General features: G+C 69.3%; 56 protein-coding genes, 2 tRNA genes and 2 pseudogenes (1 of these 60 only partly in view). 28 read left to right on the top strand and 32 right to left on the bottom strand.

Annotated elements, in window-relative coordinates; all coding sequences use genetic code 11:
* The 3 genes from IPM43_09475 to IPM43_09465 all read left to right on the top strand — a co-directional run.
* Positions 1-520: the 3' portion of a hypothetical protein gene (locus tag IPM43_09475; protein QQS23677.1), read on the top strand. 176 nt of this gene lie to the left of the window's left edge; 520 of the gene's 696 nt are visible here — the last part of the coding sequence; the start codon falls outside the window, past its left edge; its stop codon occupies positions 518-520.
* A gap of 79 nt (positions 521-599) precedes the next feature.
* On the top strand, positions 600-905 hold the full coding sequence (locus tag IPM43_09470) for a hypothetical protein (GenBank protein ID QQS23676.1): 306 nt from the start codon (positions 600-602) through the stop codon (positions 903-905).
* Between the two features lie 51 nt (positions 906-956).
* The gene (locus IPM43_09465) at positions 957-2,003 is read left to right on the top strand and encodes a hypothetical protein (GenBank protein QQS23675.1); all 1,047 of its coding nucleotides are present in this window, start codon (positions 957-959) and stop codon (positions 2,001-2,003) included.
* Positions 2,004-2,076: 73 nt separating this feature from the next.
* Here IPM43_09465 and IPM43_09460 read toward each other — a convergent pair whose 3' ends face one another.
* Entirely contained in the window at positions 2,077-2,292 is a 216-nt protein-coding gene (locus IPM43_09460; GenBank protein QQS23674.1) for a hypothetical protein, read from the bottom strand.
* 11 nt (positions 2,293-2,303) lie between these two features.
* Positions 2,304-3,035 (bottom strand): RsmD family RNA methyltransferase, encoded by a 732-nt coding sequence (locus IPM43_09455; protein QQS23673.1) that lies wholly within the window; start codon positions 3,033-3,035, stop codon positions 2,304-2,306.
* A 134-nt stretch (positions 3,036-3,169) separates the two neighbouring features.
* Here IPM43_09455 and IPM43_09450 point away from each other — a divergent pair.
* Together IPM43_09450 and IPM43_09445 are read left to right on the top strand one after the other, a co-directional pair.
* A pseudogene (locus IPM43_09450) lies at positions 3,170-3,809 on the top strand (enoyl-CoA hydratase/isomerase family protein).
* A 33-nt stretch (positions 3,810-3,842) separates the two neighbouring features.
* On the top strand, positions 3,843-4,628 hold the full coding sequence (locus IPM43_09445) for a methyltransferase domain-containing protein (protein ID QQS23672.1): 786 nt from the start codon (positions 3,843-3,845) through the stop codon (positions 4,626-4,628).
* Positions 4,629-4,933: 305 nt separating this feature from the next.
* Here IPM43_09445 and IPM43_09440 read toward each other — a convergent pair whose 3' ends face one another.
* The 3 genes and pseudogenes from IPM43_09440 to IPM43_09430 all read right to left on the bottom strand — a co-directional run bounded on the left by IPM43_09440 (position 4,934) and on the right by IPM43_09430 (position 5,963).
* The gene (locus tag IPM43_09440; protein QQS23671.1) at positions 4,934-5,311 is read right to left on the bottom strand and encodes a response regulator transcription factor; all 378 of its coding nucleotides are present in this window, start codon (positions 5,309-5,311) and stop codon (positions 4,934-4,936) included.
* Positions 5,312-5,471: 160 nt separating this feature from the next.
* Entirely contained in the window at positions 5,472-5,744 is a 273-nt protein-coding gene (locus IPM43_09435) for a type II toxin-antitoxin system RelE/ParE family toxin (protein QQS26410.1), read from the bottom strand.
* An 18-nt stretch (positions 5,745-5,762) separates the two neighbouring features.
* A pseudogene (locus IPM43_09430) lies at positions 5,763-5,963 on the bottom strand (type II toxin-antitoxin system Phd/YefM family antitoxin).
* A gap of 886 nt (positions 5,964-6,849) precedes the next feature.
* On the opposite strand from IPM43_09430, the gene IPM43_09425 reads away from it, so the two are divergent.
* The 3 genes from IPM43_09425 to IPM43_09415 all read left to right on the top strand — a co-directional run bounded on the left by IPM43_09425 (position 6,850) and on the right by IPM43_09415 (position 9,577).
* Entirely contained in the window at positions 6,850-7,656 is an 807-nt protein-coding gene (locus IPM43_09425) for a hypothetical protein (protein QQS23670.1), read from the top strand.
* 257 nt (positions 7,657-7,913) lie between these two features.
* Positions 7,914-8,282: a hypothetical protein gene (locus tag IPM43_09420; protein QQS23669.1), complete on the top strand. Its 369-nt coding sequence runs from the start codon at positions 7,914-7,916 to the stop codon at positions 8,280-8,282.
* Positions 8,283-8,623: 341 nt separating this feature from the next.
* Entirely contained in the window at positions 8,624-9,577 is a 954-nt protein-coding gene (locus IPM43_09415) for a DUF1254 domain-containing protein (GenBank protein QQS23668.1), read from the top strand.
* 27 nt (positions 9,578-9,604) lie between these two features.
* On the opposite strand, the gene IPM43_09410 is transcribed toward IPM43_09415, so the two are convergent.
* From IPM43_09410 to IPM43_09385, 6 genes are all read right to left on the bottom strand, one after another.
* The gene (locus tag IPM43_09410) at positions 9,605-10,255 is read right to left on the bottom strand and encodes a response regulator transcription factor (GenBank protein ID QQS23667.1); all 651 of its coding nucleotides are present in this window, start codon (positions 10,253-10,255) and stop codon (positions 9,605-9,607) included.
* A complete protein-coding gene (locus IPM43_09405) occupies positions 10,252-11,628 on the bottom strand; it encodes an ATP-binding protein (protein ID QQS23666.1) in 1,377 nt (458 codons plus the stop codon). The genes IPM43_09410 and IPM43_09405 overlap by 4 nt, the downstream gene beginning before the upstream one ends.
* 96 nt (positions 11,629-11,724) lie before the next feature.
* A complete protein-coding gene (locus IPM43_09400; protein ID QQS23665.1) occupies positions 11,725-12,165 on the bottom strand; it encodes a WhiB family transcriptional regulator in 441 nt (146 codons plus the stop codon).
* Positions 12,162-12,605: a hypothetical protein gene (locus tag IPM43_09395; GenBank protein QQS23664.1), complete on the bottom strand. Its 444-nt coding sequence runs from the start codon at positions 12,603-12,605 to the stop codon at positions 12,162-12,164. The genes IPM43_09400 and IPM43_09395 overlap by 4 nt, the downstream gene beginning before the upstream one ends.
* A 388-nt stretch (positions 12,606-12,993) precedes the next feature.
* A complete protein-coding gene (locus tag IPM43_09390) occupies positions 12,994-14,358 on the bottom strand; it encodes a ParB/RepB/Spo0J family partition protein (protein QQS23663.1) in 1,365 nt (454 codons plus the stop codon).
* Positions 14,355-14,663, bottom strand: a complete 309-nt coding sequence (locus IPM43_09385) for a hypothetical protein (protein QQS23662.1) — start codon at positions 14,661-14,663, stop codon at positions 14,355-14,357. The genes IPM43_09390 and IPM43_09385 overlap by 4 nt, the downstream gene beginning before the upstream one ends.
* A 294-nt stretch (positions 14,664-14,957) precedes the next feature.
* Here IPM43_09385 and IPM43_09380 point away from each other — a divergent pair, with 294 nt between their 5' ends.
* From IPM43_09380 to IPM43_09370, 3 genes are read left to right on the top strand one after another with little or no spacing between them, the layout of a single operon-like run.
* The gene (locus IPM43_09380) at positions 14,958-15,299 is read left to right on the top strand and encodes a helix-turn-helix domain-containing protein (protein QQS23661.1); all 342 of its coding nucleotides are present in this window, start codon (positions 14,958-14,960) and stop codon (positions 15,297-15,299) included.
* Positions 15,296-16,546, top strand: a complete 1,251-nt coding sequence (locus tag IPM43_09375) for a tyrosine-type recombinase/integrase (protein ID QQS23660.1) — start codon at positions 15,296-15,298, stop codon at positions 16,544-16,546. The genes IPM43_09380 and IPM43_09375 overlap by 4 nt, the downstream gene beginning before the upstream one ends.
* Positions 16,536-17,405 (top strand): hypothetical protein, encoded by an 870-nt coding sequence (locus tag IPM43_09370; GenBank protein QQS23659.1) that lies wholly within the window; start codon positions 16,536-16,538, stop codon positions 17,403-17,405. Before IPM43_09375 ends, IPM43_09370 begins: the two co-directional genes overlap by 11 nt.
* Here IPM43_09370 and IPM43_09365 read toward each other — a convergent pair.
* From IPM43_09365 to IPM43_09355, 3 genes are all read right to left on the bottom strand, one after another.
* Positions 17,287-17,889, bottom strand: a complete 603-nt coding sequence (locus IPM43_09365) for a DUF488 domain-containing protein (GenBank protein ID QQS23658.1) — start codon at positions 17,887-17,889, stop codon at positions 17,287-17,289. The genes IPM43_09370 and IPM43_09365 overlap by 119 nt on opposite strands.
* Before the next feature lie 64 nt (positions 17,890-17,953).
* Positions 17,954-18,673 (bottom strand): hypothetical protein, encoded by a 720-nt coding sequence (locus IPM43_09360; GenBank protein ID QQS23657.1) that lies wholly within the window; start codon positions 18,671-18,673, stop codon positions 17,954-17,956.
* 236 nt (positions 18,674-18,909) lie between these two features.
* Positions 18,910-18,986: transfer RNA gene (locus tag IPM43_09355), tRNA-Met, on the bottom strand.
* 137 nt (positions 18,987-19,123) lie between these two features.
* Here IPM43_09355 and IPM43_09350 point away from each other — a divergent pair.
* Positions 19,124-19,861 (top strand): hypothetical protein, encoded by a 738-nt coding sequence (locus IPM43_09350; GenBank protein ID QQS23656.1) that lies wholly within the window; start codon positions 19,124-19,126, stop codon positions 19,859-19,861.
* A gap of 20 nt (positions 19,862-19,881) precedes the next feature.
* Here IPM43_09350 and IPM43_09345 read toward each other — a convergent pair whose 3' ends face one another.
* From IPM43_09345 to IPM43_09335, 3 genes are read right to left on the bottom strand one after another with little or no spacing between them, the layout of a single operon-like run.
* A complete protein-coding gene (locus IPM43_09345; GenBank protein ID QQS23655.1) occupies positions 19,882-22,860 on the bottom strand; it encodes a UPF0182 family protein in 2,979 nt (992 codons plus the stop codon).
* Positions 22,861-22,870: 10 nt separating this feature from the next.
* Positions 22,871-24,808 (bottom strand): DivIVA domain-containing protein, encoded by a 1,938-nt coding sequence (locus IPM43_09340; protein QQS23654.1) that lies wholly within the window; start codon positions 24,806-24,808, stop codon positions 22,871-22,873.
* Between the two features lie 41 nt (positions 24,809-24,849).
* Complete coding sequence (locus IPM43_09335; GenBank protein ID QQS23653.1) at positions 24,850-25,983, bottom strand: hypothetical protein; 1,134 nt, start codon at positions 25,981-25,983, stop codon at positions 24,850-24,852.
* A gap of 55 nt (positions 25,984-26,038) precedes the next feature.
* On the opposite strand from IPM43_09335, the gene IPM43_09330 reads away from it, so the two are divergent.
* Both IPM43_09330 and IPM43_09325 read left to right on the top strand, forming a co-directional pair.
* Positions 26,039-26,350: a hypothetical protein gene (locus IPM43_09330; GenBank protein ID QQS23652.1), complete on the top strand. Its 312-nt coding sequence runs from the start codon at positions 26,039-26,041 to the stop codon at positions 26,348-26,350.
* Positions 26,347-26,985 (top strand): HEAT repeat domain-containing protein, encoded by a 639-nt coding sequence (locus tag IPM43_09325; protein QQS23651.1) that lies wholly within the window; start codon positions 26,347-26,349, stop codon positions 26,983-26,985. The genes IPM43_09330 and IPM43_09325 overlap by 4 nt, the downstream gene beginning before the upstream one ends.
* A 34-nt stretch (positions 26,986-27,019) precedes the next feature.
* Here the strand turns inward: IPM43_09325 and IPM43_09320 are convergent, their stop codons facing one another.
* Positions 27,020-28,798 carry a glycoside hydrolase gene (locus tag IPM43_09320; GenBank protein ID QQS23650.1) on the bottom strand — a complete coding sequence of 593 codons (1,779 nt, stop codon included), beginning with the start codon at positions 28,796-28,798 and terminating at the stop codon, positions 27,020-27,022.
* Complete coding sequence (locus IPM43_09315; GenBank protein ID QQS26409.1) at positions 28,795-29,220, bottom strand: GNAT family N-acetyltransferase; 426 nt, start codon at positions 29,218-29,220, stop codon at positions 28,795-28,797. The genes IPM43_09320 and IPM43_09315 overlap by 4 nt, the downstream gene beginning before the upstream one ends.
* 37 nt (positions 29,221-29,257) lie before the next feature.
* On the opposite strand from IPM43_09315, the gene IPM43_09310 reads away from it, so the two are divergent.
* From IPM43_09310 to IPM43_09300, 3 genes are read left to right on the top strand one after another with little or no spacing between them, the layout of a single operon-like run.
* Positions 29,258-29,710, top strand: coding sequence for a VOC family protein (locus tag IPM43_09310; GenBank protein ID QQS23649.1), 453 nt, complete (start codon positions 29,258-29,260; stop codon positions 29,708-29,710).
* Positions 29,707-30,618, top strand: a complete 912-nt coding sequence (locus tag IPM43_09305) for a hypothetical protein (GenBank protein QQS23648.1) — start codon at positions 29,707-29,709, stop codon at positions 30,616-30,618. Before IPM43_09310 ends, IPM43_09305 begins: the two co-directional genes overlap by 4 nt.
* Before the next feature lie 26 nt (positions 30,619-30,644).
* Positions 30,645-31,577, top strand: coding sequence for a PAC2 family protein (locus tag IPM43_09300; GenBank protein QQS23647.1), 933 nt, complete (start codon positions 30,645-30,647; stop codon positions 31,575-31,577).
* On the opposite strand, the gene IPM43_09295 is transcribed toward IPM43_09300, so the two are convergent.
* Together IPM43_09295 and IPM43_09290 are read right to left on the bottom strand one after the other, a co-directional pair.
* Positions 31,565-32,269: an NUDIX hydrolase N-terminal domain-containing protein gene (locus IPM43_09295; GenBank protein QQS23646.1), complete on the bottom strand. Its 705-nt coding sequence runs from the start codon at positions 32,267-32,269 to the stop codon at positions 31,565-31,567. The two genes, IPM43_09300 and IPM43_09295, sit on opposite strands and share 13 nt — an antisense overlap.
* Before the next feature lie 24 nt (positions 32,270-32,293).
* Entirely contained in the window at positions 32,294-34,615 is a 2,322-nt protein-coding gene (locus IPM43_09290; GenBank protein ID QQS23645.1) for a [protein-PII] uridylyltransferase, read from the bottom strand.
* Between the two features lie 74 nt (positions 34,616-34,689).
* Between IPM43_09290 and IPM43_09285 the strand changes: the two genes are divergently transcribed.
* Entirely contained in the window at positions 34,690-36,771 is a 2,082-nt protein-coding gene (locus IPM43_09285) for an EAL domain-containing protein (GenBank protein ID QQS23644.1), read from the top strand.
* Here IPM43_09285 and IPM43_09280 read toward each other — a convergent pair.
* Positions 36,749-37,486, bottom strand: a complete 738-nt coding sequence (locus tag IPM43_09280) for an alanyl-tRNA editing protein (protein QQS23643.1) — start codon at positions 37,484-37,486, stop codon at positions 36,749-36,751. The two genes, IPM43_09285 and IPM43_09280, sit on opposite strands and share 23 nt — an antisense overlap.
* Before the next feature lie 96 nt (positions 37,487-37,582).
* Here IPM43_09280 and IPM43_09275 point away from each other — a divergent pair, with 96 nt between their 5' ends.
* The gene (locus tag IPM43_09275; GenBank protein ID QQS23642.1) at positions 37,583-38,917 is read left to right on the top strand and encodes an ABC transporter substrate-binding protein; all 1,335 of its coding nucleotides are present in this window, start codon (positions 37,583-37,585) and stop codon (positions 38,915-38,917) included.
* A gap of 7 nt (positions 38,918-38,924) precedes the next feature.
* On the opposite strand, the gene IPM43_09270 is transcribed toward IPM43_09275, so the two are convergent.
* Genes IPM43_09270 through IPM43_09260 form a run of 3 tightly spaced genes read right to left on the bottom strand, consistent with a single transcriptional unit; the run spans position 38,925 to position 41,381 of the window.
* Complete coding sequence (locus IPM43_09270) at positions 38,925-39,635, bottom strand: chlorite dismutase family protein (protein ID QQS23641.1); 711 nt, start codon at positions 39,633-39,635, stop codon at positions 38,925-38,927.
* A gap of 9 nt (positions 39,636-39,644) precedes the next feature.
* A complete protein-coding gene (gene fdhD, locus IPM43_09265; protein QQS23640.1) occupies positions 39,645-40,499 on the bottom strand; it encodes a formate dehydrogenase accessory sulfurtransferase FdhD in 855 nt (284 codons plus the stop codon).
* 12 nt (positions 40,500-40,511) lie between these two features.
* Complete coding sequence (locus IPM43_09260; protein QQS23639.1) at positions 40,512-41,381, bottom strand: hypothetical protein; 870 nt, start codon at positions 41,379-41,381, stop codon at positions 40,512-40,514.
* Between the two features lie 35 nt (positions 41,382-41,416).
* On the opposite strand from IPM43_09260, the gene IPM43_09255 reads away from it, so the two are divergent.
* Positions 41,417-42,235 (top strand): aquaporin, encoded by an 819-nt coding sequence (locus IPM43_09255; GenBank protein ID QQS23638.1) that lies wholly within the window; start codon positions 41,417-41,419, stop codon positions 42,233-42,235.
* A 33-nt stretch (positions 42,236-42,268) separates the two neighbouring features.
* The gene (locus IPM43_09250; GenBank protein ID QQS23637.1) at positions 42,269-43,585 is read left to right on the top strand and encodes a hypothetical protein; all 1,317 of its coding nucleotides are present in this window, start codon (positions 42,269-42,271) and stop codon (positions 43,583-43,585) included.
* 69 nt (positions 43,586-43,654) lie between these two features.
* Here IPM43_09250 and groL read toward each other — a convergent pair whose 3' ends face one another.
* Entirely contained in the window at positions 43,655-45,274 is a 1,620-nt protein-coding gene (gene groL / locus IPM43_09245) for a chaperonin GroEL (GenBank protein QQS23636.1), read from the bottom strand.
* A gap of 141 nt (positions 45,275-45,415) precedes the next feature.
* Between groL and IPM43_09240 the strand changes: the two genes are divergently transcribed.
* Entirely contained in the window at positions 45,416-46,861 is a 1,446-nt protein-coding gene (locus tag IPM43_09240; protein QQS23635.1) for an FAD-dependent oxidoreductase, read from the top strand.
* Between the two features lie 90 nt (positions 46,862-46,951).
* On the opposite strand, the gene IPM43_09235 is transcribed toward IPM43_09240, so the two are convergent.
* On the bottom strand, positions 46,952-47,227 hold the full coding sequence (locus tag IPM43_09235) for a MoaD/ThiS family protein (GenBank protein ID QQS23634.1): 276 nt from the start codon (positions 47,225-47,227) through the stop codon (positions 46,952-46,954).
* 52 nt (positions 47,228-47,279) lie between these two features.
* On the bottom strand, positions 47,280-48,719 hold the full coding sequence (locus IPM43_09230) for an amidase (protein QQS23633.1): 1,440 nt from the start codon (positions 48,717-48,719) through the stop codon (positions 47,280-47,282).
* Between the two features lie 20 nt (positions 48,720-48,739).
* On the opposite strand from IPM43_09230, the gene IPM43_09225 reads away from it, so the two are divergent.
* Positions 48,740-49,732: a glycerate kinase gene (locus tag IPM43_09225; protein ID QQS23632.1), complete on the top strand. Its 993-nt coding sequence runs from the start codon at positions 48,740-48,742 to the stop codon at positions 49,730-49,732.
* 44 nt (positions 49,733-49,776) lie between these two features.
* On the opposite strand, the gene IPM43_09220 is transcribed toward IPM43_09225, so the two are convergent.
* Both IPM43_09220 and IPM43_09215 read right to left on the bottom strand, forming a co-directional pair.
* On the bottom strand, positions 49,777-50,397 hold the full coding sequence (locus IPM43_09220; GenBank protein ID QQS23631.1) for a LytR C-terminal domain-containing protein: 621 nt from the start codon (positions 50,395-50,397) through the stop codon (positions 49,777-49,779).
* Complete coding sequence (locus IPM43_09215; protein QQS23630.1) at positions 50,394-50,660, bottom strand: DUF3263 domain-containing protein; 267 nt, start codon at positions 50,658-50,660, stop codon at positions 50,394-50,396. The genes IPM43_09220 and IPM43_09215 overlap by 4 nt, the downstream gene beginning before the upstream one ends.
* Before the next feature lie 87 nt (positions 50,661-50,747).
* Between IPM43_09215 and udk the strand changes: the two genes are divergently transcribed.
* The 4 genes from udk (at position 50,748) to IPM43_09195 (ending at position 54,210) form a co-directional block, all read left to right on the top strand.
* On the top strand, positions 50,748-51,386 hold the full coding sequence (gene udk, locus IPM43_09210; GenBank protein ID QQS23629.1) for a uridine kinase: 639 nt from the start codon (positions 50,748-50,750) through the stop codon (positions 51,384-51,386).
* Between the two features lie 43 nt (positions 51,387-51,429).
* Positions 51,430-51,930, top strand: a complete 501-nt coding sequence (locus tag IPM43_09205) for a hypothetical protein (protein ID QQS23628.1) — start codon at positions 51,430-51,432, stop codon at positions 51,928-51,930.
* A gap of 117 nt (positions 51,931-52,047) precedes the next feature.
* On the top strand, positions 52,048-52,908 hold the full coding sequence (locus IPM43_09200) for a YceI family protein (protein ID QQS23627.1): 861 nt from the start codon (positions 52,048-52,050) through the stop codon (positions 52,906-52,908).
* A gap of 147 nt (positions 52,909-53,055) precedes the next feature.
* A complete protein-coding gene (locus IPM43_09195) occupies positions 53,056-54,210 on the top strand; it encodes an HIRAN domain-containing protein (protein ID QQS23626.1) in 1,155 nt (384 codons plus the stop codon).
* A 35-nt stretch (positions 54,211-54,245) separates the two neighbouring features.
* On the opposite strand, the gene IPM43_09190 is transcribed toward IPM43_09195, so the two are convergent.
* Positions 54,246-54,321: transfer RNA gene (locus tag IPM43_09190), tRNA-Thr, on the bottom strand.
* A 208-nt stretch (positions 54,322-54,529) separates the two neighbouring features.
* Between IPM43_09190 and IPM43_09185 the strand changes: the two genes are divergently transcribed.
* Positions 54,530-55,303 carry a potassium channel family protein gene (locus IPM43_09185; protein ID QQS23625.1) on the top strand — a complete coding sequence of 258 codons (774 nt, stop codon included), beginning with the start codon at positions 54,530-54,532 and terminating at the stop codon, positions 55,301-55,303.
* Between the two features lie 6 nt (positions 55,304-55,309).
* Here IPM43_09185 and IPM43_09180 read toward each other — a convergent pair whose 3' ends face one another.
* The gene (locus IPM43_09180; protein ID QQS26408.1) at positions 55,310-56,188 is read right to left on the bottom strand and encodes an alpha/beta fold hydrolase; all 879 of its coding nucleotides are present in this window, start codon (positions 56,186-56,188) and stop codon (positions 55,310-55,312) included.
* Positions 56,189-56,246: the final 58 nt, after the last annotated feature.

Here is a 56,246-nt window from a genome sequence, read left to right as displayed (position 1 = left end):
CGTTGACGCCGCTGTTCTGCAGCAGGCCCTCCAGGGCACGACAGTCGAGGAACGGACGTTCAACGATCTCAGCGGACGTCCACTTCGCACCAGCAGAGTCGGCGATGGGTGCGTAGGGCAGGCAGTGGTGGGGATCTTCGGTTCTGCCGACGAGTATTTCGACTTCGTCGAGCTTGAAACGCGCGCCGATCTGCTGTCACGAGATTCTCTCGTCCGACTCTGGTCGGATGAGCGGCTAGCGCCACTGCTAGCCGAGTGGTCGAGCTGTCTCGCCGCCGCTGGTTTCGACGCAACCTCCCCGACTCACATGATGAACCGAGATTGGCCATCACCTCGCCCCTCTCCAGAGGAGGAGCTGGTCGCGAAGGCTGATCTCCAGTGCCGCGCGGCAGTCGCCTTCGAAGACCGAGCGAGCGCCGTCGAGAGCGCGATCCAACTGGAGTTGCTCGAGGCGTACCCGGAACTCCTGACAGCGATCGCCGATCGCCAGAGATCAATCATTGCAATGGCGAGTGGTTAGGAGCTGTCGCCGCCGGCCTTATTGCTGCATACAGGCTCCGCTGGCCTGAGACACCTCGCGCCACCAAAGGCGGGGACCGGTGGGCACCGACGACGACCGCGACCAGCCGAGCCAAACGCTCCACGACCTGATCCGTGCTCACGGTGGAGCGGTGCGCTCGGTGATCGCGCGCCAGGAGTACAACCCGGACGATTGCGCCATCGCCTCACAGAGTCCAACGGAGGGTGACGAATCTGAGAAGCCGTGCTTCACGAGTGAGACGCATTGCGGCGAAGACATTCGATCCGATCAGGCACTGGACGCCGCCGTCCCGGTCGAGTGCGGCTGGACCGTGGCACCGACGACGCTCACGCCGGCGGTCACGGATGCAATTGAGTGCCGGTGACCGGCGGTGTTATCGGCGGGGTAGTTGCGGTGGCCTTGTACGGTCGCTGCGGTGTTGGACCACAGGTTCGTTGAGGCGTTGCTGGCGGCACCGGTGGGTGTGTCGGTATTGGCCGAGCTCGTCGATCGACGGATGAACGACGTGTGGATGCCGGGGATGCCCCCTCGTCGTGGCCGGGTGTTCGCCGACACGGCAACGGTGTTGGGCGATACGACGTGGGGCGAGCTGCTCAGCGCAGCGGTCGAGGCGGGCCTGTTCCGGGCTGGTCCGTGGATGTCGGAGTCACCGGCGAACCTGGCTGCCGCCTACCTCGAGGCCGCCGGCCGACGAGGGGTGGCCGAGGAGATCTCCGAGCGGTTCGGAGCCATCGCGCACGCGGCGCTGGACCCAGTCGTCCAGCAGTGGTGGCACAGCGGCTCACCCGACCGAGAGTTCTTCACGCGGCCTCGGTTCCGTCGCTTCGACGACGTCTACGAGTCCGGCCAGTTCACGTTCGGCGGGATATGGACGGTGTCGGACCCGCCACCGGAGGTCCATCGAGACTTACTATCGGCGTGGGAGCTCGAGCCCGACCCTGTCACTCGCTGGCACCTGCCGATCGAGCGACCTGTCAAGGTGTTCGAGATCCATCGCCCCGGTGACTGGGTGTGCCTCGTCACCACGTACCCGGCCACTGCACACGGCTACACCGGGTGGGAGCTCCCCGGGCTCAACCAACACCGCTCGGACCTCGACGTGCTGCTCACCATCGACGGCCAGCACGCGGCCAGAACCCGGATGCGGCATCGCCTGGTACCGGACTGGGCGGCAGTCGCCGCAGACTACGACGGTGTGCACCTGACGTGGGCCGGGTTCCTCACCTCTGAGGGCTACGTGTCTGATCTCGCCGGCGGCGACGTCACGATGCTCCGTTACTGGTTCAGCGAACGCACCCTGTGGCTGCGCGACGTGTTCGGGGAGCCGATCCCACTCGACGCGCCGCGCAGCGACGTCCCCGACATCGTGCTGGGCATCGACGTCCGCAACGACACACGGCGGCGCTCCGACGACACCGCCGTCCTACGAGCCCAACGAGGCCAGCAACCCCTCCCCACGTGACCCACGAGCCGGTGCGCTGCCCCTGTCCGCATGGGCTGCGAGAGGGGTCAAGCCCGGTAGACGTCCTTCCGGTTCAGCTGTGCCGCAAGCGCGATCGGACCAGGTGGTAGGCACCGATCGACAGGGGAATCAGCGCGAAGAAGGGGAGGAGCTCGGCGTCATGGGTGCCTTCTTCGTTCGTCTCCTCGACGAGCCACCACATGCCGAGCATGGCGACGAGGACGACTCCTCCGGCGATGAACCAGCCGATGGCCTTGCGGACCTCCTGATGAGCGGTACGAAGCGTCATGTCGACCTCCTTCACAAGATGCGGCCACCGACGTGCGAGCGGGTGTGAAGCCATCCCAACCCGAACGACGCGAACACTGTGGCGGCGAAAACGGCCAGGAACTTCAGCTCCGCCGGCACTCCGACGTCACTGAGCGCGGCCGAGAGCGCGATGGTGATGGGCGCGTGTAGCAGGTACGCGGCGAACGACGCGCTCGCCGCGGCGTGCGTGAGCGTCGAGGCCCGATCCCACCTGCGACGGACACAATCGGTGATCCACAGCGTCATGCTGACGGCGATCACAGCTTCGATGACCGGGATGACCGTCGCGTGGAGGCGCAGCCCGCCGAGGAACGGGTCCGGCTCCTCGGTGAGGGTGATCCCGACGGCAACGACCACCGCCGCGACGAGGCTGAACGCCGCCCGCCGCTGCCGCCCCGCGCCGGCGAGGAACTGCTCGGCGGTCGCCGCGACCACCTCGGCGGCGTGCGTCAGCCCGCACGACGTCAGGTTCGCCTCGATGGCGCGACGGGCCGCGAGGTCGTGGTCGACGAAGGTGGCGCGCGCGGCACCGCGCGAGAGGGCCTCGATCCCCATCGCCCCGCTCCCGGCGAAGAGGTCGAGCACCGCGGCCTCCTGCACGGCGCCGAGGCTGCCGATGGCGTTGAACGTGGCCTCCCGCACACGGTCGGACGTGGGGCGAGTGGTCGATCGCTCCGGCGCGACGAGCTTGCGACCGCGCGCCGACCCCGAGATCACCCTCATCACGCGGACGGTAGCCAAGCGGAGCGACTTCGCTACCGTCGCCCGATGAGCTCAGAGCTGCCCGACGGCGTGGTGGTTGTGCGCATCGACCAGGGCCACGTGCGCAACGCCGTGACAGCGAGACAGCGGAGCGACTGCACGACACGTTCGTGGCCTTCGACGCCGACGAGTCGCTGCGCGTGGCCGTGCTCACCGGCGACGAGCAGGCGTTCTCGGCGGGCGCGAACCTCCGCGACCTCCCGCCTGCGCGACAGCGGCCCTCTCGGACCCACCCGCCTCCAGCTCGGCAAGCCCGTGATCGCGGCGATCGAAGGCTGGTGCGTGGCCGGCGGCGTGGAGCTGGCCGCGTGGTGCGACCTGCGGGTGGCCGGCGCCTCCGCGCGCATCGGCTGCCTCGAACGCCGCTGGGGCGTGCCGCTCATCGACGGCGGCACGTACCGGCTCCCGCAGATCGTCGGGCTCGGTCGCGCCCTCGACCTCATCCTCACCGGTCGCGAGATCGGCGCCGAGGAGGCCGAGCGCATCGGCTTCGTGAACCGTGTGGTGCCCGACGGTGAGGCACTCGCGACCGCGGTCGCGCTGGCCGGCGAGATCGCGTCGTTCCCGTGGCTCGGCGTGGTCAACGACCGCAAGAGCGTCTACGCCGGCCTCGGCCTCCCGATCGAGGAGGCCCTCGCCATCGAGGAGGAGCTCGGCCGCCAGACGATCTTCGCGGACGGCTTCCGCGACGGCGTCGCCCGCTTCGACGACCACCAGGCGACGCGCGAGCGCTGAGCGTGGGGTTGGCGCGGCGATAGGTTCGGGCGGGTGGCCACCTCCGACACCCGATCGCCCGTGCCGTCGATCGCGGGCTACCTCGAGCAGCTGAACCGGTGGCGGTTCCCTCCGGAGGGCGACCTGCGCGGGGCGCCCGATCAGAGCTACCGCGGGTGGCGGCGAGTCGTCGTACGAGCGATGCCCGATGCGATGCTCCAGCGCGCTCGAGTGCTGGTGACGAGAACGGCGATGCTCGCGCAGCGAAGGACCCTACGACCGACCGACGGTGAGCTGCGCCTCCATCTCGGCTGCGGCGAGTGCCGCATCCCAGGATGGGTGAACATCGATCTGGCCGGCGGCCAGGCCGACCTCGTCTGGGACCTCCGCCGACCGCTGCCCGTGGAGGCGGGCTCCGCCACCGCGATCTTCCACGAGCACTTCCTCGAACACCTCCCGTTGAGCGACGCGCTCGACTTCCTTCGGGAGTGCCACGACATGCTGGCTCCGGGTGGGGTGCTCAGGATCGGCGTCCCCGACTTCCGTGAGCACTTCCGGAGCTACATCGAGCGGGACACCTTCCTCGACGACATCCGCCCCGGTCGCCCCGCACCGCTGTTCGCGCTCAACGAGCTCGTGTACTCCTACGGCCACGCATCGCTGTGGGACATGTCGACCTTCCGCCTCGTGCTGGAAGAGGTCGGCTTCGAGCACGTCGAGGAACGAGCGTTCGGCGAGTCGCGCGTACGACCGGCCCCTGACTCGCCCGAGCGGCGCAACGGCACCCTCTACGTCGAGGCGGTCAAGCCCGGCGCAGCACCGCCTCCAAGTTCCACGTGAGCACCTCGCGCGCGGCGGGCACTCGCACGATCGGCGCCGCCCACGAGGGGTAGTAGAGGCGCCAGGGAGAGGGCGTGCAGGCGGCCGTCGCGGGAGATCCAGTCGGTGACCTCGGCGATCGTCAGCTTGAACAGGCCCTCGCCGGGCCGGTTCTTGACCACGTTGCCCCTGGCCTCGTAGCGGCGCACGGCTCGCTCCGTTCCGAGGTAGTGCCATGGCGAGATCTCGTGCCCGCCCCACGGTGACCACCACGGGGTGAAGGACAGGTACACGAGGCCGCCAGCGCGGCAGGGCTGTGGCCTTCGTCATTTTCCGAGTCCGGCGTCTCGGGCGCGGAGTGCCGCTTGGATGCGGTCGGTGGCCTGCAGCTTGGTGAGGATGCTGGAGACGTGGTTGGCGACGGTGCGAGGGCTGAGCAGCAACGTTTGGGCGATCTCGCCGTTGGACTTGCCAGCGGCGAGTTGGTTGAGCACCTCGCGTTCGCGATCGGTCAACTCGGGAAATGGCACGGCTGTGGTGGGCGGTGGCGCGGTGAAGGTGCGCAGTACTCGGTCGGCGATGCCGGGGCCGAACACGGCTTCACCGGTGGCGGCGACGTCACGATGCTCCGCTACTGGTTCAGCGAACGCACCCTGTGGCTGCGCGACGTGTTCGGGGAGCCGATCCCACTCGACGCGCCGCACAGCGACCTCCCCGACATCGTGCTGGGCATCGACGTCCGCAACGACGCACGGCGGCGCTCCGACGACACCGCCGTCCTACGAGCCCAACGAGGCCAGCAACCCTTCCCACGTGACCCACTAGCCGGTGCGCTGCCCCCGTCCGCATGGGCTGCGAGACGAGTCAAGCCCGGTAGACGTCCTTCCGGTGATCGATCCGAACGACAGTCACTTCGTGGCGATCCTCATCGATTCGATAGAGGACCCGATAGGTGCCCCGGCGAACGGCCCGGACCCCTGCAAGCTCACGCCGCAGCTCGCGACCCACTCGCCGCGGATCGTCGAGCAAGGCCCCGGTGATGAACCCGATGATCGCGACAGCGACGGCCTCAAGGAGTTCGTCGGCGAGGGCTCGGGCGGCGGGACTGGCAACAACGAGCGGGAAGCGCTCAGTCACCGGCCACGGGGACGAAGCGCCCGCACGTAGACCATCGAGCGCTTCGGGGTCGCTGAGCACTGCGAGTGTCTCCTCGAGACTCGCGAGGTCCTCCGTGCTGATCGGCACGATGGTCGGACGTCCGTTTCGGGTCACCACGACGCGTTCGTGCTCTCGTTCGACGCGATCGACATACTCGGAGAAGCGGTCCTTCACCGTTCGCAGCGCCTCGGTTGTCATGGCTACAACTGCGCCACGGGAGACCTCGCTACGCACCATCCGGTGGCGAGGGTCATCGCCGCATTCGCTGCGACGGCGTACGAGCAGTGTGCGACGCACGAACGCTCAGTGTCCCGGGCGGGGGCTGCTCCACCGGGTTCGCCAGAGCAGACGGTGACTCCCAGGGGAACAGACCGGGGCTAGCCGACACTTATCAAGTGAGGGAGGGCGATGTTCGCGCTGCCTCGGGGGGCTAGCGGACACGCGGCCTCTCCAGCAAAAGGGGCCGGGTCGCCTCTGACAGGACGGACTGGGAGAGAAAGGCGAGGAGCGACATGAGACGATTGGCAGGAGCCCTTCTTGGACTGTGTGCCGCCGTAGCTGTCGGTGCCCCATCCATTGTTTTTGCGGCGTACTCCCCCTACCCATTCGGGAATGCACCAGGAAGTCCGCAGACTCTGTTCTCGCATAGCAGTTTCAGCGATTGTACGCCCGGCAATGTGTGTACAAGTCCATTCGACAACACTTGTCTAGATGGCGGCACGGCAGTATGCCACGTGTACAATTGGAATGGCGGTTCGAGTACCTGGAGTCGGCGCTATACATATAACTCTGGCGGCGGTGGATACGACATGTTCGGCGTTTCCCTGAACGTCTACAATCACGCGAATGGAATTCGGAACCACCAGTCGTCATCCGGTAGAACAGCGTGCGCGTACGACAATATTAGCGGCGCCGGCGGGGTGCACATCACGGTCACCTACGCCGGGCCGACTTGGGTGTCTCCCTCATTCACCGGTTTCACCAACCTCGCCACGATTCCAAATTCCGCCAACTGGGTGTGCTATTGGAACCCGTGATCCATAAGTTGCGTGCTCGAGCTGCGCGCGGGGCCTCGTGTGCGTTGGTGAGCGTGCTGCTCGCCAACGCCTGCGCGCCAGACTCGAACGGAGATCAAATCGGCACTAGGTCCCCATCGAACCCGGGACAGGAGCCGCCGAGTGCAAGAGCAGGCGAGGCTTCCGACGACCTGGCCCTCGAGGATGTGGCTGCTTTACCGGAGAGCGACGACCGGCTGGTGTGGAAGGCGCGCGAACTCCTTGTAGCTGACTGCGCGAGCAGACTCGGCCGCAACTATGAGCCAGCTACATACCCCGAAGGCGGAAACCTGACGCTTGGGCAATACATCTATCCGCCGGAGGCTGCGGTCGCGCAGCATGGCTATCTGTGGGCCGACGCGCTCGCCGAGACCACCCCGCCAACCGAAGATCTCGACCGTTTTCAGGACGCTGGCGATTGCTTTGAAGACGCCGCACAGGCCCTGTCCCAACAAGACTTTGCTGATGCCCAGCAGGTCTTCTACTCCGCCGCAGACGAGATTCGGAGCGAGATTCTCGCGTCTAACGAGTATCGGGAGCGGCTTGCATCCTGGATGATCTGCATGGCAAGTCAGGGCTATGACTTCGTCGACCCTGGCGCGGCCTTTGCATCTGCTGCACCTGACTATTCTTCAGCCGAGGCGGTTGCGATAGCTGTCGCGGACTTCGGTTGTCAACGAGAAGTCGACTTGGAAGGACTCCGTCGACGATTACGAACGGCTGCGGTCCGGCGTTGGCTTGAGGAGAACCCCGGTGCGATCGAGACTCTGAACTCGACACGCGCGGACTACGTCGAGGCCGCCAAGTCCGTCGTCGGCACGGATTCCGGCCCGTAGCACCGAGCGCCCGGCGCGCGCCTCGCCAACCTGGGCATCACGACCGTCGACTTCGCGACCACCTGGGGCCAAGGCCACACCCGCCGAGCTCAGCGGCGACGCCAACCACCAGCTTCATCACCTGGGTCAACACCAGCATCGCCTGAACAGCCCGTTCACGTCTCGGGGGCGGGTCGCGGCGCCGTGCGACACCCTCTGCGTATGGTGCGGGGTGCTTCCCCCTGCTGTCGTTGACGGACCCATCGGGAGGGGCCACCATGTCGATCGATGAACGGGCGCGGTTGTCGCTCTACCAGCGGCTGGAGTCGGTGCTGGGCGCCGAGGAGGCCGACACGATGATGTCGTATCTGCCGCCTCAGGGGTGGGGTGAGGTCGCGACCAAGGGCGACCTGGCGCTGCTGCGCGGCGACTTCGACTCGTTCCACCGCGCGATGCACTCCGAACTGCGGGCGCAGTCCGCACAGCTCCGAGTCGAGCTGGGTGCGGAGATCGCCGACGTGCGCTCAGAGATCGCGGCGGTTCGGATCGAGCTCCACCGTGGCCTGCGCAGCTTCGTGCTGAGCCTGGTTGCCGTGATGGTGGCACTGGCCGCCGGCCAGATGGCGTTGATCGCCGCCATCAGCTGACCCGCCACGCCACGTTGCTGCAGCGCCACCGCCCGCCTGACCTAGGAAGTTCAGACTTCACCACCGAGCGAGTACGCCCCGCGCGATCTGGTCGGCGTCGAGCGGGTCCAGCACCGCCGGAGCGTAGGTTCACCATGGCATGCGTCAAGATCGGTGAAACGAATTCGGCGTAGACGGTGTCGAGCCGAGCGCACTGACGTGGAGGTCGAACAGTGACACATGAGGCGAAGGATCACGACCGGGCGATCGGAGCACGCGACGGCCGAACCGCCGACGAGGTCATTGCTTCGATCGACTCGTCGGGATGGGCCGTCGACCCCGTCGCTCATGGGATGACAGCGATGGAGTACCAACGGGGCGAGGCCGAACTGCTGATGTCGGCGTTCCAGCAGCGGGCGGGTGGGGTCAACACGTTCTTCCACTTCCCGGGACTGACCCGGTTCGGCGACAACTGGGTCGTCTCCGTGAACAACGACACCGTGTACTCGGTTGCGGTCATCGACACACGAGCGGGCTTCAGCATCGAGGTGCCGGAGATGGGCGACCGGTTCGTCTCGCTCCACATCCAGGATTTCAACCACACCTTCGTGGACTACTCGTGGTCGTGCGGAACGCACCGCTACGCCGCGGGCGACGTCGACACCGACTACGTCCTGGCTGGGTTGCGGATCGCTACGACCGGCACCGCCGAGGACGAGGCGTTCATCCGTGAGTCCCTGCAGCCGAATACGACAATCGTGGCTGCATCCGCGATCCCCTTCGAGGCGCACGCCGACCCGGCCCTGACCCACCGCGTACGCGAGGCACTCTTGACGCAGCACAAGCGCATTGCCGACACGTACGGCACGGTCAAGTACGACATCAGAGCGGTGACCGACTGGGAGAGGTGGACGTACGCGGCGGCTGGTCAGTTCGGGCTCAGCCCCGACGACACTGCCATGTACCCGCCGTTCGCGCCGGCCGGGACGCAGGGCGACGTCACCTACCGCGCGTCGTTCGACGCGGTTCCCGCACACGCGTTCGTATCGCTCACCGTATACGGCGCCGACCGCTTCCTCATGTCCGACGACCACATGATTGTCTCGTCGAATCGACCCGGCTTCGTCAGCCGACCTGACGGCGGCTTCGACGTCATCTTCGGTGGTGTGCAGGCCCGCGAGCTAGCGGCGAGCGAGGGAGTGAACTACCTGTACACCCCGCAAGATGGATGGAACGGACTCTTGCGGGCGTATCGACCCGACGTCGACCAGATGCGCCGTTACCGCATGCCCGAGCTGGAACTCGTCGACAACTGAACGCAGCAAAGGGCCGGAGAACGCATGTCATTCTCCGAGCCCGGCGTCTCGGGCGCGGAGTGCGGCTTGGGTGCGGTCGCTGGCCTGCAGCTTGGTGAGGATGCTGGAGACGTGGTTGGCCACGGTGCGAGGGCTGAGCAGCAACGTTCGGGCGATCTCGCCGTTGGACCTGCCAGCGGCGAGTTGGCTGAGGACCTCGCGTTCGCGGTCGGTCAACTCGGGGAATGGCAAAGCCGGGGTGGGCGGTGGCGCGCTGAAGGTGCGCAGCACTCGGTCGGCGATGCCGGGGCCGAAGACGGCTTCACCGGTGGCGACGCCGCGGATCGCTCGCTCCAGTTCGGCTGGCGCGGCGCCCTTCAGGACGTAGCCGCGGGCACCGGCGCGTAGCGCGGCGAAGACGTTGTTGTCGTCGTCGAGCATGGAGACGACAAGCACGGCCGCTGTCGGCACGGCGTTGCGGATCGCCCGGGTCGCGGCGATGCCATCGACCTCGGGAATGTGGAGGTCCATCAGCACGACGTCGGGTCGGCACGCCAGCGCGACAGTCACCGCCTCGCGGCCGTCGGCGGCCTCACCGACGTGCTCCATGTCGATGACCGATCCGAGGAATGCCTTGGCCCCTTCACGGATGAGCGCGTGGTCGTCGACCACCATCACCCGGATCAGCGCGTCCGTCATCGTGGTGCGCCGTTCGGGAGCGTGAGGCTCACCGTGGTGCCGGTACCGGCGCCGCTGGACACCTGGAGCGTGGCGCCGACCTGTTCGGCCCGCTTCGCCATCGTGCGTCGGCCCACGCCGACGGGACGCCCGTCGACGCCGACACCGTCGTCGTGCACGATCACCTCGATCCGGCCGTCGGTGACGCGGGCACGCACCGCGCAGTTCTTCGCTTCGGCATGGCGCACGACGTTGGTCACCGCTTCTCCGATGATGCGCCGCACCTGCTCGGCGGTGCCGGCCGGCAGATCGGGTACGTCGGACAGGTCGAGGCTCATGTTCAGGTCGGCCGAGCCGGCGATGTGCGCGATGTCCTCGGCGAGAACGTCGGCGAGGCGGCGGGCCGGGGATGTGGGGTCGCCCAACGAGTAGACGAGCCGTCGGATGTCGAGCAACGCCCGTTCGATGTCGACGCGGGCGTCCTGCACGAGGGGGCCCGCCGCCACCGTGTCATCGCGGCCGAGGTGGTTCGTGGCGGCGGCCAGCTTCAGGGTGATCCCCGTCATGACCGATCCGAGACCGTCGTGGAGGTCGCGCTGGATACGGAGGCGCTCATCGTCGCGGGCCGCGACCAACGCGCGTTGCGCGGTTCGGAGACCCTCGACCTGCTCGACGGCGGCGAGCGCAGGGCCGAGCTGGACCGCGACGTCTTCGAGCAGGGTCACTTCTCGCGCCGTCATCGTCGCCGTGCCGCGCCGGTGACCGGCGACGAGTGTGCCCCGCTCAAGGCCGTGGTGGAGGATCGAGAACCCAGCCGGTTCGTCACCGTCGAGTGCGCGGCCCGAGTCCGACACGACGTCGCCATCGACGTCGACCACGGCGGCATAGGGGATGCGCAGTTGATCGGTGAGCGACTGGAGCGTCGCGGCAATCCCATCGAGAGGGTCGGCCGCCCCCGTGAGACGGCGCGACGTCTCGGTCACCACCGCGTACGGGTCGTCGCGGCGACCGTAGAAGACCCGGTTCACGCCCCGCCGGATCAACACCGACAGAGGCCCCAAGGTGATGATCGCCACCGCCGCGCCTGCGGTGGTCGGCCAGGACCCGGCTCCGTCGTCGGCGATCGCGAACGACACGAAGGCAACCACCGCTGCGTAAACCCCAAGACCGGCCGCCAAGGTGGCTCCGGCGAGGACCGTCCGTCGGATCACGACATCGACGTCGAACGCCTGCCATTGGGAGATCGCCACCACCAGCAGGGCCTGAACGATCAGGGTCTGCGCGATCGCCCCGGCCGTGTCAACCCGAAGGGCTTGGCCCCGAGGAACGAGGGGCTTGACACGGCTGCGGGCGGCGGGCAGCACGGCACCGCCGGCCCACGAGGCCGGCGCCACGGCACACCCGCTCGAGCCGGGCGACCGGTGACCCTTTGGCGACGGCACACACGGCGCTGGTCCCGCACCGGTGGTGGTGCGGGACCGGGTCGAGTGTCAGTGGCGGACGGGGTAGAGACTGCGGCCGCGGTGTTCCACGACGCCGAGGCGCACGGCGCGTTGCAGCGCGGTGTAGGCGGTGGCGTTGGGGAGCCAAACGTGTTGGAGGAGTTGGTCGAGCGCGGCCTGGTCCGGGTCGGCGTCGTAGAACAGGTCATAGAGTTCGTCGTCGCTGATCTTCGGTGCCGGGCCGGGTGCCGGCGTGGTGTCCGGTGGTGGTGCGGGTCGTTCGTCGGCGGCGAGGCCGCCCCACACGCCGAACGGCTCCGCGGTGTCGACGGCGTGGGCACGGCAGACGGTGCGCACCGGGCAGACGTCGCACACGGTCTTGGCGGCGGCGACCCATGCAGGGTGCGGGTCGAAGAACAGGGCGGGGTCAGTGCCGCGGCATGCGGCATGTGTCCGCCACCTCGGCACGGCGGGTGTGGTGGTGGTCATCGCTGGGCGAGGTGGTCGGGGTAGGCGGCGACGAGGTAGGGCGGGAGCTGAGCGATCTGGCGTTGGGTGAGCGGGGCGAGCCAGAGCCGGACGGCGATGCGGTCACCGGTTCGGCGGGTGATCCCGAACCGGTCGAGCCGGTCGAGGCTGCGCCAGACACGGGCGGCGGAGTTGCCGATGCCGAAGGTGAGCGCGAGGTCCTCGATCGTCCACAGGCTGGGTCCGTCGGTGGCGTGGCGGGCGAAGCGGTGCGCCATTGCCATGCCGATCGTTCCGATCGAGGGCGTGTACCAGACGAGCGCGTCGTCGGTGTCGGTGCGCACGGCACCGGGGGCTGCTTCGACGATCGGGTCGTGCCAGGCCTCGACGGTGAGCGTGACGTGATCGGCGGTGCTTGTGATCGTGGGGGTCGGGTCGATGGTGGGTGCGGTGGTGGACATGAGGGCCTCCGTGTTGGTGCGAGTGACACGGCGCCCCGGGGCCGGTTGGGCTTCCCCGACCGTCCCGACCCCGGTGGCGTCGTGCCGTGCCCGACCGGGTGGCCGGGCTTCGCCCTCCGGGCGCTGGGCCACCGGCGGACGGCGGCGTCAACCGTCAGGCTTGGCCCCGAGGAACGAGGGGCTTGACGCCGACGGCGTGGTGGCCCAACACGGCACCCGGCCCGCAGGGCCGGCAACGGCACCCACCCGAGCGCTGGCCACGGCACCCGCCGGTCGTTCGCTCAGCACATCGACGTCCCGGAGTTGCTCCCGAGAACACTCCCGAGCGACAAGAACCTCGTCCGGTCTGCCCGCCGATCGGGTGGCGGGCAGACCGGACCCCGTGGTGTCAGACCCGGTCGGGTCGGTCCGTGAGCGTGGCGGCGGTCCACTCGTCAGGTGTCCAGCCGGTGGCGATCAACGCGTCGAGGTAGTCACGGCACTGGCTGCTCGACGCTGACCAGTACATGCGGTTCTCGGCAAGGCCGAGTGCTACCGCCCCGGCGACCCGTGTCAATGCAGCGATGCTGTCGGCACCGTCCAACAGGTCGATTGCGGTGGCGTCGCGGGGCTGGTCGCTGCCGAGGATCGTCGCTGCGAACACGACCGCGTCGCGTCCGGCTTCGAGCACCACCGACCGCAACGCCAGCCGTGTCAGGTCCGCCTGAGCGAATCCGCCGCGCGTCTTGGCGATCGTCTCGGTCGCGTGCGACAACCGAGCCAGGCGCGCCTTGCGCTTGGCGTGGGAGTCGTCCTGAGTTGGCGGTCGGCTCGGCGTGCGGTCCGACGCCAGGTCGCTCTCGCTCTTCGCCGTGGCGATGCGCTGCGGGTCATGGCGGCGAGGATCGACGCACACGTCGAACACCTCGACCCCATCGCCCCACGACGTGGCCTTCACCACCATCGCGTGGCACGGCTCGGCGGTGTGGGCGCGGCAGCCTTCCGGATCGAACAGTTCGCCGATGCGGCGGGCCTTGTCCGGTGCCGGGTGCTCGTCGCTGTGCACGACCGGATGCGTGGCGACGGCACGGTCGAAGGCATCGCGGTAGTTGTCGCAACGGCGTTGCGTCTCACGGTAGGAGGCGACGACACGGGCGGGGTCTTGCCAGGTGCGTCCGGCGAGTTGCTCGCACGCGGCGTCGAGATGATCGGGGCCGAGATCAGCGAGGGACGCTGCGGCCTCCCCGGCCGCTATCGACAACTCACCCGTGTCCAACTTGTCACGCCACTGGGCGGGCAGGATCGTGACCGCCATCCGAGCACGCACCCACGACTGCGACCGGCCGATGCGGCGGCACAACTTCGACGGAGTCAGGCCACCCTCGAGCGACATCAGCCGTTCGATCGCGGCGACCTCCTCAGACAGCGTGAGGTCGCTGCGGTTCGAGTTCTCCGACAGCCCGGCCTCGATCACCCCCACCCGCGTCATCGGCCGGACCACTGCCGGCACCTCGGTCACCCCGGCCTGCAGACCAGCGGCATGGCGGCGGCGACCGGCAACGATCAGGTACACGCCGTGGTCGTCGGCGGGTAGCACGACGAGCGGTTCGATGATCCCGTGCGCCCGGATCGACCGGGTCAGCTCGGTCAGGTCCCCGAGCGTGTGCCGCGGGTTGTCCGGATGCGGGGCCATGTCGGCCAGGTTCAGCCAACACAACTGCGGTTCGACCTCGCCAGGGTCATCGATGCTGTTTGTGGGGTCGGTGATGGTCATGGTGTTCCTCCTTGTTGGGATGCCGCGATCGTCTGGATCCACGGACGCGACGGGGTGTCGGATGCGACCCGGTCCGGGTCGATGTGGGCGCAGGTGTCATCCGAGGCGCGGACCCACACCTCGCCCTGCTCGATCAGCACCCGACGAGCAGCCGTCATGGCGACGCCGAGCGATCCGGTGTGCACGTGCTCCACCCCGCAGCGGTCCACGACCACATACGTCGGGACTCCCGCGGTGGGGGTGTGGAACAGCACTGGCTGACCACCCGGAGCCACGCACGACGCGACCGCTTCGACATGTGTCACGACTGACCTCCTTTCGGTGTGCTGAGCAAACCCGGTCCGGATCGGTGGCCGGGCTTCGCCCTCCGGGTGCAGGTCGCCGGCGGGCGCCGTGTCAACCCGAAGGGCTCGGCCCCGAGGAACGAGGGGCTTGACACGGCGACGCCAGCGACCCCCACGGCACCCCGCCAACCGGCGGGCCACAGCACCCGCCCGAAGGGCGGCAACGGCACCGGCCGCCATCGAGGTGTCACGCCGAGCGGGGTTCGAGGGTGCGATCACTCACATGGAGCCGCACGACGACAACCGGAACACGCCGTGATCCCCGACCCCGCCACACGCGCTTGCATCACCGCCGACGAAGCCTTCGCCGAGCTCGGCATTGACCGCACCACCGGCTACCGCGCCATCAAGGACGGCACCTTCCCCGTGCCCGTCATTCGCGTCGGCCGGCTCATCCGCGTCCCCACCGCCGCACTCCGCCGACTCCTCGACGCCGACGACGAACCCGAGAACCCGACGGTCACCGACCAGTACGATGACGACCCCACCACCGAGCTGCCAGCGACACCGGCACTCCGACTGGTGCCTCGGCCCGAGCTGGCCCACCAACGCACACCGGCCGCAACGCGGCCCGAACGCAACGGGGGCCACCCATGAGCCAACGAGGATCGATCCACCGTCGGGGCGATGTCTGGATCGCGTACTGGCGCACCGAGACGCACGAGGGGCGCAAGCAGCACACCAAGTCGTTCCGCACGAAGAAGGGAGCCCAGGAATTCCTTACCGACACGATGTCGGCGATCCGAGGAGGTGTGTTCTCGGAGCCTTCCAAGGTGACACTCGGCGAGTTCCTCCTCGAGCGGTGGCTGCCCACCAAGAAGATGGCTGTCCGCGTGAGCACCTACGCCAGCTATCGAGGGCTCGTGGAGCGTCACATCGTTCCGGCGCTCGGGCACCTACAGATCCAGCAGCTGTCAGCTGATTGGCTCGACAAGTTCTACGCCGACCTCGTCTCGCGAGGTCTCGCCACAAAGACCATCCGTAACATCCACGTGCTCCTCCATCGAGCACTCGCAGATGCCGTTCGCAAGAACTTGGTGCCGCGCAACGTCGCCGACGCCGCTGACCCTCCCAAGCTCAATCGAGCCGACCGCGAGGAAATGAAGACATGGACGCCAGAGCAGCTCCGAAAGTTCTTCGCCGGCATCATCGACCACCGACTCGCAGCGGCCTACATCCTCGCCGCCACCACCGGCATGCGCCGCGGAGAAGTGCTCGGGGTCAGGTGGCGCGACATCGACTTCAAGTCGCGACGCCTCCACGTTCAACAAACCGTGCTCACCGTCGAGTATCAGATCGTCATCGGCCGACCCAAGACCCTCCGAGGCGAACGCAAAATCGCGCTCGATGAACAAACGATCCGAGTACTGCAGATTCACCGCGAGGCCCAGCGGCGCGAGAAGCAACTGCTTGGTGACGGCTACCAGGATCACGGGCTGGTGTTCGCCCGCGAGGACGGCGCACCGGTGCACCCGGACTACTTCTCGCAAACCTTCGACCGAACCGTGAAGCGGCTCGGGCTTCCCAAAATCCGTCTGCATGATCTCCGGCACACCCACGCCACGCTCGGTCTGGCCGCCGGCGTCCACGTCAAGGTCATCGCTGACCGACTCGGTCACGCCACGACGAGCTTCACTCAGGACGTGTACATGCACGCGATCCCGGCCGTCGAGGAGGACGCAGCCGACCAGATTGCGAACATCGTGTTCAAGGGCACGAGCAACCCTGAGCACTCGGATGAGGTCTCCACCGGTCGTGGGGACCATGTCTTGCGGGACGGCGGCGATGCCAAAGACGACAAACCGTCACCCGACGAATCGTACGATGAGCCCGATGGTCGCTGAGCGAGCGACGGTGCTCCTCACCGTCAAGGCATCTCCGGAGATCGGGCGCACGCATGGAGAGACGGTGTGCGTGGCCGGCATCCGCCTCGACGGTGACGAGTTTCGCTGGATCCGACTGTTCCCAGTGCAATGGCATTGGTTCTGGAAGGGCGAGCATCCCAAGTACCAGGTGATCGAGCTTGAGATCGACAAGCACGACAAGGACCAACGGCCAGAGTCGTACCGACCACGACTCGACACGACGGCCGTGCTCGACCAGCTGCCTGCAGGGAAGCGCCGCGCCGAGGTACTCAACCGGTTGCCCCAGTACACGATGTGCGACCTCGTCGCAGCGAAGGGTTGGACGCGCCCGTCCCTGGGGTTGGTGGTCCCGAGCGAGATCACCGGCTTCGTCCGCGAGGACCACACCGGCGACACTGCCCATACGGCGAAGATGAACCGGGCTGCGCAGGGCAGTCTCCTCGCTCAGGGCGCACCGAACCTCGAGTTCTCGCCGTTCACGTTCAAGCTTGCCTACCGCTGCCATTCGGCCTCTTGCCGCGGCCACGAACAGAGCATCGTCGACTGGGAGATCTCCGAGGCGTGGCGGAACTGGCGGCGCAGTTACCCGACCGACTACCTCGATCGGATCGAAGAGAAGTGGCTCAGCCTCGTCGACCCAGCGCGGCTGCCGGCCCTGTACGTGGGCAACCAGCACCAGGCACCGCAAGGTTTCCTCGTGCTCGGCATCGCCCGCGACGTCACGCCGGTCGAACCGACGCCAGTGGGTCCCGGTCCAGGAGATACCGCGCCACGATCGAGCGATGGCAGGAGCACGGATCCGCCTCGAAGCACAGAAGGCCGACTGTTCGATCTCTGAGCATCGCATCGACCCGATCGAGCGCCGCCGACCCGTTGCGGTCAAGGTGCGCTTCGAAGGCGGCGACGCTGTCCGGGCGCTGCTCACGGAAACCGTCCCGGTTGTCTCGAGGGTTACCAAGCGTCGGCTCATGCACGTAGGCGATACCAAATGCCGCCAGCTTCTCCGCTAACCCGCGCTTGGACAGGCCACGCTTGCGGCTGATCGCGTTCTCCCGAACGTCGACGAGCACTGACACCCCCGCCTCGACCAGAGCGTCGACAAGCTCATCAACGCTGCGGCCCTCGTAGCCGACGGACACGATGGTCGAAGGACGCGTCAGCTTGTGAGCAGTCCCAAGGGACACATCCGCCGCCACGGCGAGATCGGTGAGCGTCTCACGCTTCGAGCGCAGCGCTCGGATCAGCCGATTGCGCTCGATCTCCGCCTCGTTCAGTCGTTTCGCTGCGTCCCGAAGGGGATCAAGGGTCTGTCGTGCTGCCATACATCACCCACACTTTCAGAAATTGAAAGCCAACGCGAATCGGCGCGAGACGTTCGTGTGTGGGCTACGCATCGAGCACCCACGTCCGCCAGTCGACGCGCAACCGGCGGCGCTCTGCAATCGAATCGTCGTCAGCCGGTTCCACCACGCCCATCCGTCGGACTGCGCTGTCGATCCACGCCGCCCGCACGTCTGGGTCGATCGCGTCCAGCGCGTCGTCGGACATCACGTGCAGCAAGCCGTTGACCACCATGGTCTGGGATCGAAACCCCTTGCCCCGCAGGTGCTTGCGGATCGCCGTGCGCAGGTCGTCGAGGGACTCGCCCGGAACGCCAGTCACCCACGCGGAGCCGAGCGCCTCGACCTTCTCGCCGATCACCGAGACGAGCACCCCGATCCCGGGCAGCGGCCCGGACTTCGGGAACCAGGTATCGACCACCCGCAGACACGACCGGCACGTCGGCGTCAGCTCGATCTCTTGCCAACGACGGAACACGCCTGCCTCTCCGGCGGCCATCTCGTCCCACGCTCGACCGCACAAGGTGGTCGGCTTCCACGCCGTGTCCAGGAGACGGTCCAGCATGGCGTCGAGCCGGTCGTCGTCACCGCTCCGTTCCAAAGCGTCCGCCAATGAGTCCGGCAGCGCCTGGCGAGTATCGAGCGCAGCGCGAGCCGTCGAGTCACTCGTCGCTTCGCACAGGTGCGTCTCGAAACCACCGCCAACGTCGACGAGCAGCAACCGGTGACCGAGCACCACCAACGTGTTCAAGACCTCATCGGTCATCGCGGACTCCTCCACAACCACCGTCGCACCTCGGACGTCGCCCGAACGCGACAAAAGGAGAGGACTTCCCTGTCGAGCCGGGCAGCGTCGCGACCCGCTCTCCGGGACAACGCACGGCTGCGACGCTGGAGACGGCCAAGAGCTCGTGTTGTACGGGTGTTGTACCGACACCCCTCCGCCAACGTCAGCGGCCCTTCCCGACTTCTCGGAAAGGGCCTCTGAACTGGTTCTTTACTTGGTGGCGGGGGCAGGATTTGAACCTGCGACCTTCGGGTTATGAGCCCGACGAGCTACCTGGCTGCTCCACCCCGCGGCGTTGAGGTTCCTCACGCTACCGACACCCCCGCTGGCCCGCAACCCGCCCGAACCGGCCCGCCACCCGGGCGTCCCCCCGCTGAGCATCGGTCGGAGATACATTGCCGCAACGGGTTTCGTCCCGCCACCGTCACCATGGGCCTGTTCCGCCGATCCCCCACCGTCGATCCTGCCGAGGTCGCCGCATTGCGCAGCGAGCTCGCCGGAGTGCAGGAACACCTCGCGTACGCGGTCTCCTCGCGCAGTGCGATGGAACGACGGCTGGCCGACCTCGAACAGGCGCTCCACGCCGCCGACTCCGCCGCTGCCGAAGCGGCTGCCGACGCCGCCCGCATCGTCCCGCCTCCTCCGCCGTCGCCTCCGCCGCCTCCACCGACCGTCTCCCTCGACGAGGTGAGGTCGCTCGCCGAGCGCGCGGCCGAGCTCGCCGGCCAGGCAGACCACCGCGTCGGCGAGCTCTGCGAGCAGCTCGCCGCGGGCGTGCAACCGAACGGCGAAAGCGCTCCGGACCTCGGCGAAGCGCTGGCCTCGCTCGCCGTCCTGCAGCGCCAGGTGGGCGAGCTCGCCGAGCGGGTCGCCACGTCGGGGCACGACAGCCGCCAGGCCCACGACCTCGCGGCCGCCCTCGAAGAGCGCCTCGGCCGCCTCGGCAACGAGCTCACCTGCCAGATCGACGAGCTGGCGAGCGAGGTGGACGAGGTACGCCGCCAGTCCGACGCGGGCGCCGGCACCGGCATCCCTGCCATGCCCACCGAGGCCGTCGACGAGCTACGTGCCAGCCAGGAGCGCCTCGCCCACGAACAGGCCCGCTACGAGATCGCGTTCCGTCAGGATCTGGCCGAACTGGCCGACCTGATGCGCCGCAAGACCTAGCGCCCCGAAGACCTGAACCGTCACTCCTCGGCAGCGGTCGTGTCCGTCGTGTCCGTCGTGTCGGTCGGGGCCGTCGTGTCGGACGGCTGTGGGGCCAGCAGCCCGATCGCCCTCTCCACCAGCGCCTGGGCCTCGTTCATCTTCTGCTGGTAGGTCCCGAGGTCACCTTGGCGCAGCGCCAGGTCGGCTTCGTCGAACAGAGCGTCGGCCTGGAGCAGCAGCTCGGCGGGGTCCTCGCTCGGCTGGTCGGGCTCGTCGGGCTCGTCGGGGTCCTCGGGGTTCGCTCCGGTGTCGACGATGTCGCCGAGGTCTTCGTCGAATCCCGGGAACAGCAGCGAGACCGCGCCCGACAGCGATTCGTCGATCGCCGAGCGGTTGCCGTACAGCGCCATCACCCGGCGCACGAACACCTGCCGCGACCCCTCGTCGTCGGGCCGCACGAACAGCGGCCGCACGTAGACGAGACCGTCCGCCACGGGCACCACCTGCAGATCGCCGAAGATCACCCGCGAGCCGCGCAGGTCGAGCTGGGTGATCACCGGCGAAATCGTCGGGTTCGATTCCAGCTCCGCGGCCACGGTCGCCGGCCCCGGCGGAAGCGGCTCGCTCAGCTCGTAGACGACCAGCTCGCCGTAGGAGTCGGGCTCGCTCGACACCACCATGAACCCGCGCAGCTCCTTGCGGGTGTCGTCCGACGAGAACGGTACGAACGGTCGCAGCAACGAGAACGTCGGCTCGACACCGCTCTCCCCAGGTGCGTGGAAGAGGGTGTAGTAGGGCTCGAACCGCTCCACGTTGGCCTCGGCGACGTCACCGGTGTCGGCCTGCGTCGCCCGGTCGGTTGACGCTCCGCCATCGCTGGTGGTCGTGTCGTCGGTCGGGTTGTTGGCCCCCTCGGGCTCCACCGGCGGCGCCTGCGCGACGCTCCACGCCGCGTCGCGGTTGAAGAACTGGTCGGCGTCGTCGAACTGGTAGCGGCCGTAGAGGTTGGTCTGCACCCGGAAGAGGTCCTCCGGATACCGGAAGTGCTCACGCAACTCGTCGGGCACCTCCTCCGCGCCGGAGAAGAGGTCGGGGTACGCCTTGGACCACGCCACCGCGATCGGATCGTTGGGGTCGACGAGATAGAGCGTCACCGAGCCGTCGTACGCGTCGACGACAGCCTTCACGCTGTTGCGCACGTAGTTGAAGGTGTGGTCGAGCCCAGAGCCGGCCGGCAGCTGATCGGTGTTCGCGCGTTGGGAGTACGGGTATCGGCTGGTCGTCGTGAAGCCGTCGACGATCCACACGATCTCGCCGTCGATCGCGACCGGATACGGGTCGGCGTCGAGGTGGAGGAACGGTGCCACCTTGTGCACCCGATCGCGGATGTCCCGCACATGGATGAGTCGCGAGTTGTCACCGACGAGGCGCGAGCCGAACAGGTTGTACTCGCCGAAGTGCACCGCGAACGCGATGCGGCGCAGTGTGGAGTCGAGGCGCACGCCTGCATCACCGGTGTATGGACCGATCTCGACGCCGGGGCAGGATTGCTCGGCCTGCTCGGTGTTGACGATCGCATACGCGCCGAGCCCTTGGCCCATGTACAGCTCGGGGCGCGTGATGTCGAGGTCGTAGTACACCGGACGCCCGTCGGAGGTGACCTGGCTGGCGGGTGCGGTGACCAGCCCGCATCCGTGCGTGTAGATGAGGTGCTGAGACACCCACGTGCGGTTGGGGATCCCGGCGGCGTTGAGTTCGCGAGCTGCCAGCATCGCCTGCTGCTCGCGTCCGTTGATCTGGTAGCGGTCGACGTCGAGGTCGTTGATCGCGTAGAACGCGAACAGCCCCTGATCCAGTGAGAAGCGATCCCGCATCTGGGTCGGCTCGAGCAGGCGGACGTCGCGCAGCGGCGACGGATCTGCCTCGACGTCGGACGCCGCCACCGGACCGAGCTGCAACGGAACCACGTCCACGTCGTCGATGCCCATCGCGGCCTTGGTGGCGACGAGGTGGTCTTCGATGTACGGCCGCTCCCTCGTGGTCACGTTCGGCTGCACCACGAAGCGTTGGATGATCGCCGGATAGACGGCGCCGGCCACGATGGCGACCACCGCCCACAGCGCCACGGCGAGCGCCGGCAGACGCCATCCGCCGTAGCGGATCCCCACCAGGAACAGCACCACGACGAGCAGGCTGACGAGGATCAGCAGGTTCAGCGCGGGCAGCTCGGCCTTGACATCGGTGTAGGTGGCGCCGTGCACCACGCCGCGGGTCGACACGGTGAGCTCGAAGCGCTGCAGCCAGTAGTCGGCGGCCTTCAAGAGCGCGATCAGCGCGAACAAGATGGTGAGGTGCACGCGGGCCGGGCGGTTGATGCGCTCGCCCGTCGTCTGGAACCGGATCGCCCCGTTCACGTAGTGCGCGGCGGCCGTGACGATCGCGATGAGGATCATCGCGGCGAACAGCCAGTCGACGAGATACGAAAGGAATGGCAGGCGGAACACATAGAAGCCGACATCGGCGCCGAACAACGGGTCGTCGATCCCGAACTGCTGTGCGTTGCGGAATAGCAGCCAGGGCTGCCACTGGCTCATCGCGGGCAGGCCCATCAGCAGGCCGAGCAGCACCGCGACCGCGATCCTCACCAGCCCCGTACGCCGCCCGACGAGCTCGCGGTAGCGCATCACGAACTGCTCTTCGGGGCCTTCGATCAGCCGCATCGGGCGCAGCCGGTCGGCGATCAGCAGGCTGATGAACGCGGCGACCGCGAAGCCGACGCTGAACATGGCGACGAGGGTGGCCTTGGCGCCGAGCGTCGTCCAGAACACGTCGGCACGACCGAGCGAGTCGAACCAGAGATAGTCGACGTAGAACCCCGACAGGCTTCGCGCCGACAAGAAGACGAGCACGACCAGGCCGAGCAGGACGATGACGACCAGGCGGCCCCTACCTGCGAACCAGCGGCGCCGGGCGCGCGGGGAGCGACGGCGCGGCGGCAGGTCGGAGGGGGTCCGCACGTCGCGGAGGCTAGCTGTCGACGCGAGCGAGCACGCAGCGGCACCCCGGGTGCGCTGGCGGATGCACGTGCCCGGTCGGGAAGGCGTCGCCCGCGCCCACCACGCCGCCCAGCGCGTTGTCCTCGGCGTCAGGGCACGCCGGCCCGTTCGGGTCGACGAGCCAGCACACTCGGGCTTCCGGGGCAAGCGCCGCGTAGGCGCCGCGTCCATACGCCATCCGGGCGATGTCGTCGACCTGTTCGTCGATGCGCTGCGTCTTCCACTCGCGGTAGACCGCGCGCACCAACCCGACCAGCACGTCGTTGGAGCCCGCCGCCTGCTCTGCACACTCGGCGAGACGCTCACGCAGCGGCCGCACGACATCGGAGATGATCGCCTCGGTGACCCCGCCCAGCGCTCCGTCGCGGCCGATCGCCTTGCGCAGGTCACGCGTCGGCTCGTCGGACAGCGACGCCGCGCCGGCCATCGCCGCGTCGACGATCTCCGCGTCGATCACCGCCCGGTAGCGCTCGCCGTGTTCGGCCTCGGCGGGCACGATGGCGTCGAGGGTGGTGACCGGTTCCTTGCGCCGCAGCACGTCGAGCACGTCGTTCTGCTCGTCGGCGAGCGCACGCTTCAGCTTGCGCCCGATGGCGAGGATCAACGGCACGAGCGCCTCGTCGCGCCGCGCGAACGGTGTGTCGGCTACTTCTGGCTGTGCCTCGGAGATGTGTTCGGCGCCGGTAGGCGCGTCGCTGCGCGACTCGGCATCGCGGGCGGCGAGCTGCTCGCTCGCTGCGCGGAGCTTGGCGAACAGGTCGTCCACCCGCGGCTTGTGCTCTTCGACCTCTCCCGCGAAGAGGGCGACCACCGTCGCCGGCGTGCGCTCGTCATCATCGTCGGACAGCTCGTCGTCGAGGATCTCGTCGTCGTCGTCCTCGTCGATCGCGAGATCGTCGTCGTTGTGGCGGTCCGCGGCTCCGCCCAGGTGCTGCTCCGGACGGCGCAGTTCCACCACCTGGCCGAGCTCGGCGTCGGCGTCGGCGTCGGCGTCGGGTTCGACCGCCGATTCGACCGGCGAGTCGGCTTCGGCCCCAGCCTCCGGTTCGGAATCCGGTTCGGCATCGCCGGCCACCGCGTCGGTTGGCTCCGCCTCGATCTCTGGTTCCGGCGCAACGATGTCGTCCAGCGAGGCCGCGCCGTCGAACAGCTCGACGTCGACGACAACCTCCGCGGGGCCATGCTCGTTCGGCGATGGGCTCGCGGCATTCGGAACGTAGATCGGCACCGGGCCAGTCGTCGGTGACAGGTTCACGAACTCGGGGGGCTCGTCACCGAGCGCTCCGAGCTCTCCGACCACGTCGACGGCCGCCAACCGTGCACGCTCGAACGCTTGCAGCAGCCGATCGCGGCCGTGGACGAGCTGCTCGATCTGCTGGCGGGCGAGCTCGCGCCGGCGGGCGACGTCGGCCAGCACCTTCTCCCTGTACTCGCGTGCCTCGTTGACCATCTCCCGGCCATGCTGCTTCGCGCTCTCCAGCTCCACCTCCGCGTCGGCGGAGGTGTCCTGGCGGCGGCGAGCCGCGTCGAGCTCGGCCTCCTCACGTACGCGGGCGGCTTCGTCGGTGGCTTCGCGCAGCAGCCGCGCGGCAGCGTCTTCTGCGCGTGAGCGGATCTGCAAGGCGGCCTCGCGGGCAGTCTGCACGATGCGGGCGGTCTCCTCGCCGAGCATCGTGAGCACGGTGTCCTCGTCGAGCTGAGCCGGCGCCATCGCGCCGCGATCGCGCACCGCCTGCAGCTCGCGCTCCAAGAACTTCTCCCGCTCGACGAGCCGACCGAGCTCGGCCGATACCGCTCGCAGGAAGTCACGCACCTCGGTCGGGTCGAATCCGCGACGCGACGTCGCGAACGTTGCCGACGCAATCGCCGCAGGCGACGACGGGTCGGGGCGTGAGAACGAAATCGCCATTCGCGCCAGCGTAGGTTCGCGGGGCGCGGAATTGGTGGCAATCAGGTCTGGGGCGAGGCCGCGTCCTCCGGCAGCGGGTCGCCACCATGGTCGGCCAGCGCGGCGAGGGCCTCGTCGATGTTCGCGACGGTGACGATCTCGACGTCGGGGCCGGCTACCTCTCGGGCGCGCTCGATCTCGGCCTCGTCCTGCCCAGACGGCACGAGGAACAGAGTCGCGCCAGCACGCCGCACAGCGTCGGCCTTCTGCACCAACGCGCCGATCGCGCCCACGGCGCCTTCCTCGTCGATCGTGCCGGTGGCCACCACACGGACGTCGCCGGTCAGCTCCCCCGGCGTGAGCTCGTCGATCAGGGCGAGCGTGAACGCCAGCCCCGCCGACGGCCCGCCGATCCGGTCGGTGTCGATGTTCACGTCGGCAGGCACCTCGACCGTACGCGTGTCGCGGGGCATGAACCCGATGATCGTGCGCTCGGCGTCGTCGGGAGCTGCGATCAGCTCCACCTCCACCTCGCGCTCGGCCCCGCCGTCGGCCGAGGTCACGGTGAGCGAGAGCAGCTCGCCGGGCTCACGCCCCTCCAGCGCGGCGGCCAAGTCGTCGAGCAACGGCGTGTCGACGCCTTCCACGGCGACGATGGTGTCACCCACCTCGAGCACGCGGCACGCCCGCAGCGGCGGCGCGTCGTCGGGACAGGTGTCGGACCCGAACGAGCCGACCTGCGCCGGGCCTGGCAAGAGCTCGGCATCCATCCCGACGGTGGAGAACGCGACGTACTCGGCGATCTGCTTCGAAGTCGTCATCGCGCCGAGGCTGATCTCGCGCTGCTGCTCGGGGTTGCAGTCGCCGAAGCGCTGCTCGCAGGTCAAGACGTCGACCACCGGGTCGATCCACCCCATGATCGCCTGCAGGCCGGTGATCCGCGCGCCCGACGCCGTCACGAAGAACACGCCCTCTGCCGGCTCGAACGTGTCGATCTCGGCCACGTCGAGCCGAGGCGACACCTCCTCGGCCGAACCGGGGGCGGACTGGTAGCGCTGGAGCGGCCACAGGCTGGCGGCAACGACGAACAGCACCACCAGTGCGGCGATGGTCACCAGGCACGCCCCGACGATGTTCGCCCAAGTCCCGGGCAAGACCGTCGTCGACAACGAGTCGTCGCCACCAGGTTCGGGCATCGATGCACCGACCGCCCGCCCCGGGTCGGGGGGCGGAAGTACGCTCTCGGGTGTCGTGTCGATCACCGATCTCTCCATCCGCGTCGGTTGGCTGGCCGCACTGGCGGTGCTGGCACTGCTGCTCGCCGGCCGCCGCAAGCCTGTCAGAGCTTGGCGTCGCGCACCACGCAGCCCCCGGCGCCAGATGCCCGCCATCCCGGTCGAGCACGCGCCGACGTCGTTGCACCGTCAGGCCGGGATCTTCCGGCGGGTGTTCGACGTCGCCGCGCTCGCCGTGATCGCGGTCGCCGGGGGAGCACTCGCGGCGCTCGTCATCTCCGCGGGCGTGGCCTGGATGGTGACGACGCTGACCGGCATGCTGTCGTGACCGAGCCCGGCCCGACCGGCGCCGAGAATCCGCGGCCGGACGCCTCCACCCGGCGCCGGGCCGCCGCACTCGCCGGCCATCTCGGCGACGAGCCCGCCGCACGTGCTGCCCTCGACGACCCCGATGGCGACGTCCGTGCCACGGCGCTCGGCGCCATCGCGCGAATGGGGGCGCTGCTCCCCGTCGACCTGCAAGCCGGACTCGCCGACGGAGACGCTGCGGTTCGCCGGCGCGCGGCCGAGATCGCCGCGACCCACCCCGACGCCGACCTGCTCGGCGTCCTGCACGACGACGACCCGACGGTGGTCGAAGTCGCGGCGTGGGCCTGCGGCGAACACGAGCGCGTGAGCGTCGAGGTGCTCACCCGGCTCGTCGATCTCGCCACAGGGCACCCAGACGCGCTCGTGCGGGAGGCCGCCGTGGCCGCGCTCGGTGCGATCGGCGACCAGGCCGGGCGGGCGGCGATCCTCTCCGCCTGTGCCGACAAGCCGGCCGTGCGCCGGCGCGCCGTGCTTGCGCTCGCCTCCTTCGACGGAGACGAGGTCGAGGACGTGTTGCAGAGAGCGCTGCACGACCGCGACTGGCAGGTGCGCCAGGCAGCCGAGGACCTGCTCGGCTGGCGGGCCGACCCCTAACCCGCGCGCGGCCGCCGGCTGGCGTCAGCTGCGGTCAGCTGCCGTAGCTGCGGAGGGTACGCCGAAGGTGGTCGAGGCTGTCGGACAAGCCACCGGGCCGGCTGCGCGCCAGCCACGCCGCTTCCTGGGCCTCGATCAGGCCGGTCAGGTCGGCGTCGAGCGCGGTGTTGTCGCAGACGGGCCGGCCGGCGGCGCCGAGGAGCCGCCAGGCACCGTGACGGGCAAGGCCGGCGGCGGTGGTCAGCTCGGCAACCACCTGCTCGCCGTCGACGCAACCGGGCCGCGCCCGGGGCAGCTCGCCGATCACAGCGTCGATCTCGGCCACGACGGCGGCAACGGCGTCGGGGTCTGAATCGCCCGAGACGAAGTGGAACTGGAACGGGCAAAGGGCGGCCTGCAGCGGGCTGCCGTTGAAGCTGCGCTTCCCTGTCTTCCCCCAGAGGGTGCCCAGCCGGTCGAGGGCGCCGCCGAGCACGCGTTCGTCGTCGGCGAACACGTAGGTGTCGAGGACGGCCGCCAGGTCGAGGTCGGCGTTCGACTCCGGACACCAGGCAACGGCACCGGCATAGACGATCGGGCCGAAGCTGATCGCCGGCGGCTGGAGGTGGCCGTTGTCGCCCCAGTCAGTGAGCAGAAGTCCCGTCGCACCTCGGGCCACCCCGACGCGGGCGGCGTCGAGGATGTTGGCGACGGCGTTGTCGATCCGCCCGACCAGCGAGTTCCACGACGACGTGCCCGGGCACACCCAGTACGGGAAGCCGGCATCGACGAACGGAGCGACGTTGGCCTCGAACCCGTTGTGGCCGCCGAGGTCGACGCCGAGCGCGTCGACGATCGACGCCACCGCGGCCGGTAGCTCCGGCATCCGGTCGAGTGAGCCGGGCGCCTCGTAGGTCCAGGCCAGCGCCGTGAGATCGCCGGCAGGCAGTGTGGCCACCAGATCGGGGTGCGAGCGAAGGATGTCGCCCCAGAACAGCACGGGACGGCCCTCGGCGACCAGCGGAGCGACGATGCGGGAGAGGTGCTCGGCGTACACGGCGCCCTTGCCCCGCGAGGTGACCGCCGCGGCACTGGCGCCCCGCCCGAGCTCGAAGACTTCGTCACAGCCGATGTTCACGGTGCGGCTCGTGAGGCACGCGGCCTGCTCACGCACCAGCCGCACGGCGAACTCGGCGTTGGCCGGCGTAGGCGCCAGCATCATCGGCGGCAGGGTCAGACCGGGCACCAGCTCGACACCGCCCGGACACTCGGCACGGCCGGCGTGGCCCGGCGACTTCAACCACCGCTCCATGTGCCCGAACGTGTTCTGGTTGGCGACCAGCTCGATGCCCGCCGCCGCGCAGATGGCGTCCAGCCACCGCAGGTCGTCGGCGTCGAGCGGCGACGCCTCGCCCCACACCGCGTCCTCACCCTGGTAGGCGAAGGTGTGCTCGACGTACAGCTCGAGGTGGTTGAAGCGGGCCAGGGCGAGCAGCGCCACCAGCCGTTCGAGCGTGGCCCGGGTCGGCACCCGATCGCGACTGACGTCCAGCATGTACCCCCGCACGGCGAGGCTCGGGTGGTCCTCGGCCAGCAGGCACGGCAGCCGTCCGCCGCACTGGGACCGCACCTGGTCGAGCAACGCGTCGGCGTGGCGACGGCCGGCGGCGTCGGCGTGGACCACATCCACGCCAGCCGGACCGGCCTCCACCCGGTAACCCTCCCGCGGCACCGAGTCGGCACGGTGATAGCGGACGTCCTCACCCGCCCACTCGCCGCCCGAGAGGTCGAGCGAGCGCGGACGGGGCAGCAGGAGCAGCTCTTCGGCTGTCACAAATCGAAGCGATACACGTTGGTGTCGCGCTGGACGAACCCGAGACGCCGGTACAGGCGGTTGGCGGCCTCGCGTGAGGGACGCGAGGTGAGATCGACCGTCTTCGCGCCCTTCTGCCGGGCGAGCTCGATCGCGAAGCGGTTCAGTGCTTCGCCCACTCCCTTGCCGCGCACCGCCTCGTCGACAACTACGTCTTCGATCCACGCCCTCACTCCCGTGGGGATACGGAACGTGACGAGCGTGAGCGTGCCGCAGATGCTGTCGCCGTCGTACGCGACGAGCACGTCCGACGCCGCAGAGTCGACCATCTCGGACAGTTCGTCCGGCGTCGGCGGGGCACTCGACCGGGAGAGCTGGCGAACGAGGCGTCCGAAGGCCTCGACGAGCTCGGGACCGGCTGCGTCTGCCACCTCGATGCGCACGTCGCTCACGGGCGCCGAGGGTACCTAGAGTCACGTCGTGCCCACGACCCCGCGCTGGACCCATGTCGCGCTGCCGGTGAACGACATCTCGGCCTCCGTCGCGTGGTACGAGTCGTTCACGCCCCTCCGCGCGCTGGACGTCCGTCGCGACGGAGACGGAGACGCCGCCTGGCTCGGCCATCCGGAACCGACCGACACTCCGTTCATCCTCGTGCTCGTCAGCTTCGACGCCACGAAGGGGACGCCGCAGCGTCAGCTCGGCCCATTCGGCCACCTGGGCATCGAGCTGCCCACGAAGGCCGAGGTCGACGCGGTGGCTGAGCGGGCCCGTGCCGCGGGTTGCCTCGAGTGGGAGCCCGCTTGGTGGCCGCCCCCTGTCGGCTACGTGTGCAGCGCTCTCGACCCGGACGCCAACTTGGTGGAGTTCTCGTTCCAACAAGGTGTGGAGGACAAGGTGCACGAAGTCTGGGGAAGGCCGACCGAGCAATGACCGATCTCGCGGCGTTGTCCCGCCTGTCACGCACCCTCGGCCAGGTGATCGAACCGATCGCCGGACAGGTCTACTTCTCGCCCGAATGTCACGCGAACTACGTCGGCCTCGGCTTCGCGCCGAGCCCGGGATCGTCGTCCGCAGGTGTGGCGATGCCGGAGATGGACTCGTACTTCACGAGCCGCGGCTCGGTGATGGGCCAGGTGCCCGGCGAGGTCGTCGCGGCGACCTTCGCGGTGTTCAACCCCGACATCGTCGTGCCCGCCGTGACCCGCGGCTGGAAGCTGACCGACGCCCGCAGCATCTGTGCCGCGCGTGACGCCGGCGCGATCGGCCAACTCGAACGGATCCTCGGTCCGAGCCCCGACGGCGTGCAGCGGGCGCGCGAGCTGCTGCAACGCACGGCGGGCGCGCTGCGCCCGGAGGGCCGGCCGCTGTACGCCGGGCTGCTGTCGCAGTCGACGCCGGCGACCGAGCTCGGAGCCACATGGCGTCTCGGCGACATGCTGCGCGAGTACCGCGGCGACGCCCACACCGCAAGTTGGACCTCGGCCGGGTTCGAGGCCACCGAGATCGGGCTGCTGTCCGAGCTGTACTGGGGACTGCCGATGCGCTCGTACTCACGCACCCGCGGGTGGACCAACGAGCAGTTCGACGCCGCCGCCGAGCGTCTCGCCGCGCGGGGCCTGGTGGGCGACGCGGCGTTGACCGACGAGGGACGGCGCGTGCGCGAAGAGATCGAGCTGGCTACCGACCTGCAGATGCGGGCGGCCGTCGAGGCGCTCGGCGACGACTGCGACGAGCTGTTCGCGATCCTCGCGCCGTGGGCAGACGCGGTCCGCGCCGCCCACGGCTATCCGGCTGCCGGACCGCAGGACCTCGCCGAAGCGGCGCGCCGCAGACCCTGACTCCCCCTGGCGATAGCCTCGCCCCGATGCCCTCTACGGAGCACGTTCGCTGGATCGATCGGCCCGAGCTGCGCCATCCGGCCGTGGTCGCCGCGTTCACCGGCTGGAACGACGCCGGCGAGGCCGCCAGCGGTGCCGTGCAGCACCTCGTCGAACGCTGGGGCGCCCGCGCCCTGGCCGAGATCGACCCGGAGGAGTTCACCGATTTCGCCACGGTCCGCCCCCACGTGCGCCTCACCGAGGACCGGACGCGCCACATCGTGTGGCCGACCGTCGGTTTGTGGAGCGTGAGCACACCGGGGGCCGACGTGATCCTGGTGCTCGGGCCCGAGCCCGCCCTGCGTTGGCGTCTGTTCACCGACCAGATCGTCGGCGTCGCCGAGGCGTACCGCGCGTCGATGGTGCTCACCCTCGGCGCCCTGCTCGCCGACGTCCCCCACCGCAGCCACGTGCAGGTCATCGGTACCGCCAGCGACCAGGCGATGATCGACCGCTACGACCTGCAGCGCAGCCGCTACGAAGGCCCCACCGGCATCGTCGGCGTCCTGCACCAAGCGTGCACGAGCGCCGGTCTCGCCTCGGCAAGCCTGTGGGCCGCGGTGCCGGCCTATGCGTCGCAGGTGCCCTCGCCGAAGGCCGCCGCAGCCCTGATCGAGCGGGCGGCCACCCTCGTCGGTTCCCCCGCACCGCTCGCCGAGCTGCTCGCCGAGGTCGACGAGTACGAAACGCGCGTCGACTCCCTCGTCGACGACGACGAAGACCTCGCCGGCTACGTGCGCAGGCTGGAGACGATGTCCGACGACGACGATGACGACGACCGTGAACTCGCCGACTACAACGCCGATTACGCGGTCGACGACGACGACCTCGACGCGGACGAAGACTCAGGCGACGAGCGGTCGCTGATGGACGAGATCGAGGGCTTCCTGCGCGACCAGCGCGACGGTCACGGCGACTGAGCAGCGCGCCAGATCGGGTCACGCGGCGGGTCGAACGACGCGGGCACACACTCGCCGTCGATCGCGGCGAACGCGAGCGGCCCCCACCACTGGGCGCCGGCGGTGGGCCAGGGCAGCTCGTCACGTCCGAACCATCCGACGTTGCTCGTCTCGAGCGGGTGATGGCGCAGCTCGCCCCCCGTGGCCCGGCAGTGGAAGAGCAGCATGTACATGCCGAACCGGGTGAAGCCCATCCGCAACCCGTCGATGACGCCGAGAAGCTGCACTGGCTCGCACTCGATGCCGGTCTCCTCGAACACCTCCTTCAGCGCCACCTCCGCGGGTGAGTAGCCGATGTCGGCCCAGCCGGTCGGGTACAACCACACCCCCGAGTCGGCGCGCTGCACGAGCAGGATCTGTCCCTCGTCGTCGCCGACGATCGCGCCGACGGCCACCTTGGGGGTGACGTAGCCGGGCACACCCTCGCCGACGGACTCCATCCACTCCTGCACGAAGTGGTCCTTCTCGCGGCGCACCTCTAGGGCCTCGTCGGCAGCCGCCTTCAGGTCGGCGGCGACGTGGAGCACCTCTTCGAACCGTTCCCGCTCGTAGAGGCTCTGCGTGAAGCCGAGCCCGGTGCGGGCGATGCCGGCCAGCGTCTCGCTCCACCGGATCAGGTCGCGGGTGAAGTCCTGCGGCGATGCGTCGCTCACGACCGCGAACCTACCCCGGCGCGGTCACGGGCCGATCTGGTCGCTCAGCGCGTGGAGCAGGGCCCGCTCCAGCTCTGCCCGGTGGAAGGGATCGGTCAACTTATCCCCGGCCCAAGTCCGCACGTAGAAGGAGTCGACCACCTCGTCGCCGAGCGTCTGCACCTTGGCATGGCGGATGTCGAGCCCCAGCTCGGCGAGGGCTTTCGTCACCCGGTACAAGACGCCGACCCGGTCGGGTGCGCGCACCTCTACAACGCTCGCGTTCGACGACGCCTCGTCGTCGACGACGACGCGAGGTGGGGCGAGGTCGCCGGCCGAGCTGCGCCGGCCGCCGCGGTACGTCGCCGCCCGCTCGGCCAGGCGGGCCTCGATCGCGAGCTCACCGCCAAGGGCGCGACGCATGTTGGTCTCGATCGGCTGCCAGTCGATGCCGTGGGCAGGAACGGCGACGCGGAATTGCGACGCCGCCATCCCGCCCTCGTCGGAATGCGCCTGCGCGTCGAGCACACCGAGCCCGTGCAGCGTCAGTACGCCGGCGATCCTGCTGAACGTGCCCGGCCGGTCTGGGGTGACGACGGTGATCCGGTCGTCGGTGACGCTCACCTCGGTGCGCCCCTCGGCCATCGTTGCCAGCACCTCGGGCGAGGGGAAGAGCCGCCAGACCGCATCGCGCACGTCACCGCCGCCGACCACCACCCGCACCCGGTCGACGAGGTCCTCCACCAGCTCGGCCTTCCAGCTGCCCCATGCGGAGGGGCCCGTGGCCAGGCTGTCGGCCTCGGTCAGCGCGTGCAGCAGGTCGAGCACGCCCGCCGAGCCGACCGCCGCCGCGACGGCAGAGATCGTCGACCGGTCGGACAGGTCACGGCGCGTCGCGACGTCGGGCAGCAGCAGGTGGTGCTGGACGAGAGCGACCAGCACCTCGACGTCTTCGGGGGGCAGGCCGAGGCGCGGGCCGATGCGGCGCACCAGCGCCATGCCCGCGTCGGTGTGGTCTCCCGGGTAGCCCTTGCCGAGGTCGTGCAGCAGCGCGCCGAGCACGAGGAGATCTGGGCGGCGGACTCGTTCGGCGAGCTCTGCTGCGTTCGCGGTCGCTTCCCAAAGGTGCCGGTCCACGGTGAACCGGTGGTACGCGTTGCGCTGGGGCCGGCTGCGCACCGGCGCCCACTCCGGCAACAGCTTCACCATCAGCCCGCGCTGGTCGAGTGCTTCGAGCACAGGGATCGCCTGGTGACCGGTGAGCAGCAGGGCGACCAACTCGTCGACCGCACCCGCGGGCCAGGGGGTGGGGAACGACGCCCCGAGCTCCGCGAGGCGATCGAGCGCCTCCCGGTCGATCCGCACGCCCAGCCGGGCCGCCGCCGCGCCGACGCGGAGAACGAGTGTCGGGTCCGCCGCGGGGTCGGCGGAATCGGTCAGGTGCACCTCGCCGCGGCGTAGCTCGACGCCGGGCGCCACCAGCCGCGGCGGCGGGTGCGGCGCCTGCTCCACCTCGACCCGGCCCCACACCTCGTCGGTCACCCAGGCGATCGTGCGCCCCGCCGCCGAGATCGCCGCCATCAACGCGTCGGCCGTGCGGTACCCGCAGGCGCGGGCGACGGCATCCTGGTCCTCCAGGTGCAGCACCTCGCCGGCGCGGCGGGTGTGACGGTGCAGGGCGACCCGCACCGACACCAACACGTCCTGCCCTGCGTCGAGCGCCGCGCGGTCCTCCTTCGACACCTGCAGCCCGGCGGCTTCGGCCCACGCGATCGAGTGGACGTCACGCAGCCCGCCGTAGCCCTCCTTCAGGTTCGGTTCGAGCAAGAACGCGACCTCACCGTTCGCCTGCTGTCGCTCGACGACCCGACGATGGAGCTCACGCAGGCGGGCCCTGCCCCGTGTTCGCCACGTGCTCGTGGCCGAATCGTGAAGCCGCTCCACGAGCTGGGCGTCGCCGGCGATGCGGCGCATGTGCAGCAGCGCGGTCGCCGTGTCGAGCTCAGACGACGCGAGCTGCAGCACCTGTTTCGGCGTGGCTACGGAGTGCCCGAGCTTGATCCCCGCATCCCACACGGGGTACCAGATGCGCCTCGCCAGCTCGTCGATGCTGCGCTCGCCGGCATGCAGCAGCAGCAGGTCGAGGTCGCTGAACGGGGCCAGCTCGGCCCGGCCGTAACCGCCGAGAGCGACGAGCGCCACCGCCTTCGACGGGGCGACGTCGTGCACCGCGGACTCGAACACACCCGCCAACCATGCGTCCGTGGCCGCCGACAACTCCCGGCACAGCCCGACGCCGCGCAGGCGATGATCGCCGAGCACCGCTTCGCGCCGGGAGAAGCCATGGAGGATCGGCTGCTGGGCCACGACTGCCGAGTCTCGCAGGTGGCGGTCGGGAAGCCTTGTTGCGACCACAGAGAGTGACGTAAAGTTCACCTTGCATGGTGGGAGAAGGCATCCTGGGCGCCGCCACGCCCGACGCGGCGCGGCATGGCTCTGCCCGCGCGCCCCAACCTCTGAACGATGCCGAGATGCTCGGCGTGCTCGAGCAGCTGAGCGACCTCGTCCTCGTCGTCGATCCCGACGGCACCATCGCGTGGGCCAACGAGCGCGCGGAGCAACGCACCGGATGGAGCCGGGCGGAGTGGCTCGGTCGCAGCGCGCTCGACCTCGTGCACCCCGACGACGTACCTCTCGTGCTGGTGTCGCTCGAGTCCATGACGCAACGCGCCGACACCGGTCTGCTGATCGACGTGCGCGTCGCCGACGCGCAAGGCGGGTGGCATCACTACGAGCTCCGTGGCGCGCCGGCGCCGGGAGGCCGCATCACGATCGTCGCCCGTGACGTCACCGACCGCCGCTCGCTGGAGCTCTCCGGCGACGACGACGCCCGGTTCCGGGCGATGGTGCACTACTCGGCCGCACTCACCATCTTGGTGGACGGCACCGGGCACGTGATCACCGCGAACGGCGCGATCACCCGCTTGCTCGGCCTCGACCCCGAGCTGGTCGGCGGACGGCTGTTGACCGAACTCGCCGACGACTCGGCCTCGCCCACGTTCGGGCTCGATCTCGCCCGGGCGCTGCTCGCCCCGCGGGCGGTGATCGAGACCGCGTTCCCAGGGCCCGATGGCCACCTCGTGCACGTCGAGTTCCATTCCGTGAACCTGCTCGACGACCCCGTCGTCCGCGGGGTGATCCTCTCCGGCCACGACGTCACCCAGCTCGTCGAGGTTCGCCGCACGCTGGAAGACCTCGCCAACCGCGACACGCTGACCGGACTCGCCAACCGCGAGGCCTTGGCCAGGCGGCTGGAGCAGATGCTCGCCGACCCGACGGTGGCCGACGAGTCGGCGGTGCTGTTCTGCGACCTCGACCGCTTCCGCCCCGTGAACGAGCTGTACGGCCACGAGACCGGTGACGCGCTGCTCGTCGAGGTCGCCGCGCGCATCAGGCGCGCCGTCCCCCAGGACGCTCTGGTGGCGCGCTTTGGCGCCGACGAGTTCGTCGTCGCGCTGAGCGGGGTCGGCTCCTACGGAGCCGTCGCCTCCCTGGCCGCCCGCGTGGAGCGCATGGTGAGCGGACCTGCGCAACTCGGGCGATCGAACGTCCCCGTACGGATCTCGGTCGGCTTCGCGCTTACCCGCGGCCGAACTGCAGAACAGGTGCTCGCGGATGCCGACGCGTCGATGAACGTCGTCAAGTCCGCCCGCCGAGGTGGGCGCGCCCCCGAGCTGCTGCCCGCCGCGAGACGGTGGATCGCCGACGAGCTGCCCCGTGCCATCGAGCGCCGGGAGCTGGTCGTGCACTATCAGCCGGTGATCAGGGCCTCCACCCGCGCCCTCGCCGGCTTCGAGGCGCTCGTACGCTGGCGACATCCCGACCGCGGCCTGATCCCTCCGCACGGCTTCGTGGCGGTCGCCGAGGACGCGGGGCTCGCCACCGCGCTCGGCGAGCTCGTCCTTGCCGACGCGATCGACCTGCTGCGGGCGACGAACGACTCCATGCCGCAGTTGTTCGTCAGCTCGAACCTGTCGTCGGGTCAGCTGCACGACCCCCACCTTCCCGAGTGGATCGCGCGGAAGCTCCAAGAGGCGGGCGTCCCCGCGGAGCGGATGTGGGTCGAGATCACGGAGTCCGCGGCGCTGGACCAGGGCGGTGACGCAATCGTGGCGTCGACCGAGGTCGCAGTACGTGCGCTCGAAGCGTCCGGCGTGCAGATCGCCGTCGACGACTTCGGTACCGGCTACGCGTCGTTGATCCACCTCCGCCGATTGCCGGCGAACGTGTTGAAGATCGACCGCTCCTTCGTCACCGAGCTCGCCACCAGTTCGGCCGATACCGGCATCGTCCGCTCGATGGTCGTGCTCGGTCAGGTGCTCGGGATGTTGGTGGTCGCGGAAGGCGTCGAGACGGAGACCCAGGCGAACCTGCTGGAAGGCCTCGGCTGTGACTTCCTGCAGGGCTTCTTGTTCGGGCAAGCGACCCCGCGAGAGGACGTCATCGAATCGCTTCGGCGTTGACCACCTCCAAGCGGATCCGCTTGTTGCCCTTGCCCTTCGACTCCGTCTTGACGACGCGGATCCGGCCCACCTCCGCGGTGGAACGCACGTGGGTCCCGCCGTCGGCCTGCTTGTCGAGGCCGACGATGTCGACCACGCGGATCTCACGCACCGACTCGGGGATCATGTTCACCTTCGTGCGGATGAGGTCCTCGTCGTCGAGCGCGCTTGCGCGGGGAAGGAACGCGACTTCGATCGCCCGGTCGGCCGCCAGCTCCGCGTTGACCAGTGTCTCCACCCGCGCGGCGAAGCCTTCCGGGAGCGGGTCGAACTCGAAGTCCATGCGCGCGCTGAGCGGCTCCATGTTGCCGCCGGTGACCGGCACGTGCCACTCGTTCCAGATCACCCCGCACAGCACGTGCAGGGCGGAGTGCGTACGCATCAGCGCGTGGCGGCGCTCCCAGTCGAGCTCCCCGACGACCGCCTCGCCGATCGCCGGCAGGTCCGCTCCGGCTTCGACGCCGAGGGCATGCCAGACGACACCGCCCTCCTTGGTCACCGAAGCAACCGTGTGGCCGGCGAGCATGCCGGTGTCGTGGGGCTGTCCTCCCCCCGTCGGGTAGAAGGCGGTCCGGTCGAGGGCCAGCGCGCCGTCGCGGCGGTCGACCACGATCGCGTCGAAGCGCTGGAGATAGGCATCACGGAGGTACAGCAGCTCGGTCTCGGTCGCGTCCATCCGAGGAGTCTGCTACCGCCGAAGTGCGATATCTCGCGACACCCGTCTGCTCTGACGCGCCGCACTTCGTCGCGCGCCGCCTTAGAGTCCACTGCGATGAGCGGGCAGGCTCTACCGAGGTTCTGGACCCGCCGTGCCCGCCAGGCGGCGCTCGCGGCTGCCGCCGTACTCTCCGTCGCCGCCGCCGGATGCAGCGGCGACGACGAGTCCGCACCGACATCGACCGAGCCGCTGTCCACGACCACGACTCAGCCGCGGCTGTCCGACGGCGTGTTGCGGATCGGCGTGCTACTACCTCTCACCGGCGTCGGCGCCACCCTCGGTACGCCGCTCGTCGACATGGTCGAGAAGGCCGTCGGCCAGGTCAACGCGGCAGGTGGTGTACTGGGCAGTGACGTGCAGTACGTGGTGCGCGACGAAGGTCCAGACCTCGCCGCTGCCGACGCCGCGGCCACCGCGCTCGTCGAAGACGATGGGGTCGACGCCGTGATCGGCCCGGCGTCGTCACGAGTAGCGCTCAACGTGGTGCCCGGTCTCGTCTCGGCCGGCGTGCTCACCTGCTCGCCCACCGCCACTGCGGCGTCGCTCACCGATCTCCCCGACCAGGGTCTGTTCGTGCGCACGGTGGCGAGCGACAACCTCCAGGCCCTGGCGATGGCTGCAGCCGTGACCGGAACCGGGAAGCCGCTCGTCCTGCTCGTCTACCCCGACGACGCGTACGGGCGACGCTTCGCCCGGGCGCTGCGCGAAGACCTCGCCCGACCCGGTAACGGCCTGACGCTCGTCGCGGAGCTCGCCTACGACCCCGCCGACGAGGACTTCACCGCCGAGGTCGAGGCGTTGATGGCCGAACCGGTGGTGGTCGAGGCGTTGGAGCAAGGATCGCCCGAACCGGTGGTCGCTCTGGTCGGTGATGTCGATAGCGGAAGCCGGGTGCTGAGCGCCTTGCTCTCGACCCCGGCGCAGATCGAGGTCGTCGTCAACGACCAGCTCGTCAACGTCGACCTGGCGTCGCTTGTGGAGACCCACGGCGACCTCAGCGGGCAATTCATGAGGGTCGCGGTCAACGCCTACGACGGCAGCGCGCGGCTCGGCGAGCGCTTCGGCATCCCCGAGCCCGACGTGCCGCCGTTCGCTGCGGCCGCGACGGACTGCGTCGACCTGATCGCGCTCGGCGCAGTTCAGGCCGGATCCGACGATCCGGCCGAGATCGCCGCGCAACTCGCATCGATCAGCCGGGGCGGCACCGAGTGCGCAGACTTCGCCCAATGCCTGGTCCAGATCGGCAAGGAGAGCAACTTCGACTTCAACGGCTCGACCGGGCTGGCAGAGCTCGACGCCAGCGGCGACCAGCGCGCGGCGTGGTTCGTGCGGATTGCGATATCCGGCGGGGAGCCGAGGCGAAGCAGCTTCCGAATCCCCGCACCTTGAACCGGCGCTAGAGCAGCTCGGCAAGCTCGTCGGCGGTGACGACCGAACCGACGTAGAACGTGCCGAAATCGGCGAAGCGCGCCGAGGCCTCGTCGAAGCGCATCGTGTACACGACCTCTTTCAGGTCGTCGGGACGCTGCGCGAAGAGGGTCACGCCCCATTCGAAGTCGTCGATTCCGGTGGATCCGGTGACCACCTGCAGCACCCTGCCGGCGAACGTCCGACCAGAACGACCGTGCTCGTGCATCAGCTCGTTGCGCTCGTCGAAGGGCAACGTGAACCAGTTGGCGTGGGCCTCGCGCCGCTTGCTCATCGGGTAGAAGCAGAACGCCGGCTTCCCCGCAGGGGGAAGCTGGGGATACAGCCGGGCCTGCAGCATCTGCTCGGGCATGCCCTTCGCGTACTCGCTGACCTCGGTCAACGAGACGTAGCTGTCGACCACGTCGAGGCCGCAAGCCTGCACCGCGGACTGGAAGCGTCGCAAGTCGCGCCAATCCGGAGCCAGCGCCATCAGCGCAGCATCGGCCTTGTGTCCGAGCATCGAGGCGCACACCACCTGCGTCCCGGCTTCGATCGCGTCCTTCACCGCTGCCTGCAGCGCGGCGGCGTCGAACGACCCGGTGGGCTTGACGAACAGGTGAACGACGGCCAGGCCCACACTGGGGGCCACCGCGCCATCGGCCGGTGCGCGGTCGTGGGCGTCGGAGTGATCGGCCATCGCGCCAGGCTACCGGCGGGGCTCGTGCCCACCCTCGAGGCCCTCGAGGCGCTCGGGGGCCTCGAGGCGCTCGGGGGCGTACACGTTGAGCGAGCCGTCACGCACGAATCCGGCGAGGAGCAGCCCGGCGGTGCGAGCGGTGTGCACGGCGAGCGCGGTGGGAGCGCTGACCGACACCAGCGCCGCGAATCCCCCCGCCCAGGCCTTCTGCACCATCTCGAAGCTGGCCCGGCCGGACACGTAGAGGGCCAGGTCCCTTGCCGGCAGGCGGTCGGACAGCAACAGGTGCCCGATCACCTTGTCGACGGCGTTGTGGCGCCCGACGTCTTCGCGCACCACCAGCACCTCGCCGTCGGTGGTGAGCGCCGCCGCCGCGTGGACGGCGCCGGTGGAGGCGAAGAGCACCTGGCCGTCCAACACGCGTCGCGGGGCCTGCGCGAGCACGTCGAGAGCGAAGGACGCGAGCGAGCCCGCCGGCAACGGTGCCAGCCACGCGAGCAGTGCCTCGACGCTCTCGGTGCCGCACACCCCGCAGCTCGAAGACGTGGCCCGCAACCGTGGGGTGGGTACTGGCGCCAGGTTGGCGGTCTCCACGGTGACGACGTTGAACCGGGACTCCACGGCCGAGCCGGTGGCGCAGTAGCGAGCGCCGGTGACGCGGGCGCCTCCGAGCAGGCCCTCGGTGAAGCAGAAGCCTGCGGCGAGCTCGAAGTCGTCGCCGGGGGTGCGCATCGTGGTGGTGACGAGCGTGCCGTCGAGCTGGATCGACATCGGTTCTTCGACGATCAGCTGGTCGGGTCCGCGGCGTGCGCCGGCGGTATCGACCTTCGTGACGAGCAGGGTCTCGGTGCGCCGGCGGGCCATTCCCGCCCGAGGCTACAGACGGGGACGTGCCGCTCTCAGCGCTGCGGCAGCTCGCGCCGGCGCGCCGGGATCGGTGTGCAAGAAGAGCGAAGGCTCGGCGAGCTCGAGCTCCAGCAACAGCGGACCGTTCGGGCCGGGCACGACGTCGACGCGGCCGTATAGCAGCGGCCCGAACCGTTGCGATGCGAGGGCCATCGCCCGGTCGGCCAGGTCGCGTTCGGCCGCGGATGCCGACCGGGCGGCGATCTGCTCACGCGCGAACAGGCCGCCGGCCATGTCCAACGAATCGGTGAGCAGCGGCGCCTTGGCGAACGCATGGCTGAACGAGCCGCCGAGGTAGACGAGCCCGGTCTCGCCGGCCACGTCGACCGAGCTCTGGTAAGGCTGCACCATGGCGACCCGGCCCGAGTCGACCAGGCGACGCAGGTGGGCGAGCGCAAGATCGTGCTCACCGGTGGCGTAACGGGCGGTGTCGTTTGACCCTGCGCTGACGGCGGGCTTGACGACGACGGGACCGCAGCCGAGCAGGGCAGCCACCACCTCGACGCCTGGCTCGACGAAGCGTGTCGGCACCACATCGAAGCCGGCCGCGGTGAGCTCGGCCAGGTAGCGCTTGTCGGTGTTCCAGCGCAGCACCGCGGGCCGGTTGGCGATCAGCGTCACCGATGCCACGTCGTCGACCCAGCGCAAGAACCGATCCCGGTCGCGGAAGTAGTCCCACGTAGAACGCACGACGACGAGGTCACATGACGCCCAGTCGACCGACGGGTCGTCCCACACGTCCACGCGGCGGGCCTCGCCGATGGCGGCGAGGGCCTCGACCAGTATCGGCATGTCGCTGTCGAGGCCCTGCGCCTCGGCGGCGGTGACGAGTGAGATCACGCCCTCACACTCGCGCGGCGGGTTACCGTTCGCTCATGAAGAACAACGACGCACGGGTGCTGGGGGCCGAGCTCGTCGGCACCGCCGTCCTGTTGATCGGAGGCCCGGGATCAGCGATCCTGGCCGGAGACCGCATCGGCGTCCTCGGTGTCTCGCTGGCATTCGGCTTCTCACTGCTCGTGATGGCCTACGTGGTCGGACCGATCTCGGGATGTCACATCAACCCCGCCGTCACGCTTGCCATGCTCCTCGCGCGCAAGATCCCGATGGGCCACGCGATCATGGCGTGGATCGGACAGATCGTCGGCGCCGCGCTCGGCGGGGCGATCATCCTCGGCATCGCGAACGGCGTCGAGGGGTTCGAACGGGGCAGCTTCGCGGCCAACGGGTGGGCGAACCTGTCGCCCGGGGGCTACAACCTCGGTTCGGCCATCGTGATCGAGGTGGTGCTCACGGCGCTGCTCGTCGTCGTCGTGCTGACCACCACCAACGAGGAGCTGAAGGTGAACTTCGGCGGGCTCACGCTCGGGATCACGCTCGCCCTCATCCACATGATCTCGATCCCGGTCACGAACACCTCGGTCAACCCGGCCCGTTCGTTCGGCACCGCGATCTACGCCACGCTCGACAGCGACGCGCTGGAGCAGCTCTGGGCGTTCATCCTGTTCCCACTCGTCGGAGCGATCCTCGGGGTCTTCGTGTGGCTGATGCTCTCCGAGACCCGCCTCGAGGAGACCGAGCTGTTCATGCCCGGCCTCGCGGCCGCCCGCGACATGGCCGACAAGGTGGTGGACGAAGTGGTCGACGAGGTGGAGGAGCACACGGACAGCCCCGATGCTCCCGGCATGCACTGACAGACGGCAAGCGACGCGCGCACACTCGCGTACATGAGCGACGACGACCTGTGGGCGGCGACGAAGCCGGAGGAACCAATCGGTCCGCTGCCCGGCGGCCCCCTGCCCGGCGGTCCGCTGCCGCCCGGCGGTCCGCTGCCGCCCGAAGGGCCACCGCCGCCGCCCATCGACACCTCGGGACCGCTGCCACCGGAACCGCCGTCACGGCCGACGCGGCCGAAGTGGCTGCTCCCCCTCGTCGCGGCTGGAGCCGCCGTGCTGGTCGCCGCGGTGATCGTCGCGCTCGCCGCGCGAGACGACGGTGACGACGAGCTGAGCGAGGACTCTTCGCCGGCGATCACCACCGCGACGACCGGTGCCTCCACCCTCGCCCCGAGCACCACCGCGGGTGGCGTGGAACCGAGCGAAGCGCCCGAGGACACCACCGCGGCCACCGATGCCACCACCACGACGTCGACCGCCGCACCGGAAACGACGACCAGCGGTCCGCCACCGACCGATGCGACGACGATGCCTCCCGTGCCCGCGTGGCCTCCCGGGCTCGTGCTCACCCAAGCCGCCGCCGACGGAGTGCACGCCGTCAGCGGTGACGGCGACGTGGCGGTGGCCGGCGGCCAGTACGAGATCGCGTTCGCCGTCGGTGACGGCAGCTTCGTGGTGCAGCGGCGCAGCGGGCGCGGCGCGGTCAACGGGACCGACACCGAGATCAGCCGCGTCGGCTCGGTCGAGGCCGTCGTCGTTGCCGGCACCAGCGATGCCTGGCACACGCTGCACGACGTGGAGATCGTCTCCGGGCGGCCGTTGGCGTTGATCAGCACGGCGACCGGCACCACTCCCGACGACGCGACCGAGCAGCTCCACCTGTACGACCTCGCCGGCGGTACGTCGACACCGGTGATGGAGATCGGCGCCTGGGAGTCGGGCACGTCGCGCCTGCACCTTGCCGACGGTCTGATCGTCGGCGAGTGGAGTGCCGAGGTGCAGAGCGGGCCGCTCTTCGTCGACTTCGACGGCAACCCGGCCATCGACCCGGCGACGCTCGGGCTGCAAGACAGCTACGACGACTGCGCGGGGTGCCCGCACCGCTTCAGCGTCAACGCCGGCGGCGAGCTGATCGGCTGGGTCGAAGGCAGGAACCTGGTCGTGTACGACCTGGCCGCGGGTGCACGCATCGCGGAGATCCCGCTCGGAGGGCCGACCGCGGGCTCGATCGACTCGATCCAGCTCGCGTCCGGCTCGGCGGTGGTCAATCCGTTCGGCGCGTCATTCGAGGCACTCGAGCCGGTGCTCGTCGGCAACGACGGCTCACTGACCCCGCTCGCGCGGCGCGGCTTCGCCACCGTCGACTGAGCGCGGGTAACCCCGGGCCTGCCTCCTGCTGGCATCGGCTGACGCCAGCAGGAGGCGGGTAGGTCGGTACTAGAAGTCCTCCATGCCGCCACCGGGCATGGCGGGAGACTTCTCTTCGGGCTTGTCGGCGACGACAGCCTCGGTGGTGAGGAACAAGGCCGCGATCGACGCCGCGTTCTGCAGCGCCGAGCGGGTGACCTTGGCAGCGTCGATGACGCCGAGCTTGACGAGGTCGGTGTACTCGCCCGTGGCCGCGTTCAGGCCTTCGGCGCCCGACAGGCCGCGGACGCGCTCCACCACGACACCGCCCTCCATGCCGGCGTTGACCGCGATCTGCTTGAGCGGGGCCTCGAGCGCCTTGGCCACCAACTTTGCGCCGGTGGCCTCGTCGCCGCTCAGCGAGTCGGCGGCAGCGAGCACCTTGGCCTGCGAGCGCAGCAACGCCACGCCACCGCCGGGCACGACACCCTCTTCGATGGCGGCCTTGGTGGTGGACACCGCGTCTTCGATGCGGTGCTTCTTCTCCTTCAGCTCCACCTCGGTGGCCGCGCCGACCTTCAGCACGGCGACGCCGCCGGACAGCTTGGCGAGGCGCTCTTGCAGCTTCTCGCGGTCGTAGTCGGAGTCGGTGTTGTCGATCTCGGTCTTGATCTGCGCGATGCGCCCCTTGATGTCGTCCTCGGATCCGGCGCCCTCGACGATCGTGGTCTCGTCCTTGGTGATGATCACCTTCTTCGCCCGGCCGAGCAGGTCGAGCGTGGTGTTCTCGAGCTTCAGGCCGACCTCTTCGGAGATGACCTGGCCACCGGCGAGGATCGCCATGTCCTGCAGCATCGCCTTGCGGCGCTCGCCGAAGCCGGGCGCCTTGACCGCGGTCGACTTGAACGTGCCCCGGATCTTGTTGACGACGAGCGTGGCGAGGGCCTCGCCGTCGACGTCTTCGGCGATGATCACGAGCGGCTTGCCGGACTGCATCACCTTTTCGAGCACCGGCAGCATGTCGCGCACGGTCGAGATCTTCGACGAGACGAGCAGGATGTACGGGTCTTCGAGGACCGCCTCCATGCGCTCGGGATCGGTCACGAAGTACGGCGAGATGTAGCCCTTGTCGAAGCGCATGCCCTCGACGAGATCCATCTCCATACCGAAGGTCTGGCTCTCCTCGACGGTGATCACGCCGTCCTTGCCGACCTTGTCGATGGCCTCGGAGATCATGTTGCCGATCTCCTCGTCGGCGGCCGAGATGGAGGCCACCTGGGCGATCTGGGACTTGGAGTCGACCTCGGCGGACAGCTCCTTGATGCTGTCGACGGCGACCTGAACGGCAGTCTCGATGCCCTTCTTCAGGCTCATCGGGTTGGCGCCGGCAGCCACGTTGCGCAGTCCCTCACGGACCATCGCCCACGCCAGCACGGTGGCCGTGGTGGTGCCGTCACCGGCCACGTCGTCGGTCTTCTTCGCGACTTCCTTGACGAGCTCAGCACCGATCTTTTCGTAGGGATCCTCGAGATCGATCTCCTTCGCGATCGAGACACCGTCGTTGGTGATGGTGGGCGCTCCCCACTTCTTCTCCAGCACGACGTTGCGGCCCTTCGGCCCGAGTGTGACGCGCACGGCGTCGGCAAGCTTGTTCATGCCCGCCTCGAGCGACCTGCGGGCCTGCTCGTCGAAGGCGATCATCTTCGGCATCGGTTCGGTCCTCCATTGGACGGTTCGAAGGGGTGCTTTCGCACTCACCTGGTTCGAGTGCTAGCACTCTAGAGCGAGGAGTGCTAAACGCACAACACTCGGTACCGGGCCGGGAAGACCCTTGCCGTAGGGTCCCCCGCCATGCGAATCGTGGTCGTCGGCGGTGGGGTGGGTGGGCTCGCCGCGGCGATGAAGCTGGGCCGCCTCGGCCACCAGGTGACGGTGGTCGAGCGGGACCCGACACCGATGCCGACCACCCCCGACGAGGCCTTCGACTGGGACCGGCGCGGGGCTCCGCAGGTGCGTCACAGCCACGCCTTCCTCGGCCGCCTCCACAGCCTGCTGCGTGAGCACGAGCCCGACGTGCTGGAGGCCTTGTTGCAGGCCGGCGCGACCGAGCTGCGCTTCGGTCAGGACCTGCCCGACACCTTGACCGGTTTCGCCCCGGAGCCCGGCGACGAAGAGCTGGTGATGCTCGCGTGCCGGCGAACGACGTTCGAATGGGTGTTGCGCGACATCGCGCTGCGCGAGGGCAACGTCGAGCTGCGCGTCGGCGCCGCAGTCACCGGGCTCATCGCCGAACCCGGCTCGCCACCGCGCGTCACCGGCGTGCGCCTCGAAGACGGCAGCGAGCTGCCCGCCGATCTAGTCGTGGTCGCTGCCGGGCGCCGCTCCGCGCTGCCCGAGTGGCTGCGCGACATCGGCGCCGGCGAGATGCCCGAGGAGACCGAGGACACCGGCATCGTCTACCTCTCGCGCTTCTACCGCCTTCGTGAAGGGACCGAGTACCCACCGCGGGCGGGCACGATCGGCGGCGATCTCGGCTACGTGAAGTACGGCGTGTTCGTCGGCGACAACCGCACCTTCTCGGTGACGCTCGCCACCCCGACCGACGACGACGAGCTCCGCCGCCGCCTGGCCGACGCCCGCACGTTCGACGACGCGGCGCGGTCCCTCGTCGCGACCGCGCCCTGGCTGGACGGGCGCGCCGAGCCGATCACCGACGGCGTCCACGTTATGGCCGGGCTCTTGAACCGACTGCGTGAGGCCGTGGTCGACGGGAAGCCGCTCGCCCTCGGCGTGGTGCCCCTCGGCGACGCGGCCATCTGCACGAACCCGCTGTACGGGCGCGGCTGCGCCATCGCGTACTGGGCTGCACACCTGCTCGCCGACGTCGTCACTCGAGGTGGCGACGAGTCCTCGATCGTCCTCGACTACGACGCGGCGATGCGCTCCGAGATCCTGCCCTGGTACCGCGCCGGCGTGCAGCAAGACGCCGAGGCGCGCCGGGTGGCAGCCGCGCTGCTCGCCGGCGAGGATCCCGACGCCGACAGCTCCGACCCGCGCACGACGATGCGCGCCGTGTTCCGCGACGGGCTGCTGCCGGCATTGCGCACCGACGCCGTCGTACTGCGCGCGTTCGTGCGGAACCTCAACCTGTTGAGCCCACCCGACGCGATGGCGAACGATCCCGAGGTGGGGGCGAGGGTGCTCGCCGTGTGGCAAGACCGCGACCGCCGCCCACCGCCGGACCCGCTCGGCCCGTCGACCCGCGCCGAGTTCCTGGCGTCCCTCACCACCGTCTGAGCGAAGCCAAGACCCCGCCCCTCCTCGCGTTCTCGGTCGGATTTGTGACACATAGCGCGACTCATCCGACCGAGAACGCGAGGGGGAAGATCAGCCTCCGGCGACGGCGGGGATGATGCTGACCGTCTCGCCGTCGGGCACGGGCGTGTCGAGACCCTGGAGGTAGCGGACGTCGTCGTCGGCGACGAACACGTTCACGAACCGGCGCAGCGCGCCTTCGTCGTCGATCAGGCGGTCGGCGAAGCCGGGATGGGCCGCCTCGAGGTTGCGCAGCACCTCGACGAGGGTGGCACCCTCCACCTGGACGGTCGACTCGCCACCCGACAAAGGGCGCAGCGTGGTGGGGATGCGAACGGTCACAGGCATGGGTGAAAACCCTACCGATGTGCTCGGGATTCTCCCAACCGCCGGCAGGTGATCAGCCGGCGACGGGCGGTACCCGGGACTCCCAGGGACGGGCCGCTTCGAGCTGTGCCGCGATCGCCACCAGCACGTCCTCGCGATACGGCGCACCGACGAGCTGCACCCCGATCGGCAGGCCCGCCGCGCTCCAGTGCAGCGGCAGGCTGATCGCCGGCTGGCCGGTGATGTTGAACTGCGCGGTGTAGTGCATGTACTCGCGCAGGCGATCACCGCCGCCGGGGCCGGACAGGTAGCCGATCGGCGCGGGGGGCTTGGCGATCGTCGGCGTCAGCAGCAGGTCGTAGCAGTCGTCGCCGAACCACCACGCCACCACTTTGCGGCTCCACGCGTGCAGCTGGTCGACGGTGAGCAGGTAGTCGGCCGCGGAGACCGAGCGGCCGATCTGGCCGAGCACGAGGTTGTCGTGCTCCATGTCGGCATCGGTCATCTCCCGGCCGAGGAGCTTCTCGATCTCGGCCAGGTCGTGCGCCGTCCACGCGGCGACGACCGTTGTGAACGGGCCGCGCATATCTTCGGCGAGAGCCGCGGGCCACGCCGGCTCGACGTGGTGGCCGAGCTCGGCCAACAGCGCGGCTGCCGACGCGACCGCAGCTGCGCACTCCGGGTCGGCCGGAGCGTCGTCCCACAGCGGGTGGTCGAGCACGCCGACGCGCAGCCGGCCAGGGTCGTCGCCGACGACCGCGGTGAGCGGCTTCGCGAACGGCGGGGCCACGTAGGGATCGCCGTACTCGTAACCGGCCACGGCGTCGAGGACACCGGCGGCGTCGCGCACGCTGCGCGTCAGCGCGCCGTCGATGGTGCAGCCCGCCCAGGTCTCCCCGGCGTCGGGGGCGAGGCTCACCCTGGCCCGCGACGGCTTCAACCCGACGAGCCCGCAGGCGCTGGCGGGGATCCGGATGGAGCCACCACCGTCTCCCCCGTGGCCGACGGGCACGATGCGGGCGGCGACGGCGGCCGCCGAGCCTCCCGACGACCCGCCGGTGGAGTGATCGAGGTTCCACGGGTTGCGCGTAGGCCCGTACGAGATCGGCTCCGTCGTGATCGTGCTGCCCCACTCCGGGGTGTTCGTGCGCCCGATGGCCACGAAGCCGGCGGCGCGGAACCTGCGGTACAGCGCCGCGTCGCGCGGGGCGACGTAACCCGCGGCGCGCAATGCCCTCGTGCCGGCATGGTACGGCTCGCCCGCCATCGGGCAGGAGAGGTCCTTCACCACCATCGGCACACCGGCGAAGGGGCCGTCGCCGAAGTCCGACCTGCGCGCCTCGTCGAGCGCCGCCTCGAAGCGCGGCGAGATGATCGAGTTGACCAACCCGTCGACCTTGCCCGCCGCGGCGATCGCCGCCTCGACCAAGTCGACCGCCGACACCTCGCCGCGGCGTACGAGCTCAGCCTGAGCCGTCGCGTCGAGCCTGACCACGTCCTCTGCTGTCCCCATGAGCGGGCACACTACGTCGCGTGCGAGTACTGGCCGCCGTCGACAAGTTCCGTGGCACGGCCACGGCCGCGGAGGTCGCGCGAGCGGTCGGCCATGCATGCTGGGAGCTCGGCCACGACTGCGACGAGGCGCCCGTCGCCGACGGCGGCGAGGGCACGCTCGACGTGCTCGGGGGGCCCAACCGGTCGAGCATCGTCACCGGACCCCTCGGCGATCCCGTCGATGCGCCGTGGAGGTTCCATCGTGGCACCGCGGTGATCGAGATGGCCCGGGCGTCTGGCCTCGCGCTGGTCGGCGGCGTCGGAGGGAACGACGCGGTGGCCGCGAGCACGACCGGCACGGGTGAGCTGATCGACCGGGCGCTTGACCTTGGGGCGGAGCGGATCATCGTCTGCCTGGGTGGCTCGGCGACCACCGATGGCGGGCTCGGAGCCGTGCGCGCGATTCACGCCCCTGCCCGCCTGCGCGCGGTGGAGCTGGTCGTGGCATGCGACGTCCGCACCCGGTTCACCGATGCCGCCCTCGTCTTCGCTCCCCAGAAGGGCGCCGGCCCGGCGCAGGTCCGCATGCTGACCAATCGGCTGGAACGCCTTGTCCAGATGTACCGCGAGACCTACGGCGTCGATGTCAGCGAGCTCCCCGGCGCCGGCGCCGCCGGTGGTCTGGCAGGTGGGCTCGCCGCGCTCGGAGCCGAGCTGGTCCCGGGCTTCGACCTCGTCGCCGAAGAGGTGGGCCTCTTCGAGCGGGTGGCTGCGGCCGACCTCGTGATCACCGGCGAAGGCCACATCGACGCGCAGAGCTTCGAGGGCAAGGTGGTCGGCGGCGTGCTCGACCTGGCGGTGCACCACGGTGTGGCCGCCGCGGCGATCGCCGGCGAGGTGGACAGTGACCTGGCGGGCAGTCGTGCCTTCACCCGCACGGTGTCGCTGGTGGAGCTGTACGGCATCGACCGCGCGACCCGTGAGCCGCTGTGGTGCATCGAACAGGCCGCGCTGAAGCTGCTCCGTGAATGAAGCTCCGCCGCGAAGAAAGCCCGGGCACTTCGACCCGGTGAGCGTCAGCCCGTCGTCGCGGTGCTGTCGGCGGTACCGGTATCGGTGGTGCCGGTATCGGTGGTGCCGGTATCGGTGGCCGGGGTGGGCAGGGGCTTGCCGGCGAGGTCGGAGCCGAGCATCACGAGCACCGTGGCTTCTCCGAGCTCGGTCTGGATCGGAGGCGACGACGGCATCGCGAGCACCTCGACCCCACCGAGCACGGTCGCAACGGCTTCGCCCTGGGCCTCGTAGCCCGCAAGCGTGTACACCACCGACGCGGCGATGACTCCGTAGGAATCGGCGGCGTCGGTCGGATCGACCACCACGAACCCACGGCTCTGCAGCGCAGTCGACATCTGGCGGGCACTGCCCCCGACACCGGAAGCGTTGGCGACCATCAGTTTGAATGCCGCCATCGGCACCGAAGACGACGACGAGGTGGACTGAGCGGTAGTGCTCGCCGTCGTGGAGTCGGGGGCATCGGTCGTGTCCGGACCGCTCGAATCACCGCTCTCGCGGTTGATGTCGCGCAGCACGAGGAACCCGAGCAGCACCGCTATCGCGGCGACGATGATGCTGAGCGTGGCCGAGACGCTCATCCCCCCCGGACGGCGGCCGCGGGCGGCTGGCTGATCGTTGCTCATGCGTGGAGACCTCCGCTCGCGGGATCGGCCGAACCGTCGAGGCGCAGCCGACGTCGGCGGTCACGGGCGCGGCGCAAGCGCCGGACGCCGAGCGGGTCGTACTCGATCGAGTCGGGCTGGTCGAGCAAGCGGTTCAACTCGGCGTAGTACTCCTCACCCGAGCAGCCGAAGCGCTCACGGACCATCGACTCCTTCGGACCGTCGTGGTTCCACCATGTGCGCTCGAAGTCGAGCAGCGCCATCTCGCGTTCGGTCAGGGCCATCGGCGTACAGCCTGCCTGGTCGCATCGCCAGGCACAAGCACCCTCGGGGTGCAGTGGCCGGTGAGGCACGAATAGTGTCCTGTGCCCGTGAGCGTCGCGCCGACCCGCCCGTTCCTGATCGGCGTCGCCGGTGGCACGTGTTCGGGCAAGACCACGGTCGCCGAGCGGCTGACCGGCGTGGTCGGGCGCCAACAGGTGGCGCTCGTCAAGCTCGACTCCTACTACCGGGACGAACCCGGCGAGCCGATGGCGTCGCGGGTCCTCGCGAACTACGACCACCCCGACGCCTTCGACTGGGCCTTGTTGAACGAGCACGTGAAGGTGCTGCAGGCGGGCGGCGAGGTGCACGTTCCCGTCTACGACTACGCGAACTACTGCCGCACGGGTGAGTCCGAGGTGATCGGCGGGACCCGGATCGTCGTGATCGAGGGAATCCTCGTGCTGAACGAGCCCGAGCTGCGTGAGCGCTTCGATCTGAAGGTGTTCGTCGACGCCGACTCGGACCTGCGCCTCATCCGGAGGCTGCGCCGCGATGTCGCCGAACGGGGCCGCACCGTCGAGAGCGTTCTCGACCAGTACATGGAGACGGTGCGACCGAGCCACATCCAGTTCATCGAGCCGAGCAAGCGCTTCGCCGACGTGATCTTCCCCGAGGGAGGTCGCAACGAGCCCGCGCTCGAGGTGCTGCTCGCCCGGGTGCGTGAGCTGCTCCGGGCGGGTCCGTGACGCCTGCCACGTCGCGCATGCGCGCTGGGTAGCGTGCGAGCCCATGGCGAAGGCAACGGTGCACTCACTGACCCAGAAGGAACAGGCCCTCGTGGCCGAGACACGCCCACCGCGCTTGCGCGAGCTCGACGAGGACGCACTCGCCGACCTGCTCATACGGGTACGGCGCGCGCGTGACAAGAGCGTCGGCCTGCACCGCCGCGAGGTGGCCGAGCAGGTGGAGGCCAAGCGGGCGCGCGGTTCGGCCGGGCTCGGCACACGCCGCAGTGCGTCGAAGGCAGAGATCTTCGAGGACGCCCTCGCCCGCGTCAGCTACGCCCTGGCCAAGGCGGCGCGCCACAGCGCCGCCGAGCTCAAGGCCGAACGCCTCGCCGAGGCCCGTGGCACCACGCCTGCAGCCGTTAGCGCACGCCGTGGAGCGGCGGCGGAACCCGCGTCGACTCCGTCGACCAAGAGCCGCGCCGCACGTCCGGCCGAGCGAAAGGCCGTCGCCTCCACCCGCGCCAAGGGGGCTCGGAAGCAGGCCAAGCGCGACGCCCGCTGACGCCCACCCGTCGACCCCCGCCAACCACTGCGAAAGTTCACAGCGGGCTCTTACCTTCGCTCGTCACACTCGGCTCCGACCCCGCCCCGGCATGCCCGCCCACCCCTGGAGGCTCACGTGAGCACCGTTTCGCCGACACCGCGACAGGCCCCCTCCCGCCATCGGCTGCGCTGGACGATCCTCGCCGTCGTGCTCTTGATCGCCGTCGCCGCTGGGATCTTCCTGTGGTGGTTCTTCAAGGACGATGCCCCCGACGACGTGGAGCTCGGCGACGCCGTGTCGCAGCTCACCGATCCCTCGACGACGGTCGCCGGTTCCGACGACACGACCATCGACACGACCCTCGACACGACCATCGACACGACCGCTGATACCGAGGCGACCACGTCGGCACCCGATACGGCCGCCCCGAGCGGGTCGGAGGTCGAAGGCACGTGGGCGGTCGACACCTCGATCGGCGAGTTCAGCTTCGAAGACACCACCGGCTCGTTCGTCGGCTTCCGGGTGGAAGAGGAGCTGCAGGGCATCGGCTCTAACACCGCCGTCGGGCGCACACCCGGCGTGAGCGGCACACTCGTGGTCGAAGGCACCACCGTGACCGAGGTGACGATCGAGGCCGACATGACAGGGCTCGTCACCGACGAGAGTCGCCGTGACCGCCGGGTACAGGAGGCCCTCGGCACCGACCAGTTCCCGACGGCCACGTTCACGCTGACCGCGCCGATCGAGCTCGGTGACGGAGCTACGAGCGGTGAGCAGCTGAGCGTCGACGCGACGGGCGAGCTCACCATCAAGGGGGTCTCGCAGCCGGTGACGCTGCCCCTCCAGGCGCAGTTCATCGACGGCACGATCGTCGTCGTCGGCCAGCTCGAGATCGTCTTCGCGGACTACGGGGTCGAAGTGCCCTCGGCGCCGGTGGTCCTCTCCGCGGACGACCACGGCATCGTCGAACTGCAGCTCTTCTTCTCCCCCGCCTGACGCCGGCTTCCGCGCCGCCGCCCCCGCGTTCTCGGTCGGATTTGTGACACATAGCGCGACTGATCCGACCGAGAACGCGGGTGTGGCGGCAGATTCGCCTCCCGACGCAGCAGGTCCCTCCATTTGCCGTCGAGCTACCGTCGAGACATGGCCCTGCGTGACCCGTTCCGCCGAGACAAGGGCGCGGGCGACCAGCAGCACCGATCCGCCAGCATCGCGACGGGTGCCCAGCTCGCCGAAGGGGGAAGCGTCAGCGTCTCGAACGAGGAGCAATACCAAGACGCTCTGAGAGCAGCACTGGGAGGCAACGAGCGCGAGATCGAGGTGCTCTCTACCCTCGTTGTGAACGACGACGGCAACCCTTGGTCGAAGAAGCCGGGCGGCCCGATCCTGGAAGTGCGCGTCGGCGGGAGCACAGTCGGGTTTCTGACCACGGCCATGACTGCCCGCTACATGCCGTTCGCCGATAGCGCAGCAGCCGAGGGCCGACCACTGACGGCCAAGGCCTGGGTCGTAGGCGGATCAGGCGAGAGCGGTGGCAAGGTGGGAATAGCCCTCAACGCAGTGCCGATGTGGCGCGGCACGAACAGCATTGGAGGGCTGAAGATCGATAGGACGGCGGAGTTCGTGTACGAGTTCAGCACCCGGGTTGCCCACAAGCTGGAATCGGACTCTGACGGTTCATGGATCACGAAGTGCGGCCAACAGATCACCCCGCGAGACGGCGAGGTCATCTATCGGACGAAGCCGTGGGTCGGACGAGTCCACGCTGACGACACCCTGGCCGACGACCGCTCGCCCTGGTGGTGCAGTGCCTGCGTACCTTCGGAGGCTGATGATGCCAAGCGGGTCGAGGACGGCGGCCGGTTTGGCTCCCACAGCACGATCACCCACGCCGACCGGTTCTCCGCGGACCTGACGCCTGACGCGATTCGGGAGGCTCTCGCGACAGGCCTGGACTTCGACTGTGCAGGGGAGTCTTTTCGCGAGGGCTATCCCGAGAACTTGTACCGCCTCGCGGACGTCTTGGTGTCCATGCAAGGCGGCGAACGGCTCTCCTGCGTTCTCCGACGCGACCCAGGGAACCGCTACGACGAGAATGCCATCGAAGTCCACGTGCCTGGCGCGGCTGGCCACGTCGGTTTCGTGCCCGCCGAGTTGGCCAGCATCCTCGCTCCGATGCTGGATCGTGGCGACACTCTGACCGCGGCTGCGATCGAGGTCCGCGTACATCCGGATCGACCCGACAAGCCGGGATTGACGGTGATGCTGCAACGTGCCGAGCGGCCCCCAAGAGGGTGATCGTTCGGGGCCGCGGTTGGGAGCCGGGTTTGGTGTGGAGCCGGGTGTGGGAATCGAACCCACGACCACATGATTACAAGTCAAGTGCTCTGCCAACTGAGCTAACCCGGCGCTTGACCTCACACGATATCAGCCCTGGTAGATCGCCTAATTCTAGTTGCTCGTCACCAGCGGTGACACCTCAACTCCTCCAGCCTGTTGGGCGCGTTTCGCGCCAAGGGACCTGCAACGACGTTGCGCCTTTGGCGACGGCGCCCGTAGTGCTTCGGCCCGACGACCATCCCCCGGCGATTACCGCCCTGGCCATAGCGTCCTCACCGTGGCCGGGCGGGATCGCAACTACCTGACACCTAGTCTCACGCGCTGGCGAGAGCGGACCGACGGTTTCTTGCTCGTGTTGGCGATCGGCACGCTGCCGATCCTGTTGGTCGAGATCAAGCGCGAGGAGTTGCCCACCCCGGACCGGCATTTCATCGATGCCGTCAACCTTCTGGTGCTGGTGGCGTTCGCCATCGACTACTTCGTGGAGCTAGCTCTCGCCTCGAACCGTCGTTCCTACTTTCGGCACGAGTGGCCCTCGTTGCTCATCGTTGCCACCCAGGCAATCGCCATCCTGCCGTACCTCGGTCCACTCGGCCTGCTGCGCGCCCTGCGCGGAGTTCGGGGCGTGCGGGCTGCGGCCGCCCTCGCCCGGCTGGTGGCGATCGGCGGGGCCGCCGCTGCCGAGAGCCGTGCGTACTTCCGACGCAGCGCCGGCAACATCGCGCTCGGCGCAGCGGGGATGACCTGGCTCACCTCGGCAGCCGCTTTCACGCTGGCCGAAGACGTGGGCGACGGTGGCCGAGTCCACTCGTTCTTCGACGCATTGTGGTGGTCAACAGCGACGATCACGACCGTTGGCTACGGCGACGTGTACCCGGTGAGCGCTGCGGGTCGGATCATCGGCGGCTTCACCATGGTGGTCGGGATCTCGACGTTCGCCGTCGTCACGGCCAAGGTCGCCGAATGGCTCGTACGCGGCGACCGCATGACCGATTCCGGCCCGCCCCAAGTCGTCGACACACCGACTGAGGACTTCGACACGACGTCGTGATCGCCGCTAGCGACCGGCGCGGAGCACGTCGTGCAGCGAGTGGCCGTCGGCGCCCGACTTGGTGGTGCGGAGGAAGTCGAGGAGCACGTCCAAGAACTCCTCCGGGGCTTCGATGTGGGGGAAGTGGCCGGCGTCGGGGAGGATCACCAGCCGGCTGCCCGGGATGGCTTCGTGGGCGATGCGCGCATGGGCGACCGGGATGATGTCGTCACGCTCACCCCACACGATGAGGGTGGGCAGGTGGGCGGCGAGGTACAGCCGATCGAGGGCGCAAACGGTCTGGCCACCGGGGTCGATGACCGTCCTGATGGTGCGTACAAAGGCCTTGCGGTTCTCGGAACCGGCCAAGGAGCTGTAAGCACGCCACATCTCGCCGAGGCGGGGCTTCACCAGGCCCTTTCGCTTCAGGTATCGACTGGCGTCGCTGCCCTTGTCGGCCAGTTGCTTCGAGAACAGCACGGGCATCAACTGCTCGGCGAAGGGCAGCGTGAGCAAGCGCAGCATCCAGCTGACCTCACGGCCGAGGCCACCGCTGCCCACGAGAACGAGCCGGTTGCACAGCTCGGGGTGCTGGTACGCGAGCTGCATCGCCACCCCGCCACCGAACGACTGGCCGATGATGGTCGCCGACGGCACCTCGAGCACGGAGAGCAGGTCACGCAGCCCGCTGGCATGAGCTCCGAGGGAGTAGTCGCCCATCGGCTTGGCCGACTCGCCGTGACCGAGCAGATCGGGAGCGATCACGTCGTACGACTTCGACAGCTCCGGCATGACCGCCTGCCAGGTGCGCGAGTCGCCGGCCAGCCCGTGGATGAGCACTACAGCCTCGCCCTCGCCGGCGCGGCGGTATCCCACCTCGTGGCGATGGATGGGGACGTGACGCAGCTCGAACCCGGGTTTCACAAGTTCACGATGTCACTTACGCAGCTGGACGGAAAGAGGC

The sequence above is a fragment of the Actinomycetota bacterium genome, assembly GCA_016700055.1.
In the GTDB taxonomy this organism is placed as follows: Bacteria; Actinomycetota; Acidimicrobiia; order Acidimicrobiales; family Ilumatobacteraceae; genus Kalu-18.
Note: the sequence above shows the minus strand (reverse complement) of the source record. Positions and strands in the feature narration are given on the sequence as shown.

What these genes read in the sequence shown, in the direction of transcription:
- IPM43_09460 (QQS23674.1), bottom strand. Translation starts at nt 2,292, where the DNA reads ATGACGCTTCGTACCGCTCATCAGGAGGTCCGCAAGGCCATCGGCTGG.
- IPM43_09455 (QQS23673.1), bottom strand. Translation starts at nt 3,035, where the DNA reads ATGAGGGTGATCTCGGGGTCGGCGCGCGGTCGCAAGCTCGTCGCGCCG.
- IPM43_09420 (QQS23669.1), top strand. Translation starts at nt 7,914, where the DNA reads ATGTCGATCGATGAACGGGCGCGGTTGTCGCTCTACCAGCGGCTGGAG.
- IPM43_09415 (QQS23668.1), top strand. Translation starts at nt 8,624, where the DNA reads ATGGAGTACCAACGGGGCGAGGCCGAACTGCTGATGTCGGCGTTCCAG.
- IPM43_09410 (QQS23667.1), bottom strand. Translation starts at nt 10,255, where the DNA reads ATGACGGACGCGCTGATCCGGGTGATGGTGGTCGACGACCACGCGCTC.
- IPM43_09400 (QQS23665.1), bottom strand. Translation starts at nt 12,165, where the DNA reads ATGACCACCACCACACCCGCCGTGCCGAGGTGGCGGACACATGCCGCA.
- IPM43_09395 (QQS23664.1), bottom strand. Translation starts at nt 12,605, where the DNA reads ATGTCCACCACCGCACCCACCATCGACCCGACCCCCACGATCACAAGC.
- IPM43_09390 (QQS23663.1), bottom strand. Translation starts at nt 14,358, where the DNA reads ATGACCATCACCGACCCCACAAACAGCATCGATGACCCTGGCGAGGTC.
- IPM43_09375 (QQS23660.1), top strand. Translation starts at nt 15,296, where the DNA reads ATGAGCCAACGAGGATCGATCCACCGTCGGGGCGATGTCTGGATCGCG.
- IPM43_09370 (QQS23659.1), top strand. Translation starts at nt 16,536, where the DNA reads ATGGTCGCTGAGCGAGCGACGGTGCTCCTCACCGTCAAGGCATCTCCG.
- IPM43_09365 (QQS23658.1), bottom strand. Translation starts at nt 17,889, where the DNA reads ATGGCAGCACGACAGACCCTTGATCCCCTTCGGGACGCAGCGAAACGA.
- IPM43_09360 (QQS23657.1), bottom strand. Translation starts at nt 18,673, where the DNA reads ATGACCGATGAGGTCTTGAACACGTTGGTGGTGCTCGGTCACCGGTTG.
- IPM43_09350 (QQS23656.1), top strand. Translation starts at nt 19,124, where the DNA reads ATGGGCCTGTTCCGCCGATCCCCCACCGTCGATCCTGCCGAGGTCGCC.
- IPM43_09340 (QQS23654.1), bottom strand. Translation starts at nt 24,808, where the DNA reads ATGGCGATTTCGTTCTCACGCCCCGACCCGTCGTCGCCTGCGGCGATT.
- IPM43_09335 (QQS23653.1), bottom strand. Translation starts at nt 25,983, where the DNA reads ATGCCCGAACCTGGTGGCGACGACTCGTTGTCGACGACGGTCTTGCCC.
- IPM43_09305 (QQS23648.1), top strand. Translation starts at nt 29,707, where the DNA reads ATGACCGATCTCGCGGCGTTGTCCCGCCTGTCACGCACCCTCGGCCAG.
- IPM43_09300 (QQS23647.1), top strand. Translation starts at nt 30,645, where the DNA reads ATGCCCTCTACGGAGCACGTTCGCTGGATCGATCGGCCCGAGCTGCGC.
- IPM43_09285 (QQS23644.1), top strand. Translation starts at nt 34,690, where the DNA reads ATGGTGGGAGAAGGCATCCTGGGCGCCGCCACGCCCGACGCGGCGCGG.
- IPM43_09280 (QQS23643.1), bottom strand. Translation starts at nt 37,486, where the DNA reads ATGGACGCGACCGAGACCGAGCTGCTGTACCTCCGTGATGCCTATCTC.
- IPM43_09275 (QQS23642.1), top strand. Translation starts at nt 37,583, where the DNA reads ATGAGCGGGCAGGCTCTACCGAGGTTCTGGACCCGCCGTGCCCGCCAG.
- IPM43_09270 (QQS23641.1), bottom strand. Translation starts at nt 39,635, where the DNA reads ATGGCCGATCACTCCGACGCCCACGACCGCGCACCGGCCGATGGCGCG.
- fdhD (QQS23640.1), bottom strand. Translation starts at nt 40,499, where the DNA reads ATGGCCCGCCGGCGCACCGAGACCCTGCTCGTCACGAAGGTCGATACC.
- IPM43_09255 (QQS23638.1), top strand. Translation starts at nt 41,417, where the DNA reads ATGAAGAACAACGACGCACGGGTGCTGGGGGCCGAGCTCGTCGGCACC.
- IPM43_09250 (QQS23637.1), top strand. Translation starts at nt 42,269, where the DNA reads ATGAGCGACGACGACCTGTGGGCGGCGACGAAGCCGGAGGAACCAATC.
- groL (QQS23636.1), bottom strand. Translation starts at nt 45,274, where the DNA reads ATGCCGAAGATGATCGCCTTCGACGAGCAGGCCCGCAGGTCGCTCGAG.
- IPM43_09240 (QQS23635.1), top strand. Translation starts at nt 45,416, where the DNA reads ATGCGAATCGTGGTCGTCGGCGGTGGGGTGGGTGGGCTCGCCGCGGCG.
- IPM43_09235 (QQS23634.1), bottom strand. Translation starts at nt 47,227, where the DNA reads ATGCCTGTGACCGTTCGCATCCCCACCACGCTGCGCCCTTTGTCGGGT.
- IPM43_09230 (QQS23633.1), bottom strand. Translation starts at nt 48,719, where the DNA reads ATGGGGACAGCAGAGGACGTGGTCAGGCTCGACGCGACGGCTCAGGCT.
- IPM43_09220 (QQS23631.1), bottom strand. Translation starts at nt 50,397, where the DNA reads ATGAGCAACGATCAGCCAGCCGCCCGCGGCCGCCGTCCGGGGGGGATG.
- IPM43_09215 (QQS23630.1), bottom strand. Translation starts at nt 50,660, where the DNA reads ATGGCCCTGACCGAACGCGAGATGGCGCTGCTCGACTTCGAGCGCACA.
- IPM43_09205 (QQS23628.1), top strand. Translation starts at nt 51,430, where the DNA reads ATGGCGAAGGCAACGGTGCACTCACTGACCCAGAAGGAACAGGCCCTC.
- IPM43_09195 (QQS23626.1), top strand. Translation starts at nt 53,056, where the DNA reads ATGGCCCTGCGTGACCCGTTCCGCCGAGACAAGGGCGCGGGCGACCAG.